The organism is Xanthomonas sp. WHRI 7065 (assembly GCF_040203115.2).
In the GTDB taxonomy this organism is placed as follows: domain Bacteria; phylum Pseudomonadota; class Gammaproteobacteria; order Xanthomonadales; family Xanthomonadaceae; genus Xanthomonas; species Xanthomonas arboricola.
The window spans coordinates 4,066,621-4,124,291 of sequence record NZ_CP168194.1; the positions used below are offsets into that span (position 1 = coordinate 4,066,621).

Annotated in this window: 48 protein-coding genes and 1 riboswitch (2 of these 49 only partly in view); of the genes, 12 read left to right on the forward strand and 36 right to left on the reverse strand. The window is 66.4% G+C overall.

Translation table 11 applies throughout. The features are described from left to right. The 3 genes from ABQY64_RS16895 to ABQY64_RS16905 all read left to right on the forward strand — a co-directional run. Positions 1–130 carry the end of a DUF2809 domain-containing protein gene (locus ABQY64_RS16895; protein WP_349779440.1) on the forward strand. 287 nt of this gene lie to the left of the window's left edge, so only the last 130 of its 417 coding nucleotides appear in the window; its start codon lies beyond the left edge, outside the window; it ends in the stop codon at positions 128–130. A gap of 141 nt (positions 131–271) precedes the next feature. Then, entirely contained in the window at positions 272–598 is a 327-nt protein-coding gene (locus tag ABQY64_RS16900) for a hypothetical protein (protein ID WP_349779539.1), read from the forward strand. A gap of 246 nt (positions 599–844) precedes the next feature. Beyond that, complete coding sequence (locus ABQY64_RS16905) at positions 845–2,446, forward strand: rhamnogalacturonan lyase B N-terminal domain-containing protein (RefSeq protein WP_349779439.1); 1,602 nt, start codon at positions 845–847, stop codon at positions 2,444–2,446. Between the two features lie 291 nt (positions 2,447–2,737). On the opposite strand, the gene ABQY64_RS16910 is transcribed toward ABQY64_RS16905, so the two are convergent. Beyond that, entirely contained in the window at positions 2,738–3,490 is a 753-nt protein-coding gene (locus ABQY64_RS16910) for a cellulase (RefSeq protein ID WP_349779538.1), read from the reverse strand. 424 nt (positions 3,491–3,914) lie between these two features. Next, positions 3,915–4,730: a cellulase gene (locus ABQY64_RS16915; protein WP_104646321.1), complete on the reverse strand. Its 816-nt coding sequence runs from the start codon at positions 4,728–4,730 to the stop codon at positions 3,915–3,917. Between the two features lie 480 nt (positions 4,731–5,210). On the opposite strand from ABQY64_RS16915, the gene ABQY64_RS16920 reads away from it, so the two are divergent. Continuing rightward, positions 5,211–6,155: a DegV family protein gene (locus tag ABQY64_RS16920; protein WP_349779438.1), complete on the forward strand. Its 945-nt coding sequence runs from the start codon at positions 5,211–5,213 to the stop codon at positions 6,153–6,155. Between the two features lie 1,409 nt (positions 6,156–7,564). Here ABQY64_RS16920 and ABQY64_RS16925 read toward each other — a convergent pair. From ABQY64_RS16925 to ABQY64_RS16950, 6 genes are all read right to left on the reverse strand, one after another. Continuing rightward, complete coding sequence (locus ABQY64_RS16925) at positions 7,565–9,145, reverse strand: CocE/NonD family hydrolase (protein WP_349779437.1); 1,581 nt, start codon at positions 9,143–9,145, stop codon at positions 7,565–7,567. Positions 9,146–9,434: 289 nt separating this feature from the next. After that, positions 9,435–10,409 carry a thiamine-phosphate kinase gene (gene thiL / locus ABQY64_RS16930; RefSeq protein WP_349779436.1) on the reverse strand — a complete coding sequence of 325 codons (975 nt, stop codon included), beginning with the start codon at positions 10,407–10,409 and terminating at the stop codon, positions 9,435–9,437. 110 nt (positions 10,410–10,519) lie between these two features. Further along, a complete protein-coding gene (gene nusB, locus ABQY64_RS16935) occupies positions 10,520–10,999 on the reverse strand; it encodes a transcription antitermination factor NusB (protein WP_016902286.1) in 480 nt (159 codons plus the stop codon). Then, on the reverse strand, positions 10,996–11,460 hold the full coding sequence (ribH, locus tag ABQY64_RS16940) for a 6,7-dimethyl-8-ribityllumazine synthase (RefSeq protein ID WP_005997267.1): 465 nt from the start codon (positions 11,458–11,460) through the stop codon (positions 10,996–10,998). The genes nusB and ribH overlap by 4 nt, the downstream gene beginning before the upstream one ends. A gap of 257 nt (positions 11,461–11,717) precedes the next feature. Continuing rightward, the gene (gene ribB / locus ABQY64_RS16945) at positions 11,718–12,857 is read right to left on the reverse strand and encodes a 3,4-dihydroxy-2-butanone-4-phosphate synthase (protein ID WP_039525502.1); all 1,140 of its coding nucleotides are present in this window, start codon (positions 12,855–12,857) and stop codon (positions 11,718–11,720) included. After that, positions 12,854–13,456, reverse strand: a complete 603-nt coding sequence (locus tag ABQY64_RS16950) for a riboflavin synthase (RefSeq protein ID WP_349779435.1) — start codon at positions 13,454–13,456, stop codon at positions 12,854–12,856. The genes ribB and ABQY64_RS16950 overlap by 4 nt, the downstream gene beginning before the upstream one ends. A 162-nt stretch (positions 13,457–13,618) precedes the next feature. Then, positions 13,619–13,797, reverse strand: a riboswitch (FMN riboswitch). 218 nt (positions 13,798–14,015) lie between these two features. On the opposite strand from ABQY64_RS16950, the gene ABQY64_RS16955 reads away from it, so the two are divergent. Further along, complete coding sequence (locus ABQY64_RS16955; protein ID WP_349779434.1) at positions 14,016–14,639, forward strand: outer membrane beta-barrel protein; 624 nt, start codon at positions 14,016–14,018, stop codon at positions 14,637–14,639. A gap of 95 nt (positions 14,640–14,734) precedes the next feature. Here the strand turns inward: ABQY64_RS16955 and ribD are convergent, their stop codons facing one another. The 5 genes from ribD to ABQY64_RS16980 form a co-directional block, all read right to left on the reverse strand. Then, positions 14,735–15,829, reverse strand: coding sequence for a bifunctional diaminohydroxyphosphoribosylaminopyrimidine deaminase/5-amino-6-(5-phosphoribosylamino)uracil reductase RibD (gene ribD / locus ABQY64_RS16960; RefSeq protein WP_349779433.1), 1,095 nt, complete (start codon positions 15,827–15,829; stop codon positions 14,735–14,737). After that, a complete protein-coding gene (locus tag ABQY64_RS16965; RefSeq protein ID WP_349779432.1) occupies positions 15,826–16,311 on the reverse strand; it encodes a GNAT family N-acetyltransferase in 486 nt (161 codons plus the stop codon). The genes ribD and ABQY64_RS16965 overlap by 4 nt, the downstream gene beginning before the upstream one ends. Beyond that, positions 16,308–16,832 carry a transcriptional regulator NrdR gene (nrdR, locus tag ABQY64_RS16970; RefSeq protein WP_006453216.1) on the reverse strand — a complete coding sequence of 175 codons (525 nt, stop codon included), beginning with the start codon at positions 16,830–16,832 and terminating at the stop codon, positions 16,308–16,310. Before nrdR ends, ABQY64_RS16965 begins: the two co-directional genes overlap by 4 nt. Before the next feature lie 101 nt (positions 16,833–16,933). After that, a complete protein-coding gene (glyA, locus tag ABQY64_RS16975) occupies positions 16,934–18,187 on the reverse strand; it encodes a serine hydroxymethyltransferase (RefSeq protein ID WP_047127243.1) in 1,254 nt (417 codons plus the stop codon). Positions 18,188–18,370: 183 nt separating this feature from the next. After that, positions 18,371–18,883: an RcnB family protein gene (locus ABQY64_RS16980; RefSeq protein WP_039525491.1), complete on the reverse strand. Its 513-nt coding sequence runs from the start codon at positions 18,881–18,883 to the stop codon at positions 18,371–18,373. A 226-nt stretch (positions 18,884–19,109) separates the two neighbouring features. On the opposite strand from ABQY64_RS16980, the gene ettA reads away from it, so the two are divergent. Continuing rightward, positions 19,110–20,771 carry an energy-dependent translational throttle protein EttA gene (ettA, locus tag ABQY64_RS16985; protein WP_039512462.1) on the forward strand — a complete coding sequence of 554 codons (1,662 nt, stop codon included), beginning with the start codon at positions 19,110–19,112 and terminating at the stop codon, positions 20,769–20,771. A 60-nt stretch (positions 20,772–20,831) separates the two neighbouring features. Here ettA and def read toward each other — a convergent pair whose 3' ends face one another. Both def and arsC read right to left on the reverse strand, forming a co-directional pair. After that, positions 20,832–21,347 carry a peptide deformylase gene (def, locus tag ABQY64_RS16990; RefSeq protein WP_024940593.1) on the reverse strand — a complete coding sequence of 172 codons (516 nt, stop codon included), beginning with the start codon at positions 21,345–21,347 and terminating at the stop codon, positions 20,832–20,834. 165 nt (positions 21,348–21,512) lie between these two features. Beyond that, positions 21,513–21,935: an arsenate reductase (glutaredoxin) gene (arsC, locus tag ABQY64_RS16995; protein WP_024940594.1), complete on the reverse strand. Its 423-nt coding sequence runs from the start codon at positions 21,933–21,935 to the stop codon at positions 21,513–21,515. Positions 21,936–22,619: 684 nt separating this feature from the next. Between arsC and ABQY64_RS17000 the strand changes: the two genes are divergently transcribed. Together ABQY64_RS17000 and ABQY64_RS17005 are read left to right on the forward strand one after the other, a co-directional pair. Next, entirely contained in the window at positions 22,620–23,033 is a 414-nt protein-coding gene (locus ABQY64_RS17000) for a post-PEP-CTERM-1 domain-containing protein (RefSeq protein ID WP_024940595.1), read from the forward strand. Beyond that, positions 23,026–24,684 carry a PA domain-containing protein gene (locus tag ABQY64_RS17005; protein WP_349779431.1) on the forward strand — a complete coding sequence of 553 codons (1,659 nt, stop codon included), beginning with the start codon at positions 23,026–23,028 and terminating at the stop codon, positions 24,682–24,684. The genes ABQY64_RS17000 and ABQY64_RS17005 overlap by 8 nt, the downstream gene beginning before the upstream one ends. Before the next feature lie 236 nt (positions 24,685–24,920). Here ABQY64_RS17005 and ABQY64_RS17010 read toward each other — a convergent pair whose 3' ends face one another. From ABQY64_RS17010 to ABQY64_RS17065, 12 genes are all read right to left on the reverse strand, one after another. After that, the gene (locus ABQY64_RS17010; RefSeq protein ID WP_349779430.1) at positions 24,921–29,456 is read right to left on the reverse strand and encodes a cellulose synthase subunit BcsC-related outer membrane protein; all 4,536 of its coding nucleotides are present in this window, start codon (positions 29,454–29,456) and stop codon (positions 24,921–24,923) included. Beyond that, complete coding sequence (bcsZ, locus tag ABQY64_RS17015) at positions 29,438–30,619, reverse strand: cellulose synthase complex periplasmic endoglucanase BcsZ (RefSeq protein ID WP_166773161.1); 1,182 nt, start codon at positions 30,617–30,619, stop codon at positions 29,438–29,440. Before bcsZ ends, ABQY64_RS17010 begins: the two co-directional genes overlap by 19 nt. Beyond that, positions 30,616–32,931 carry a cellulose biosynthesis cyclic di-GMP-binding regulatory protein BcsB gene (gene bcsB / locus ABQY64_RS17020; RefSeq protein WP_349779429.1) on the reverse strand — a complete coding sequence of 772 codons (2,316 nt, stop codon included), beginning with the start codon at positions 32,929–32,931 and terminating at the stop codon, positions 30,616–30,618. The genes bcsZ and bcsB overlap by 4 nt, the downstream gene beginning before the upstream one ends. A gap of 44 nt (positions 32,932–32,975) precedes the next feature. After that, positions 32,976–35,120 carry a UDP-forming cellulose synthase catalytic subunit gene (gene bcsA, locus ABQY64_RS17025; protein ID WP_349779428.1) on the reverse strand — a complete coding sequence of 715 codons (2,145 nt, stop codon included), beginning with the start codon at positions 35,118–35,120 and terminating at the stop codon, positions 32,976–32,978. Positions 35,121–35,212: 92 nt separating this feature from the next. Then, positions 35,213–35,698 carry a hypothetical protein gene (locus ABQY64_RS17030; protein WP_211914255.1) on the reverse strand — a complete coding sequence of 162 codons (486 nt, stop codon included), beginning with the start codon at positions 35,696–35,698 and terminating at the stop codon, positions 35,213–35,215. Between the two features lie 28 nt (positions 35,699–35,726). Next, positions 35,727–36,182 carry a cellulose biosynthesis protein BcsD gene (gene bcsD / locus ABQY64_RS17035; protein WP_211914256.1) on the reverse strand — a complete coding sequence of 152 codons (456 nt, stop codon included), beginning with the start codon at positions 36,180–36,182 and terminating at the stop codon, positions 35,727–35,729. A 176-nt stretch (positions 36,183–36,358) separates the two neighbouring features. Further along, the gene (gene pncB, locus ABQY64_RS17040) at positions 36,359–37,555 is read right to left on the reverse strand and encodes a nicotinate phosphoribosyltransferase (protein WP_016901868.1); all 1,197 of its coding nucleotides are present in this window, start codon (positions 37,553–37,555) and stop codon (positions 36,359–36,361) included. Between the two features lie 173 nt (positions 37,556–37,728). After that, positions 37,729–38,697 carry a glycosidase-like protein gene (locus ABQY64_RS17045; protein ID WP_349779427.1) on the reverse strand — a complete coding sequence of 323 codons (969 nt, stop codon included), beginning with the start codon at positions 38,695–38,697 and terminating at the stop codon, positions 37,729–37,731. After that, positions 38,679–39,965 (reverse strand): hypothetical protein, encoded by a 1,287-nt coding sequence (locus ABQY64_RS17050; protein ID WP_349779426.1) that lies wholly within the window; start codon positions 39,963–39,965, stop codon positions 38,679–38,681. Before ABQY64_RS17050 ends, ABQY64_RS17045 begins: the two co-directional genes overlap by 19 nt. Before the next feature lie 49 nt (positions 39,966–40,014). Beyond that, a complete protein-coding gene (locus tag ABQY64_RS17055; protein ID WP_349779425.1) occupies positions 40,015–41,922 on the reverse strand; it encodes a glycosyltransferase family 2 protein in 1,908 nt (635 codons plus the stop codon). A gap of 13 nt (positions 41,923–41,935) precedes the next feature. Then, positions 41,936–42,958, reverse strand: coding sequence for a hypothetical protein (locus ABQY64_RS17060; RefSeq protein ID WP_164741791.1), 1,023 nt, complete (start codon positions 42,956–42,958; stop codon positions 41,936–41,938). A 130-nt stretch (positions 42,959–43,088) separates the two neighbouring features. Next, positions 43,089–43,928: a glycosyltransferase family 2 protein gene (locus tag ABQY64_RS17065; RefSeq protein ID WP_349779424.1), complete on the reverse strand. Its 840-nt coding sequence runs from the start codon at positions 43,926–43,928 to the stop codon at positions 43,089–43,091. A 355-nt stretch (positions 43,929–44,283) separates the two neighbouring features. Here ABQY64_RS17065 and ABQY64_RS17070 point away from each other — a divergent pair, with 355 nt between their 5' ends. From ABQY64_RS17070 to ABQY64_RS17085, 4 genes are all read left to right on the forward strand, one after another. Continuing rightward, positions 44,284–45,444, forward strand: a complete 1,161-nt coding sequence (locus tag ABQY64_RS17070; RefSeq protein WP_349779423.1) for an aminoglycoside phosphotransferase family protein — start codon at positions 44,284–44,286, stop codon at positions 45,442–45,444. A gap of 32 nt (positions 45,445–45,476) precedes the next feature. After that, complete coding sequence (locus ABQY64_RS17075; RefSeq protein ID WP_349779422.1) at positions 45,477–47,642, forward strand: TonB-dependent receptor; 2,166 nt, start codon at positions 45,477–45,479, stop codon at positions 47,640–47,642. A gap of 199 nt (positions 47,643–47,841) precedes the next feature. Beyond that, on the forward strand, positions 47,842–48,417 hold the full coding sequence (gene pnuC, locus ABQY64_RS17080; RefSeq protein WP_349779421.1) for a nicotinamide riboside transporter PnuC: 576 nt from the start codon (positions 47,842–47,844) through the stop codon (positions 48,415–48,417). 105 nt (positions 48,418–48,522) lie between these two features. Then, entirely contained in the window at positions 48,523–49,251 is a 729-nt protein-coding gene (locus ABQY64_RS17085; protein ID WP_016901893.1) for a UTRA domain-containing protein, read from the forward strand. A 514-nt stretch (positions 49,252–49,765) separates the two neighbouring features. Here the strand turns inward: ABQY64_RS17085 and ABQY64_RS17090 are convergent. The 9 genes in view from ABQY64_RS17090 to ABQY64_RS17130 are tightly spaced (each overlapping or abutting the next) and all read right to left on the reverse strand, a layout consistent with a single transcriptional unit that may run on beyond the window. Continuing rightward, positions 49,766–50,605 carry a glycosyltransferase gene (locus tag ABQY64_RS17090; RefSeq protein ID WP_349779420.1) on the reverse strand — a complete coding sequence of 280 codons (840 nt, stop codon included), beginning with the start codon at positions 50,603–50,605 and terminating at the stop codon, positions 49,766–49,768. Next, positions 50,602–52,926 carry a type II secretion system secretin GspD gene (gene gspD, locus ABQY64_RS17095; RefSeq protein ID WP_349779419.1) on the reverse strand — a complete coding sequence of 775 codons (2,325 nt, stop codon included), beginning with the start codon at positions 52,924–52,926 and terminating at the stop codon, positions 50,602–50,604. Before gspD ends, ABQY64_RS17090 begins: the two co-directional genes overlap by 4 nt. Beyond that, on the reverse strand, positions 52,923–53,714 hold the full coding sequence (gene xpsN / locus ABQY64_RS17100) for a type II secretion system protein XpsN (protein ID WP_349779418.1): 792 nt from the start codon (positions 53,712–53,714) through the stop codon (positions 52,923–52,925). Before xpsN ends, gspD begins: the two co-directional genes overlap by 4 nt. Then, the gene (gene gspM / locus ABQY64_RS17105) at positions 53,704–54,357 is read right to left on the reverse strand and encodes a type II secretion system protein GspM (protein WP_016901906.1); all 654 of its coding nucleotides are present in this window, start codon (positions 54,355–54,357) and stop codon (positions 53,704–53,706) included. Before gspM ends, xpsN begins: the two co-directional genes overlap by 11 nt. Then, the gene (locus ABQY64_RS17110; RefSeq protein ID WP_029219000.1) at positions 54,341–55,462 is read right to left on the reverse strand and encodes a PilN domain-containing protein; all 1,122 of its coding nucleotides are present in this window, start codon (positions 55,460–55,462) and stop codon (positions 54,341–54,343) included. The genes gspM and ABQY64_RS17110 overlap by 17 nt, the downstream gene beginning before the upstream one ends. Beyond that, positions 55,459–56,310, reverse strand: coding sequence for a general secretion pathway protein GspK (locus ABQY64_RS17115; protein WP_102253417.1), 852 nt, complete (start codon positions 56,308–56,310; stop codon positions 55,459–55,461). Before ABQY64_RS17115 ends, ABQY64_RS17110 begins: the two co-directional genes overlap by 4 nt. Beyond that, positions 56,307–56,942, reverse strand: a complete 636-nt coding sequence (locus ABQY64_RS17120; protein WP_016901925.1) for a type II secretion system protein J — start codon at positions 56,940–56,942, stop codon at positions 56,307–56,309. The genes ABQY64_RS17115 and ABQY64_RS17120 overlap by 4 nt, the downstream gene beginning before the upstream one ends. Beyond that, the gene (locus tag ABQY64_RS17125) at positions 56,939–57,355 is read right to left on the reverse strand and encodes a prepilin-type N-terminal cleavage/methylation domain-containing protein (protein ID WP_029218999.1); all 417 of its coding nucleotides are present in this window, start codon (positions 57,353–57,355) and stop codon (positions 56,939–56,941) included. Before ABQY64_RS17125 ends, ABQY64_RS17120 begins: the two co-directional genes overlap by 4 nt. Continuing rightward, on the reverse strand, positions 57,352–57,671 hold the 3' portion of the coding sequence (locus tag ABQY64_RS17130) for a GspH/FimT family pseudopilin (protein WP_039525438.1). The gene runs 190 nt beyond the window's last position; the window shows 320 of its 510 coding nt (coding positions 191–510); its start codon lies beyond the right edge, outside the window; its stop codon occupies positions 57,352–57,354. Before ABQY64_RS17130 ends, ABQY64_RS17125 begins: the two co-directional genes overlap by 4 nt.

Below are 57,671 nucleotides of genomic sequence, written 5' to 3' on the forward strand. Positions count from 1 at the left end.
CATCGCGCTTGGCAATACCGCCACCGTGCACGATCTGCTGATGTATCTGGTCGGCGGTGGCGTGGCGTACATCGGCGATGTGGCGTCGTGCCGCATCACTGCGTCTTCCCGGCGGCAAACGCCGCATTGATGCATTCCTTCAGGCCTACCGCATGTTTTCCGTCTCCTCATTGGCACTGATCGACAGCGTTGGCGTCCTGTTTCGGCAGCAGCAACGGCGTGCCTGCGCCGCCACTGCGTCACCGTGACCTCGCTGTTCCAGGGAGGCGGCTTGCGCTCGATCGATCGCGTCGTGCTGCGCCAGGCGCCGGCCAACCTGATACGCGGGCTGGAAGCGGTCGGCGGGCGGCTGATCCTGACCGCCGATGCGCTGCACTTCCAGCCGCATCCCTACAACATACAGACCCGGTCGCTGACCGTGCACCTGAGCCAGATTGCAGCAATGCAACCACGCTGGACGCGCCTGTTCGGCCTGCTGCCGGTGGCGCCGACATCGCTGGCGGTGCAGCTGCACGACGGCGGCGAGCACCGTTTCGTGATCGGCAAACGCGAACAGTGGATGGCCGCCATCGCCTCGGCGCGCGACGCCCTGGGCTGACGCTGCCCGACAAGCGCGGCCGCACTGATGCGTAAGGGCGCATGCCCGGCTGGCGCACCGCAATGCCCTGGCGTCGTCCCGCATGCCTGCGCATCGCAGAGAGAGCGTGAACTGCGCTGCGTTTCAGCACTGCATTTTGTACGCGGTGCACGCTCTGCAAGTCCGGCCATCGCCGTCGTTGTCCAGCCCGCCTAGCATCGCGCGTCGGCACCATAGCGACGCCCCTACTTCGGCATGGAGATCGATATGCCCCGCACTATCCTGCGCATCCTGGCGTGCACATTGTTCCTGTACGGCAGCGTCAGCGCGCCGGCCATCGCCGCATTTGGCGTCACCCGCAGCGGCGACCGTGTGGTTGTCGATACCGGCGCCGAGCTGGTGTTTGCGGTCAACGCCGGCAACGGCGACATCGTCTCGATGCGTTATCGCGACAACGAGCTGCAGACCACCGAGTCCAAGGGCTCGCAGATCGCCTCCGGCCTGGGCAGCGCCAGTGTGGAGGCGCGCGTGGTGGGCGCCACGATCGTGGTCTCGGCCAAGGCCGGCGACCTGACCCAGTACTACATCGCACGCAAGGGCCGCAACGCGATCTACATGGCCACCTATGCACCGACGTTGCTGCCAATCGGCGAGCTGCGCTTTGTCACCCGCTTGAACGTTGCCAAGCTGCCCAATGCGCAGCAGGAGCCGGACTCCAATGTCGGCAGCCCGGTGGAAGGCGAAGACGTGTTCCTGCTGCCGGACGGACGTACCAGTTCCAAGTTCTATTCGGCGCGCCGCATGATGGACGACCAGGTGCACGGGGTCAGCGGTTCGGGCGTGGCGGTGTTCATGCTGATGGGCAACCGCGAACGCAGTTCCGGCGGGCCGTTCTTCAAGGATATCGCCACCCAGAAAACCCGCGTGACGCATGAGCTCTATAACTACATGTATTCCGATCACACCCAGACCGAGGCATTCCGCGGTGGCCTGCATGGGGTGTACGGGCTGCTGTTCACCGATGGCGGGACGCCTTCCAGCGCGCAACTGGACACCGCCTTCGTCGATGCAACGCTGGGTTTGACCGGTTATCTCGCCAGCGACGGGCGCGGAGCGCTGAGCGGCCGGGTGAGCGGCGTGCTGTCCGGCCAGCCTGCCGTGATCGGCCTGCGCAACGACCAGGCCGAATACTGGGCCACCGCCAACGGCAGCGGCGATTACCAGATTGCCGGCGTGCGCCCGGGACGCTACCGCATGACGCTCTACCAGAACGAACTGGAGGTCGCGCAACGCGATGTGGAGATCCACGCCAACGCGACCACGCAAGCGGCACTGCAAGCTGTTGTGCTGCCGGGAACGCTCAAGTGGCAAATCGGCACGGCCGATGGCACGCCGGCCGGTTTCCGCCATGCGGATCTGCTGCCACGTGCGCATCCATCCGACAAGCGCATGAGCTGGACCCCGGTGACATATTCGGTTGGATCGAGCAGTGCGGGCAGCTTTCCGGCAGTGCAATGGCGCGGCATCAACACCTCGACCCGCATCGACTTCACCCTGGGCTCGAGTGAAGTGCGTGGCTATCGCCTGCGCATCTTCGTGCCACTGACGCAGGTCGGCGCGCGCCCGCAGATCAGCGTCAATGCGCGTTGGAATGGCCCGGTGCCGTCCGCGCCCACGCAACCCAAGACACGCGGCATCACCCGCGGCACATGGCGCGGCAACAACACGCTGTATGAGGTGGACATCCCCGCATCTGCACTGCAATCGGGCAGCAACCGGATCGAGATCGGCATCGCCTCGGGATCGCCGGACAACGGCTTTCTCAGCCCGGCTGTGGTGTTCGACAGTATCCAGCTGGTGGCGCTGTAAGCGCTTTGGCGAGCGGGATGGCCGGACAGAAACAAGGTCGAACACGCATCGCAGAGCCCGTGGCACGTGACGCATTTGATTGGCACGTGCGCAGGGCTGGTGATGGCAGTGCAAGACACACCGATGTCGCATTCGCCGCACGCGGCTGCGTGCGGTGAATGCGATGGCGCATAAGACTCCGGAAATGGCAGGCCCTAACAATGCGTGGTCAATGCACGTCGTCATGCGTAAGCCGTACGCGCTGCTTGGCCTGCCTGACTGCAGTCAGTCGATCGCTGTCGGCAAGCATGCTTACTTGGCGGCAATCGACCCGCTGAGCGACACCGTACCCATGCCGCCGGTGACCTCGAAGCCGCCTTCCACCACCTGCAGATACAGCGTATTGCTGTAGCGGCCATCGCTGGCACGCAGGTCCTGCAACCTGGTCAAGAAGGCCTTGACGTCGACATTGACATTGCCCTTGGCCGGCAAGGCATTGCTGTTGCCGGCCGTGCCATGTGGAATGAAGGTATAGACGTAATAGCCGGCGGCATCGTTGTTGCCTTCCCACAGGTCGTAGGTGACGCCGCCCGAGGTGATGGCATTGGAGGTCGTCAGGGTGCCAAGCGGATACGAATTGTTGGCGCCCCAGATCATCACTTCCAGCTGCGGATTGCCCTTGCTGGTGTCCTTGCGGAAGAACAGGTCGTAGGCGAAATCGCCGGTCTGCCCGCTACCCTTGGTGGTAAATGCCAATGCGCCGCTCAAGCTGGCGATCTTGGATACCTGATGCGGAAAGTAGCTGTCGGTGGCCGGATTCATCGTGTAATGCCAACCGCGGCAGATCGCCGGGTAGCCATACAAGGTGCCACTGGGCAGGTTGTAGCTGACTGTCATGCTCGGCGTGCTGCCCGACCCGAACGTCGCCTGGATATTATTATTTTTGTCGTTGAAATTATTGTTGTACGCGTACTGCGTGCCGTAGACCTTGGTCTGGCCGGTATAGGCACTGGCACTGGCGCTGGCAGCGGCCAGTGCCAAGGCCAGCGCAGCGGCGCGCGGCAACGACAAGCCGCAACGCAGGGACAGCAGCGAACGAAAACCGTCGTGCACTTGCATGGGGTGTACTCCGATGATGGATGGTTGGACACAGGTCCCCACCACGACAGCGCAACACCGCGCAGTGGATGACCGACCCTTGCGCATCCGGCACCACGACACGGGTGCGCGGTATTCCGAATGTCCACGCACTGACGGGGCGCAGATATGGTCATCCATGCGAACCGGTCACCGTGGCCTCATCCAGTACGCGAGGCATGCAATGCATGCACCGCGCACACGCCACCTCATTGACTCTCAAGCGGTCGGCAATCGTCGACGATTATCTTCAAGCCAGCGCAGCAGATGCGGTCACCGGCGTGCGGTGTGCTGCACGCCGGTCTCCAACACCAACTGCTCACCTCAGCCGTGCGGCCGATGGACGCTGTACTTACTGCGCATCCAGCGTCGCGCTCACCTTGGCCCAGCCATTGCCGCGCACCACTTCAAAACCCGCTTCGGCTGCATGCAGATACATGCTGTTGTTGTAGCGCCCATCCTTGGACCGGTTGGTCTGCAACCAGTTGAGGAAGGGCTTGGCGTCCACGTTGAGGCTGCCGCTGGTCTTGAGAGTGGCCTGCCCGGCGGTGCCGGTCGGAATGAAGGTGTAGACGTAATAGCCGGCACCGGAGTTGAAGCCCTCCCACAGGTCGAAGGTGCGCCCGCCCGCGGTGATCACCTTGCTGGCAGTCAGTGTGCCGATCGGCCAGGAGTTGTGGTCGCCCCAGATCATCACTTCCAGCTGCGGGTTGCCCTTGGCGGTATCCCAGCGGAAGAAGATGTCGTAGGCAAAATCGCCTGCGAGATTGGTCCCGCCAGCGCTGTAGGTGAACTTGAGCGGGATCTTGCTCAGCGAGGAAATCTGCCGCGGAAACAGCGTGTCGCTGGTCGGGTTCCAGTCGTAATGCCAGCCGCGCACGATCGCCGGATAGCCATAGAGATTGTAGTCGGCGAAGTTGAAGGTGACGGTCAGCTCGGGCGTGCTGCCGGTGCCGAACGTGCCCTGGATGATGTTGTTGGGATCGTTGAAATTATTGACCCACGCATAGTGGTTGCCGAAGACCTTGTAGGGACCGGCCAGCGCCGCCGGCGCCAGGGCGACCAGACCCACGGCCAGTGCAGCCTTCCACCAGCGCGATGCGCGCCGCCGTGTAGTCGGCGCCTGTGTGCCAGCCTGAGTAGGGGTGCTGGATTGGCTGTTCTGCATGTTGACTCTCTCCGTGTGGGTTCAGCGCGGCGATGCCGGTGCGGCAGCGTCGAGAAGCCGCTTTGCAGCGGTCGCGTTGGACCCTAGCAGCGGCCTTGTGAGGGGAGCTATAGCAATTGCGGCAGGCCTCGCTCGTCATCTGCGATAGCGGGCGCTACCTTGCAGCCGAAGCGTGCGCCGATCCTCAGTTCGCAACGTAAATCGCAGGGCGACAGGATGTACCGGTCATCTGCATGACGGCGGGGTGCGCGCGAATGGTGCAGAGCCACATGGCGGTGGTCTGCGTTTCGGCCACACCTGCGGCTGCTTGCTCCAGGCCCTATTCGGATGCGTCGCGCTTGCCTGGTGGCAGTGCGCCGGGCTCCCCTCGCGCGCTGTTGCGTAGGGGGACCCAGCTTTCGGCCGGCAGCCCTACTCGCCTCCGCTGTTTTGCGATAGCGTTCGCAATTACAGATAACGCAACAGCCGGAGGGGGCGACGATGCGCATCGGAATCGTGGTGGACAGTGCCTGCGATTTGCCGCAGGACTTCATTCAACGCAACAACGTCATCGTATTGCCGATCAGCGTACGCATCGGCGAAGCGGTGCTGGCCGATCACCGCGACGAGGAAGCGACGCTGAGCTTTCTGCAGGCGCATGTGGCCGAGCGTGGGCACGAAGCGGAAACCACGCCGTTCTCTGTCAACCAGATTCGTGACCTGTTCCTGCAGCGGCTGGTCATCGACTACGACCACGTGTTCTGCCTGACCATCTCCAAGCTGCGCAGCCAGATCTTCGACAACGCGATGCAGGCCAGCTTCGCAATCCTCAACGATTACAAGCCGATCCGGCAGGCCGCTGGCCACACCTCGCCGTTCGCGCTGCGCGTGATCGATACGCTCAACCTGTTTGCCGGCCAGGGCATCACTGCAGTGGAAGCGGTACGCCTGCGCGCGCAGGGTCAGGGCGTGGCGGCAATCCGCAGCCGGCTCGAACAGTTGGCCGAACACACCTACGGCTACATGATTCCGCGCGATCTCTACTACCTGCGTGCGCGCGCACGCACCAAGGGCGATCGCAGCGTGGGCCTGATCGGCGCCGCGCTCGGCAGTGCGCTGGACATCAAGCCGGTGCTGCGCGCCTACCGCGGCGTCACCGAGCCGGTGGCCAAGTTGAAAGGCTTCGAGCCGTCGGCCGAAAAGCTGTTCGGCTTCACCGTGCGCAAGGTCCGCGAGGGCTTGATGACACCGACCGTGTGCGTGGGCTACGGCGGCGAATTGTCCGAGCTGCACGCCCTGCCCGGCTACGCCGCCCTGCAAAGCGCCTGTCAGACCCACGACGTGGAATTGTTCGAAAGCGTGATGAGCCTGACCGGTATGGTCAACGTCGGCAAGGGCGCACTGGCCGTGGCATTTGCGGCCGAACCGCATACCTTTTCGGCCTGAAGACAAGGCCGGCGCGCGGCGCCCTCGCCGGCTTCAGGACACGCCGATCTACAGCTGACCTATCCGCGCATCCCGGATCTCCAAAGACGACCACGCACGCCGACCATCTCGACATGTCATGCGCTGCTTGCCCGTGCACACCGACCATCTCGACTGGTCCTTGCCCGCTCACCGTCGCGGGACCTTACCCGGCATGGATGCCGCGTAAGGGCCTACACGGACGTACTTGCGGCGTGTCCTGCGAGGGTGGGCGGGCAAGGGCCCTGCAGCCAAGCCGCAGATCAACCGCTCTACAACTGATCTATCCGCGCTATCCAGGCCTTCGGAGTACGACGCCCAAAGCGCATAGAGACTTGGAACCGTGACGTCGTTTAGGCGCGATCAGATGCTTGAACCAAAAACTTGGTCAGTCGACTGCGCGGTGCCCTCACCGCTTGCGGGACACGCCGTGAATCCGTCCATGGAGGCTCCTTGGCGGCATCCATGCCGCCAAGGGTCCCGCAACCGGCAAGGACACCGCACCAGGAAGTTTTTAGGTTGCTTCATTGAAAGTCTGCTGATTGCTTTGCTCGGCTCGTCTTGGACAACTGACTGGGAATGCTGCTGTACAAAAACGCATGTCATGCCTCGCTTGCCTACGCACACCGACCATCTCGACCGGTCCTTGCCCGCCCACCGTCGCGGGACCTTACGCGGCATGGATGCCGCGTAAGAGCCTACATGGACGTACTTGCGGCGTGTCCTGCGAGGGTGGGCGGACAAGGGCCCTGCAGAGCCGCAGGTCTGCCACTCTGCAGCTGATCTAGAAGTTTTCGCAGCTAGTTTTTTTCAAAGGCTGGCTGTTGCTGTGCTTGCTCTGCTTACTCCGTGAAGCTAGTCGAACGTGCGGTGATTCAACAACGCATGTCATGCCTCGCTTGCCTACGCACACCGACCATCTCGACTGGTCCTTGCCCGCTCACCGTCGCGGGACCTTACGCGGCATGGATGCCGCGTAAGAGCCTACAAGGACGTACTTGCGGCGTGTCCCGCGATGGTGGGCGGGCAAGGGCCCTGCAGCCAAGCCGCGGATCAACCACTCTACAACTGACCATCCGCGCCATCCAGGCCCTCGGAGTACGACGCCCAAAGCGCATAGAGACTCGGAACCGTGACGTCGTTTAGGCGCGACCAGATGCTTAATTCAAAAACTCGATGAGTCGACCGCGCAGCACCCTCATCACTTGCGGGACACTCCGTGAATCCATCCCTGGAAACTCAGTGGGCGGCATCCATGCCACCAAGGGTCCCGCAAGCGGCGAGGACAGGGCACCTGAGAGTTAATCGATACTTTCCAAAGCTTGCGCGTTGCTCGGCTTGCATTGAACGATGACCGGACCCTGCGCTATCCGAGTTAGCCCAGCGCAGCGTTACCGCAGCGGCACGTTCAATACCGATGGCGTTGCCGCCGGCGAGGTAAACGTCACTGTGCCACCGCCATCGCTGGCATCGGTGTAGCGCACGTCCTGCGTGTCGATCACCAGCACCAGGCGCTGCCCTGCCGGAATCTCCGCAGCAGCCGCTTGCAGCGGCCAATCCAGTGTCACTGCGCGGCCTGGCGTGGCCCCGCGTAGCGAGTACGGCGCATGCGTGATCAGTTGCGCCACGCCTAGCGCGTCCATGCGATACAGATAGGCGAACAGGCTCACTTTCGATTGGCTGGGTATCACGGTCACGCGCAGCGATGGACTGCCGGCCAGCCGCCGTAGCGTGTTCGATGGCGCACCCACCCACACTGCCGCGCCGATGCGATTGACCAACGGAATCGACGTGGTGACCGGCACACCGATGCCTTGCAACAGGCCACTGACCAGGACCACGCCCGAGTCGGCCAACGTCGGCACATCGGTGGCAATGCGCGATTGCCATCCGCTGGCGGTGCCGCCGATCAAACCGCCTGTCGGGCTGAGCAATCCGGAAGGTGCGGATAGGCCCAGGCGCGTGTTGCCTTGCTGCACCGACGCCCAGTCCGCGTACTCCAGCCATTGCCCCGCGCGCGGCGACAACCGCACCGGCGCTTCGCTGTCCACGCCGTTACGCAGCTGCTTGAGATGACGATCGAACCAGCGCGTGGTCGCCGTGTAGACCTCGTTGGGCAGGCCGAGCGCGCCCGGCAGTTCTGCGGTGGCGTGATCGCCCTGACTGAGCAGCAACTGCTTGGGCCCGCGCAACTGATTGAAGAATGCGATGGTCTGGTTCGGCGGAAACAGGCCGTCGTTGAAGGCATTGCCCAGCAGCACCGCCGTGCCACGCGCATTGAGCGCGGCCACATCGCTTGCCGGGCTGCGCGACGCGGCCTGCGGCAGGAAACCCTGCACGGCGCCGTCGTAATCGCCAACGGCAACCCGTGTGCTGATATGCGCCAGATCCGGGCCGGGACGTCCGGTCAACGCGCCGGCACCGACCAATAGCCCAACGCCTTGCTGGCTGACGGTGCGGTTGGAATACAGCGACGCTTCAAGATCGGCCCAGCCGCTGAGCGCAGCCACGGCCTTGATGCGCGGATCGCGCTCGGCCGCCAGCAGGCTGATGCCCGCGCCATACGAGATGCCCGACGCACCGATCGCATTCGCATTGGCCGGCGTATGCGCCAGCGCCCAGTCGATCACCGCGCTGACGTCTTCCACCGTGTCGGCGCCGGCGATATCGATCTGCCCGGCCGAATCCCAGAACCCGCGCGAGGTATAGCTGACGACCACGTAGCCATCGCTGGCCAGCTGGGTCGCGCGGCCGAGGTATTCCAGATTCGGCAACGACCAACTGGCCGGCATCACGATCAGCGGAAACGGCCCACTACCCTGCCCTTGCGGCACCAAGACCAACGCGCCCATCGGCGCGCCGTCCCAGCCGGGAATCCGTTCGTAGGTCTTGCTGAAAGCGCCCGCCACCGCCGACGCCGATGCCACCAGCAACGCCAGTGCGGCGATGCCTCCGATCCAAGGCTTGTTCATGGTTCTCTCCCACGCAAGGCCGGGCCGGGATAGCCCAGCGGCAACTGCCATGCATCCGTGGTTCGGGGGAGAACGTCGCGAACGTACCAGACGGTACGGTATGGCTCAAGGGCCGGGATTCGGGATTCGGGATTCGGGATTCGGGATTCGGGATTCGGGTGCGTGCGCGCCGCAGTCGCGGGCCCGGCCGGCAAGTGGAAACAACGTGCGCTTATCGCCTGGCCGCTCCCGACCGGCAGACGTTGGCTGCAACGCAGCACGCCCGCGCAACGCTTCCTGCGCTCCCAGCTCAGCCGACGAAGTGCTGATATCCGCGTTGCGGCGGCTGCCACGGGTTGCCGTCGGCGTCGTGGACCACCACGCCTGGCGTGGCGACGATCTGGCCGATGCGCGCCACCGCGACTCCGGCGAAGTCCATCGCCTGCGCCACCGCGTCACGGTGTTGCACGGCGGCGGTGAAGCACAGCTCGTAATCGTCGCCGCCGCCGAGTTGCCAACCGATGCATTGCAGCGCACTGATCCCGGTACTGCGCGGCATCGCCGGCAGTGCCGCCAGCGCCAGCTGCGCGCCCACACCGCTGCGTTCGCACAGATGGCCCAGATCGGCCAGCAAGCCGTCGGAGATGTCCACACAGGCATGCGCAAGCCCACGCAAGCGCAGCCCGGCCTGCACGCGCGGCTGCGGGCGCAGCAGGCGGCCGCGCCACAGTTCGTGCAATGGATCGGCCGCCGTGCAGGTCACGTCCAGCTGGCCGGCCTGCCATAGCGACAAGGCTGCCGCCGCCTCGCCCGGCGCGCCGGTGACCCAGACGTCGTCGCCCACACGTGCGCCATCGCGACGCAGCGCCGCCCCCGGTGGCAGGCTGCCGATCGCGGTCACCGCACACGACAACGGCCCGCGCGTGGTGTCGCCACCGACCAGCGCAATGTCATGCGCATCGGCCAGTGCAAAGAATCCATCAGCGAACGCGTCGACCCATGCGGCATCATCGTGCGGCAACGACAGCGACAAGGTGCACCAGCGCGGCTGCGCGCCCATCGCCGCCAAGTCGGACAGATTGACCGCCAGCGTCTTCCAGCCCAGATCCTCGGCGCGCGTCTCGTGCGGAAAATGCACGCCCGCATTGAGCGTATCGGCGGTGATCGCCAGCTGCTCGCCCGGCGGCGGCTGCAGCAGCGCCGCATCGTCGCCAATCCCCAACGGCACATCCGCACGCGCCGCAATGCGCGCGCGCAAGCGGGCAATTAGATCGAATTCGGGCATGTAGGCGGGAATCGGGAGAAGGGAATCGGGAATCGCAAAAGCGCGTCAGGAGATATCGGAGATGGTGCTCTTGCGATTCCCCATTCCCGACTCTCCATTCCCGCGGCGCCTCAGGCGCCGCTGGCGCCCGACTCCACCTTGCGCCACTCCACCGAGGCGCGATCCAGCACGCCGTTGACGTAGGTGTGGCCGTGCTCGGAGCCGAAGCGCTTGGCGGTTTCGATCGCTTCGTTGATCACAACGCGGTACGGCACGTCCTGGCGATACAGCAGCTCATAGGCAGCCAGGCGCAGCACTGCGCGCTCGATCGCGTCGACCTCTTCCACGCCGCGATCCAGATACGGCGTCAGCGCGGTGTCGAGCTCGGCGCGGTTGCTCAGCACGCCTTCGACAAGGTTTTCGAAATAGGCCAGATCGGCCACTTCGTGCGCCTGCTCATGCGCAAACTGCGAGATCACCTGCTTGGCGAACCCGCCGGAAATCTGCCAGGCATACACCGCCTGCAAGGCACGCCGACGCGCGCGCGAACGCAGCACCGGGTCGATGCCGTCGCGACGGACGTGGCGGGCGTGTCCACCGGACTTGCTCATGGCAACAACTCCATCAAATTGACCAGTTCCAATGCCGCAAGCGCGCACTCTTCGCCCTTGTTGCCATGGCTGCCACCGGCACGCGCCTCGGCATCTTCCACGCGCTCGACCGCCAGCACGCCGTTGAGCACCGGCACGCCGGTCTGCAGTTGCACGCTCATCAGGCCTTCGGCGCACAGGTCGGCCACGTGTTCGTAGTGGCGGGTGTCGCCGCGGATCACGCAGCCCAGCGCGATGATCGCCGCATGCTGTCCGGATTGTCCCAGGCGGTTGGCGGCGATCGGGATTTCCCAGGCGCCCGGCACGCGGATCACGTCGATGGCGTCCTCGCCGATGCCGTTGCCGGCCAGGCTCTGACGCGCACCGGTGACCAGTGCGTCGGTGATGCGGGCATTCCAGCGGCTGGCGATGATCGCAAAGCGCGCGGTGGTGGGGCGGAGATCGCCTTCGTAGTGGGTCATGCGGGTCGGCAACTCGAGGGGGCGGCAAGTTTAACAGCTGCCGGGGCCTGGCCCGGCCGGTACGTGGCGGCCGGGGTGCCGAAGCAGCCCCGGCCATGTCGCCAGGAAACGATTGTGGAGCGCGCAGCACGGGCTGGGGCGGCTCGCAGCTGGCAGGGTCGATGCGCAACAACCGCAGGAACCGCTCGACCAGCGCGGTTCCTGCTGCGCCTCCGGCAACCACCGGACAGCGGCGGCTCCAGGCCGCCTGCGCTACGTCAGGGCAGCGCGGCCGCCGGCACCGAGCGCACCCCTTCGCCCGCATGGCATTCCAGGTACTCCACCACCTCCAGCCCGAACCCGGCCAGGCCCACCTGACGCCGCGGCGTGCCCAGCACGCGCAGCTTGCCCAGGCCCAGTTCGGCCAGGATCTGCGCCCCGGCCCCGTTGCGCCTCCACTGGCTGACGTCCTTGGCGTTGGTGGCCGCTTCCGGTTGCTGACGCAACCGCGCCAGCAAGGATTCGCTGTCGCGCGGCGCCGACAGCACCACCATCACGCCCTGCCCTTCGGCGGCGATCGCACGCAAGGCATCGGTGGCGGCCACGCCAAAGTCGTCGCGCTGCCAGTGCAGCAGATCGGCCAGCGGGTTTTCCACCTGCACACGCACCAGCGTCGGCGTGGCCGGATCGGCAGTGCCGCGCACCAGCGCAAAGTGCAGGTCGTGGGCGATGCGATCGCGGTAGGTCACCAGCGTGAACGGGCCGAACTCGGTGCTGATCTCGCGCTCGTCCACGCGCTCGACGGTGTGCTCGTTGGCCAGGCGGTAGGCGATCAGATCGGCGATCGAGCCCATCTTCAGGCCGTGCTCGCGCGCGAACACTTCCAGCTGCGGGCGCCGCGCCATGCTGCCGTCCGGGTTGAGCACTTCCACCAGCACGCCGGCCGGTTCCAGCCCGGCCAGCATCGGCAGGTCGCTGGCCGCTTCGGTATGGCCTGCGCGGGTCAGCACGCCGCCGGGCTGGGAGATCAGCGGGAAGATATGCCCCGGCTGGCTCAGATCCTGCGGCTTGGCATCCGGCCGCACCGCGGTGCGCACGGTGTGTGCACGGTCGTAGGCGGAAATGCCGGTGGTCACGCCTTCGGCCGCCTCGATGCTGACGGTGAAGTTGGTCTGGAACTGCGCGGTGTTGTTGCGCACCATCGGCGCCAGGCCGAGCTGCGCACAGCGCTCGCGGGTCAGCGACAGACACACCAGCCCGCGCGCGTGGGTCACCATGAAGTTGATGTCCGACGGCTTGACCAGCTCGGCCGCCATGATCAGATCGCCTTCGTTCTCGCGGTCCTCGTCATCGACGATCACCACCATGCGGCCGGCGCGCAGTTCCTCGATCAATTCCGGAACGGGTGCGAAATTCATGCCGCACCCCGCGTGCCGAGCAGGCGTTCGACATAGCGCGCCACCAGGTCGATCTCCAGATTCACCGCCGCGCCAACCGCCGTCTGCGCAAACGCGGTGTTGGCCACCGTGTGCGGAATCAACGCGACCTCGAAGCCGTCCTCGTCCACTTCGTTGACGGTGAGGCTGACCCCGTCCACGCAGATCGAGCCCTTCTTGGCGACATAGCGCAACACCGCCGGCGGGGCGGCAAACCGCCAGCGCTGCGCGCGCGCATCGCCGTGCACCGACTGCACCTGGCCCAGACCGTCGACATGCCCGCTGACCAGATGCCCGCCGAGGCGGTCGGTCGGGCGCATCGCGCGCTCCAGATTGAGCAACGCGCCTTCCGGCAAGGCGCCCAACGTGGTCAGCGACAGGGTTTCGGTGGAGGCGTCGGCCTGGAAGCTGGCGGCATCGAAGGCGATCACGGTCAGGCACACGCCGTTGACGGCAATGCTCTCGCCCAGTTGCACCGCCTCGAACGGCAGGTTGCCGGTGGCGAAGGTGAAACGCACATCGCCGCCCTGCGGCTGGCGCGCCGCCAGATGGCCGACGCCTTCGATGATTCCGGTAAACATCAGCGCACCCCCATCGTTGATGACGACAGCGCGGACGGGGTGCGGTGGAAGATCGCGACGCAGCGCGACGGGTGACGCATGGACATAGTCGTTTCTCGCAGGAGTTGAGCGAAAAACGCCACAAGGCAAACAGGCGCGCGCACAGCCGCAAGGCTGCGCGTTGGCCGTCTTCTTTCATCCGGACTATACCGTCGGCCCCGGCATCGCACCGGATCTGCTGACCTTGCGCAGCAGGGGTTTCGCGTGGATCCGCTCAACCCTGAAGTGCAAGCGCTCGCGGGCTCGCATGCTTGCGCATGCCTACCGCCGGTGGGGAATCGCACCCCGCCCTGAAGACGTTCGTGAGTACCGGCGAACCGGTGCGCAAAGTCTAACAGGGCACATCGGCGCGATGGCTGAGCGTGGGCCAAGGCTGGCAGGACACTGCGTCATGTGGGGAAATACCCCATAGCCAGGATTGTGAAGGATCTGTTAATTTACGCGCCGCGACGGGAGACGTCGCTTTTTCCCTCCCGCAACGGGACGGAGACACGGACATCAATTCGGAGAGAGACATCCAATGAGTAACACCCTGATTCTGGCTGCCCTGCTGGCCGCCGCACCGTTTGCTGCTTCGGCCGAAGGCCTGAGCTATTCCTACGTCGAAGGCGGCTGGAACCGGACCGAGATCGGTGTAGACGGCGACGCCGACGATCTCGACGGTGGCTACCTCCGAGGCTCCTGGCAGATTGCCGAGCCGGTGTACGTCTTTGCTGGCTACCAGCGCGCGACCGAGAATTACAGCCCGTTTCCTGGTATCACCGCAGACATCACTGTGCAGCAGGCACACGTTGGTATTGGTTATCGCCAGGAAATGACCGAGCGTGTGGAGTTCACCGCCGACGTCGCTGCCCTCCGCAACAAAGGCGAAGTCGAATCGCGCGTCAACGGCCGCAGACTGGGTAGCGCATCGGATTCGACCAACCTGGGCTTCGCCAACCTGGGCCTGCGCGGCAAGCCCTCGCCGCGGACCGAAGCCTGGATCAAGGCCGGCTATATCGACGGTAGCGACGTGGACGAAGGCGAGTTCGTCGGCACCCTGGGTGGTCAGGTCAACTTCACCCGCACCTGGGGCCTGGTCGCCGAAGCGCAGTTCATCGACGACGCCAACCAATACAAGGTCGGCGTGCGCGCGAGCTTCTGATCGACGCGACTCAGATACACCAAGGCCCCGCACGCGGGGCCTTTTTCATGCGCACAACAGCACAGCTGCGCGGTATCGCGCGGGCCATGCAGCGCTCACCTGGCAACAACCGGCGCATAGCGCAGACGCAGATCCTGACCCAGCTGGCGCACATCCAGCAGCTGCAACGCAGCGCGCTGCGCCATCGTCTCGATGCCCAGCCCGGCCAGCAGCGGCCTGGCGGTATCGCCCAGCAGTACCGGCGCCATGTAGACCAGCAGTTCGTCGACCAGCCCGGCCTGCAGCAGCGCACCACCCAGCGTTGCGCCGGCTTCCACATGCACCTCGTTGATGCCGCGCTCGCCAAGCAGGGCCACCACCGCCGGCAGATCGAAGCGGCCGGCTTGCAACGGCATCGCAAGGAACTGCGCATCGTCCAGCGACGGCGCGGCGACATCCTCGCCATGCAGATACAGCGTGGGCGCATCGCCCTGACGCAGGTTCCTGCACGCCAACGTCCGTAGCCCGGCATCGAGCACCACGCGTAGCGGCGGCACGACCGGCGTGTCATCGCCCAGCCGCACCGTCATGGAGGGGTCGTCGGCCAGCACCGTGCCCGCACCAGTAAGGATCGCACCCGCACGTGCACGCCAGCGCTGCACGTCTGCGCGCGCGTCACTTCCGGTGATCCACTTGGATTCACTGCTGGCCAGCGCCGTACGTCCATCCAGGCTGGCGCCGAGCTTGACCCGCAACCACGGCCGCCCACGCTCCACCCGCGACAGAAACCCACGATTCAGCGCGCGCGCCTGTGCCTGCAGGACGCCGCTGAGCACTTCGATCCCGGCCTCGCGCAGCAACGCAAACCCGCCGCCGTTGACCTGCGGAAACGGGTCGGCCATCGCCGCAACCACACGCGCAATGCCGGCATCGATCAAGGCCAGCGCACAGGGCGGCGTGCGTCCGTAGTGCGCACACGGCTCCAGCGTGACGTAAGCGGTGGCGCCACGCGCCAGCGCGCCTGCCGCGCGCAGTGCGAACACTTCCGCATGCGGGCCGCCGGCACGTTGATGAAAGCCCTCGCCTACGCACACGCCATCGCGCACGATCACGCAGCCAACCATCGGATTGGGGCGGGTGGTGTAGGCGCCACGCTCGGCCAGGCGCAATGCCTGCGCCATCCAGCGGTGGTCGTCGGCCGTTGCGCTCATTGCGGTGCTGCTTGCGGTTGGATGCACATCACCACGATCTGCATCGGCCCCAGCAGTAATTCTGCATGCGTCTGCCAGCCCAGCCGCTGATAAAACGGTACCAGCACTGGTTGGCAATACAGATACAACGCCGGCACGCCCATGCGCGCGGCGGCCTGCACGCAGTGCGTCACCAGCGCCTCGCCAATGCCCTGCCCGCGCGCCTGCGGCTGCACGTATAGCGACGCCAGCCATGGCGACCATTGCCGGATACGCGAATCGTCGTTTTCCAGCAGGCTGACCGACCCGAGCCACTGCGCCTGATCAAGCGCCACCCACGTGGTCGGGATCACCCCGTCGCGGGTGTGGCTGCGCAACTCGCTCAAGGCCTGATCGAAATTCCAGTCCGGCAATAGACTGCCGAAGGCCTGCAGGTGCGCCTGCGCGATGGCGGGCAGCAGCTGCGGCGTGTCGGCCACGCACGCGATGCGCATCGCGCTCACCGCTTGCCGGGCTTGCCGGCGCGCTCCAGGGCCGCTTCCAGCAACGGCAACTGCTCGATGCCGACCGGGAGCTCGCGCTCGAGCTTTTCGATTTCCTCGCGGAAGTCGGCCACGTCCTGAAAGCTGCGGTACACCGAGGCGAAGCGCACATAGCCCACATGATCCAGCTTGCGCAGCTCGACCATGACGTATTCGCCCACCCGCAGCGAACCCACCTCGCGCTCGCCGGACATGCGCAACTGATGCACCACCGCGCGCACCGCTGCTTCGATCTGTTCTTCGGACACCGGGCGCTTTTGCAGCGCGCGGTCGAAACTGGTGCGCAGCTTGCGCGCGTCGAACGCCTCGCGCCCGCCATCGCTCTTGACCACGGTCGGCAGCTTGAGTTCGATCGTTTCCAGGGTGCTGAAACGCTCGCCACACGCCTCGCACTCGCGACGCCGACGAATCGTCGTCCCGTCTTCGGACACCCGCGAATCGATCACGCGGGTATCGTTGTGCTGGCAGAAGGGGCAGTGCATCAGGCGTCCGGGAATAGGGAGAGGGGAATAGGGAATCGGAACAGCACGGCTATCGCAGCGTTGCTTTTACCATTCTCGTCTCCCTATTCCCCATTCCCGTATCAGCCATACACCGGATACTTCTTGCACTGCGCGGTCACCGCGTCGCGGACCTTGGCCAGCACCGCTTCGTCGCTGGGGGCGTCGAGCACATCGGCGATCCAGTTGGCCAGGTCGATGCTGTCCTGCTCCAGGTAACCACGGGTGGTGATTGCCGGGGTGCCCAGGCGCAGGCCGGAGGTGACGAACGGCGAGCGCGGGTCGTTGGGCACCGAGTTCTTGTTGACGGTGATGTGCGCCTTGCCGAGCGCGGCCTCTGCATCCTTGCCGGAGACGTCGCGGCCGATCATGTCTACCAGCATCAGGTGATTTTCGGTGCCGCCGGACACGATCTTGTAGCCGCGCGCGATCAGCGTGTTGGCCATCGCCTGCGCGTTCTTGACCACCTGCTGCTGGTAGGTCTTGAATTCCGGCTCCAGCGCTTCCTTGAACGCCACCGCCTTGGCCGCGATCACGTGCATCAGCGGGCCGCCCTGGATGCCGGGGAACACGATCGACTGCAGCTTCTTCTGCAGCTCTTCGCTCGCGCCCTTGGCCACGATGATGCCGCCACGCGGGCCGCGCAGGGTCTTGTGCGTGGTCGAGGTGACCACGTGCGCATGCTCCAGCGGGCTCGGATACACACCGGCGGCGACCAGGCCGGCCACATGCGCCATGTCCACGAACAGATACGCATCGACGCTGTCGGCGATGGCGCGGAAACGCGCCCAGTCGATCTTCTGCGAATACGCCGAAAAGCCGGCCACAACCATCTTCGGCTTGTGCTCGGTGGCCAGACGCTGGACCTCGTCATAGTCGATCAGGCCCTGCTCGTTGACACCGTACTGCACGGCGTTGAACAGCTTGCCGGAGACGTTGACCTTGGCGCCGTGGGTGAGGTGACCGCCATGGGCCAGGCTCATGCCCAGGATGGTGTCGCCGGGCTGCAGCAGCGCCAGATACACCGCCTGATTGGCCTGCGAGCCGCTATGCGGCTGCACGTTCGCATAATCGGCGCCGAACACCTGCTTGATGCGCTCGATCGCCAGCTGCTCGGCAATGTCGACGAACTCGCAACCACCATAGTAGCGCTTGCCCGGGTAGCCTTCGGCGTACTTGTTGGTCAGCTGGCTGCCCTGGGCTTCCATCACCAGCGGGCTGCAGTAGTTTTCGCTGGCGATCAGCTCGACGTGATCCTCCTGGCGGCCGGCTTCAGCAGCGATGGCCTTGGCCAGTTCGGGGTCGTAGGTTTCCAGTCGGACGTCGCGCGAGAACATGCAGAGCTCCGGGGCAGCTGTTGCCAGTAGGGGCGCAGATTGTAAGCCCCCGCATGGACAGGTGACCAATTGAGACGCTGGCGAGGCCAGGCGCGCCATGGCGGGTTCCGCCCTGAACGACAAAGGCGCACCGGAGTGCGCCTTTGCGGATGCCCTGCCCGCTGGCCGAGCCAGCGCCGAGGCCTAGTTGTTGAGCACCAGGTCGGCGATCACACCGGTGGCAATGGCCACCAGCAGCAGATTGCCGGTGTTGTCGCGCTGCCACCGGTAGCCATACGGCGGGCGGCGCAGGTTGTAGCGGTCGTAGTCGTTGATCACGTAGACCGGGCCGTGGAAACGCTGGCCGCGGGCCCACGGCGGCGGGCCGGCGCGGTAGTAGCTGGGGCGATCGTAGACATAGACCCGGTTGCGGTCGTAGCGACGGTCCTGATAGCGGGCATCGCGATAGCCCTCGCGGTAGCCATTGCTGTAGTAACGGCGGTCATCGCGGCGGTCGGCCCGGCGCTCGTCATGCCAGTCGCGGCGGTCGTTGCGCCAATTGCCACGGTAATCGCGGTCGCGGTCGCGGTGATCGTCACGGTCATGACCACGACGGTCGTGGCCGCGGCCCCAGTCGTCGGCAAACGCTGCCGGGGCCACGGAGCCCAGCGCCAGGATGGAGGAAAGCACAACAGTCACGATGCGTTTGCGGTTCATGGGATTGCTCCTGTCTGCGATGTCGCAATTTCATTAAGGCGCTGGCCGCCTTAACGCATTCTTGCTGGAATCGATTACGAAAACGCCCATTCAGGTGAACGGTAGGCTGCCGTTTAGCTACCGCCGCGCCGCCGCGAGCCAGGCCGCTTGCCCGTATAATCGGCGCAATCCCTTTTCCGCTGCCTCCGGCCCCGGCCGGTGGGCTGCCTGCGTCCACGGAGCACCCATGTCGCAATACATCTACACCATGAACCGCGTCAGCAAGGTGGTCCCGCCCAAGCGGCAGATCATCAAGGACATCTCGCTGAGCTTTTTCCCGGGCGCCAAGATCGGCCTGCTGGGCCTGAACGGCGCCGGCAAGTCCACGGTGCTGAAGATCATGGCCGGCGTGGATACCGATTTCGAGGGCGAAGCCCGTCCGCAGGCCGGCATCAAGGTCGGCTACCTGGCGCAGGAACCGCAGCTCAACCCCGAGCACACCGTGCGCGAAGCGGTCGAGGAAGGCGTGGGCGACGTGCTGCAGGCCCAGGCCGCGCTGGATGCGGTGTACCTGGCCTATGCCGAGGAAGGCGCCGATTTTGACGCCCTGGCCAAGGAACAGGAACGCCTGGAAGCGATCCTGGCCGCCGGCGACGCGCACACCCTGGAAAACCAGCTGGACGTGGCCGCCGATGCGCTGCGCCTGCCGCCGTGGGAGGCGGTGGTCGGCAAGCTGTCCGGTGGTGAAAAGCGCCGCGTGGCGTTGTGCCGGCTGCTGCTGCAGAAGCCGGACATGTTGCTGCTCGACGAACCGACCAACCACCTGGACGCCGAATCGGTGGAATGGCTGGAGCAGTTCCTGGCGCGCTACACCGGCACCGTGGTGGCGGTGACGCACGATCGCTACTTCCTCGACAACGCCGCCGAGTGGATCCTGGAACTGGATCGCGGCCGCGGCATTCCGTGGAAGGGCAACTACACCGACTGGCTGACCCAGAAGGACGAGCGCCTCAAGCAGGAAGACAACCAGGAAAAGTCACGCCAGAAGGCGATCCAGAAGGAACTGGAATGGTCGCGCCAGAATGCCAAGGGCGGCCGTACCAAGGGCAAGGCGCGTCTGGCCCGCCTGGAAGAACTGCAGTCGGTGGACTACCAGCGCCGCAACGAGACCAATGAAATCTTCATCCCGCCGGGCGAGCGCCTGGGCAATGCGGTGATGGAATTCAAGAATGTCTCCAAGAAGTTCGGCGACCGCCTGCTGATCGACAATCTGTCGATGATCGTGCCGCCCGGCGCCATCGTCGGCATCATCGGCCCCAACGGTGCCGGTAAGTCGACCCTGTTCAAGATGATCACCGGCGCGGAGAAGCCCGATTCCGGCGAGATCGTGGTCGGCCCGACCGTGCAGCTGTCGTACGTGGACCAGAGCCGCGACAAGCTGGAAGGCAACCACAACGTGTTCCAGGAAATCGCAGGCGGCCTGGACATCCTCAACATCAACGGCGTGGAGATCCAGTCGCGCGCCTACATCGGCCGCTTCAACTTCAAGGGCCAGGACCAGCAGAAGATGGTCGGCTCGCTGTCCGGTGGTGAGCGCGGTCGTCTGCACATGGCCAAGACCCTGCTGCAGGGCGGCAACGTGCTGCTGCTCGACGAACCGTCCAACGACCTGGACATCGAGACCCTGCGTGCGCTGGAAGATGCGTTGCTGGAGTTCCCGGGCAACACCTTCGTGATCTCGCATGATCGCTGGTTCCTGGACCGCATCGCCACGCATATCCTGGCGTTTGAAGGCGACTCGCACGTGGAGTTCTTCCAGGGCAACTACCGCGAGTACGAAGAAGACAAGCGCCGCCGCATGGGCGATGACGCAGGTCCCAAGCGTCTGCGCTTCAAGGCGCTGAAGTAAGCATGACAAGGGCGCCGCAAGGCGCCCTTGTCACATCCGGGTGCAGCTGCGACCGATGGCCTACAGGTCGTAGGACAGCACGTCTTCGAAGCCGAAGGTGTCGAAGTTCTCGATCCGCGAGGGATACAGGCGGCCGACCAGATGGTCGTACTCGTGCTGCACCACGCGTGCGTGGAAACCTTCGGCCTCGCGCTCGATCGGGCTGCCGTCCGGCGCAAAGCCGCGGTAGCGAATGTGGCGATAGCGCGGAATGACCGCACGCAGGCCGGGAATGGACAGACACCCTTCCCAGCCGTTTTCCATCTCCTCCGACAACGGCTCGATCTGCGCATTCGCCAACGCGGTGCGCGGCACTGCCGGTGCGTCGGGATAGCGTTCGCTGGCTTCGAAGCCGAACACCATCAGCTGCAGGTCCACCGCGATCTGCGGCGCGGCCAGGCCCACGCCACGCGCATCGTCCATGGTCTCGAACATGTCGGCCACCAGCGCGCGCAGCTCGGCACTGCCCAGGTTGGTCACCGGCGGCGCCACGCGCAGCAGGCGCTTGTCGCCCATGCGGATAATTTCGCGAATCATCTAGCTGCTCCCGGGAAACGTTGCGGCGATTTTAAGACCTGTGCGGTAGGTGGGGGTGAGGTTGGGGAATCGGGATTCGGGAATCGGGATTGGTAGCTGGGGCGTCAGTGGCGCTGCTTGGCGTTTCGCATCTTGGGATGACTGTGTGTTTCGGGTATCTGTCTATCAGCCCGTTACGCGTTGCCCGGCATCGTCCAGCACGCGTTCGCCGTCTTCCTTGACGAAGCCGCTCGTCGCAGGCGGCAGCAGGTCGAGCACGCGTTCGGAGGGGCGGCACAAGCGCGTCCCCAACGCGGTTTGCACGAAGGGGCGGTTGATCAGGATCGGATGCGTGAGCATTGCGCTCAGCAACGCTGCGTCGTCCAGCGTGGGATCGTCGAGTCCCAGTTCCAGATACGGGGTGCCTTTCTGACGCATGGCCTCACGAACCGGGATGCCGGCGGCGGCGATCAGGGACTGCAGCGTTTCGCGGGTGGGCGGGTGCTGCAGGTAATCGACGATCTGCGGTTCGATGCCGGTATGACGGATCAGGGCAAGCGTATTGCGGGAAGTCCCGCAATTGGGGTTGTGATAGATGACGGCGTGCATGGGGACCTGGTGCGCGGAGTGGTCAAGACTGTAACGCGCTGCGGTCGAATGGCGCGCAGCGTGCAGAGCCAGCGCAGCGTACGCGCAGCCCACGCCGATACCGATGCCGATGTCGATGCCGATGAGCACCAACGCACGGCTAGCGCACGTTGCTGCGACCGCGCTACTTGCGTAGACCAGGCCACTGGCCGGGTCGGAATACAGCCCCTATCCCTCGGGAGAGGGGTTGGGGTGAGGGTACGGGGCGAAGCTCAGGTGCACTCGAATCCCTGCTCTCAACCTCCACCAGGCTTCGCACGTAACCTCATCCGCCCCTTCGGGGCACCTTCTCCCGAGGGGGATAAGGGAATAAGTCGTCCAGATCTTGGCTGGAGCACCTTCTCCCGCAGGGGAGCACCTTTCCCGCAGGGAGGAAGGGAGGCTTCCGGCCCGGTTGGTTCGCGTCAAAAATCTGGCCGATTTGGGTGCCAGCTGCCGCTGCAGCGCCCAGAAATTTCCCCAACGCAAGTGCGGCGATAACCGTTTCAGGCTCTCGCTTCGCATTCAGCGGCCTATATGTCAAAAGATTGACACGCATCACGGATTCATGATTCAGTCATGAACAGACTGAAACGGAAGGATTCCCCCGATGCCGGTGTCTGCACGGCGTCCCTTTTCCCTGTTGGACTCAAGGAAACCCCAACGATGATGAGCTTTCGTAAGCCCGGATGGATGCTGTCCGGAGTGTTGTGTGTCGTCTGCCTGCCGGCCCTGGCCGTGGCGCAAGAGGCTGCAACCAGCAGTTCCAAGGTGGGTATCGATCCCGTCACCGGCAAGCTGCGCCCGCTGACCGACGCCGAGAGCGCGGCGCTGGATCAGCAGGCTGCGTCGGCTGCCCGCAGCAGCGCTGCCCGCACCGCGGTTCCGCAGACCGAATCTGCCGCACGCGCGACCGAGCGACGCCTGCCCAACGGCACCGTGGCGCGCAAGTTGCCGGCCACGCAGATGAGTTCGCTGATGGCGACCCGTCAGGCCGATGGCCGCATCGTCATCGAGCACAGCGAAGACGCCGACACCCAACCCGCCCACGCCGAGCACGGAGCGCTGCCGCATGAATAAGCCCTTGTTGCTGTTGTCCCTGGCGGTGGCTGCGGCCATCGCGCCGCTGCATGCAAGCGCCGCCAACGTCACGCTGATCAATGGCGATGCCGGCACCAGCGTCGGCTTGAACGACCCCACCAGCGCAGCGCCCTTGGGCGGCAACCCGGGGCGCTCGGTCGGCGAGCAGCGTCGCATCGCCTACCAGTACGCGATGGACCTGTGGGGCGCGGTGCTGCAGAGCAATGTCGAGATCAAGGTGTATGCCTCGTTCGCGCGGCTGACCTGTACCTCCACCGGCGGCACGCTGGGCCAGGCCGGCCCGAACTGGATCGTCAACGACTTCCCCGGTTCCAAGCCCAATACGCTGTATCCGTCCGCGCTGGGCGATGCGATTGCCGGGCAGGATCTGGTCCCCGATCCCAGCGATCCGGCCGACGTGTTCTCGCAATTCAACGGCGATCTGGGCAAGCCCGACTGCCTGGCCGGCTCGGGCTGGTACCTGGGCCTGGACGGCAAGACGCCCGAAGGCCAGATCAACTTCCTCAACGTGGTGATGCACGAGATCGGCCACGGCCTGGGTGCGGCGGGCTTCCTCAACAAGACCACCGGCGTGCTCGGCTCGGGCAGCGGCCTGACCGACGTCTACACCGCGCAGGCCTTCGACAACGTGCAGAACAAGCGCTTCGACGATCCGGCCATGACCAACGCGCTACGTGCCGAAGCGATGCGCACGCCGGGTCGTACGGTGTGGGCCGGCACGCGCGTCAACCGCGAGGCGGCGCTAATCCTGGATCCGCGCACCCTGTTGCAGGTGAGCGCACCGGCCAGCGCGGCGGGCAAGTTCGAGGTGGGCTTTGCCAGCTTCGGGCCGCTGGCCACGGCGGCCAATTTCCCGGCCCGCGCAGTGGTGACGGTCAATGACGGGGTGGCTGCCGCATCGGCCAGCGATGGTTGCGAAACGCCGTTCGTCAACGCGGCCGAGGTGGCCGGAAAGGTGGCGCTGATCGACCGCGGCACCTGCGCGTTCGCGATCAAGGTCAAGAACGCACAGCTCAACGGCGCGGTGGGCGTGATCGTGGCCAATAACGCGGCCGGCGTACAGACAATGGGCAATGCCGCCCCGCCGATCACCGACATCACCATCCCGGCGATCATGGTGTCGCAGACCGATGGCGCGCGGCTGAAGGGCAGCGCCGGAGTGGTGGCGGCGTTGTACGAAGACCCCGAGCTGTTGCAGGGCACCGATACCGCGGGCCGCACGCGGCTGTATTCGCCCAGCGTGGTGGCCGGCGGGTCGACGTTCTCGCACTTCGATACCGACCTGCAGCCGAACGCGTTGATGGAACCGTTCGATACGCCGGAAGTGCAGGCGCATCTGAACATCGACCTGACCCCGGCGCTGTTTGCCGATATCGGCTGGACGCTCAATCGCGGGCTGGCCAAGCTGGGCAACTGCAATACGCTGGTGCCGACGCTGGAGACCGGCGGGCTGATTCCCGGCGCCAACATCTCGGCCGAAAACAGCCTGTGCAAGTCGCAGAATGCCGGCAACCGTCTGGGGTACCTGACCTGCATGGACGAGCACGCACGCGAGTTGCAGAACCAGGGTGCGATCAGCCGCATTCAACAGGCAGCGGTGTTTGTCTGTGCCACCAAGGTGCGCCCGTAACAACAGGCGCAGTCTGCAGGCAATCGATGCAGTGCGAACGGCGCCGGGAGGCGCCGTTCGTTTATCCGTGCTCACACTGTTCGAGCTGCGCCACACGCGGCGATGTCCATGCCCCACCGAGAGCGCGCGCGCCAGCAAGCGTGTACAGCGCGCAGCAAAACGCCGGCCAGAGACACCCACCACAGCGCAGACCAACCGCCACGGCCAGAGGGCCGCGCAGTCGGTCTGCCTTGTCCTCAACGATCGGCAGCGTATGGCGAGGTCAGCACCTGTGGCGCACGACCCAGTGCCGCACCCAGGCGATCCATCACGAACCGCAGATAGAGATTGCTGCTGAACTGGTTGTAGTCGCGCGCATTGTTGAAGGTCATGCGCCCGCCCAGGAACAGCTGCGGCGCCACCTGCCATTCGGCCGCGCCACTGAGGTTGTAGGACACGCCGGTGCGGCTTTCGCCCGCATACACCGGGTCGGTGTAGCGGTTGACCAGCCCGAGCAAGGCCGCCAGCGAAGCGGCATCGTAGGCAGCCTGCTGCAGGGTGGGATCGGTCGGAAAATACGGCGAGGCGTCGGTGCTGAAGTGCTGCACACCGATGCTGGCATCGACCTTCCAGTTCACGGTCTGCCCTGCGCTGCGGCCGCTCCAATGCACCGGGAAACCGAGGTCCACATAATCCTGCGGGCTGAAATAACCGCCGTGCCCATAGGTGAAGCCGCTGAGGTTCCTGTCGTACTGCATGGCGGTGAGATTGACGCCGGCCGTGAGCGACTGGTGCCGGGTTTCCAGTGCATGCACGTAGAAGCCCAGGTCGAGCTGGCGCTGGTCGTTGTCGGCGACGTTGTTGCCGAGCAAACGGTGCGCGGCAAGATTGGCATAACCGCCCAGCAGCCCATTGTCGGCAGTGGCCGACAATGACACGCCATTGCTGGTCACCCCGCCCCATTCGCGGCCGCTGCGTGCATCCTGCGCGCCGGCGAACGACAGCACGCTGTCGGTAACCGCGCGCCGCGAGGCTTCGGCCGACCAGCTCACCGCATCGCCAAGCTCGCCGCGATAGCCGACGCCGCCGATGAGGTTCTGTTCCTGGAAGCCGATCGGGGTGCTGCCGATGTCGGCACTGAACCCGCCATTGCGATAGCGCACACCGACGCCCACCCCGGTGTCGTCCTGGCTGAGCCGGCGCGCGCCGTTACCGGTGGCGGCCATGGTGTTGAGCGTGGCCGCCAGCCCGGTCGGAGTCTGTTGTGCGGCGGCCGTGCTGCCGGCCAGCGCGCGCAACGCGGCCGCATCGCCGGCAGCCAGCTGTTCGCTAAGCGCGGCGTTGCCGAGGATGTCGCGCGCCAGTTGGGCGATCGGCGTGTTGGAGGCGTTGATGCCGAGCAGGTAGGCCGGCAACGGTTCATTGGCCAGCGCCGCCACGGCGGCGGCATTGCTGTTGTTGTTCTCGACCAGCAGTTCGTTGAACAGGCCGGTGTTCAAGGCGTAGCGACGCAGACGTTCGCGCGTGGCAGCGGTGTCGCCTTCGGTGGCGAGCAACTGGTACATCGACGAGCTGACCAGCGTATCGATCGGGCCGCGATCGGCCGCCAGCGCATCGTTGATGGCGGTCTGCGGGCCGCTGCCGAAGCGGCTGGCGGTGACGTAATCGGTGGTCAGCGTGCCGGCATCGACGATGGTCGGGGTCAGGGTGACGCCGAGCTTGCCGTCGCCGACCGCGAACTCGGCCTGGACCGGCATTTCGATATCGTCCAGGCGCCCCAGACCGTCTTCGCCACCGCGCGAGCGGTACAACGCGCCGCCGGCGAGGTTGTCGCTGTTTTCCGACTGCACCGCACGCAGTTCGTCGAGCACGCCGTTGCCGCTGCCGAGCGGCGGCAACGCCTGTGCGGCGGGCTTGGTCAGACGTGGACCGGCGTCCGCGGCGATCGGCGCAACCGCGCGCGCGGCAAGCAGCCCGTCGCCGCGCGACGAACCGCGCATGCGGCCGCTGGAGACCGGCAGCATGGCGGGCGCAGTGCCGGCGCTAACCGGCGGCGGCAACGTATCGCCGCCGTTGTCGGCAGACGCACCAATCGGCGCGGCAGTGGCGAACCGTGCAGAGCCCGGAGACGCCGCCACCGGTGCAACGGACACATCGCCATAGGCGCTACCGGCATCCATGCGCTCGGACAACACCGCCGGCGAGCGTGGCATGCCGCCGGTCATGCCGGAAAACGGATTGAGCGGGCGGCTGGAGGACGCGACTGCGGACGGACCACGCGCGGACGGCAGGCCATTGTCCAGTTGCCCGGCCTGACGCTGCTGCGCGGCCAGCGAGGCACGGAAATACTGCTCGGCCTTGCGGTTCTTGCCGGCGCTGCGATACACGCGGCCGGCCGCGGCCAGCACCTCCGGCGACTCCGGTGCCTGCGCCAGCGCGCGTTGCAGGTAATGCTCGGCATTGCGCAGGTCCGACTGCGCGGCCGCACTGTTGGCGGCGGCAGTGAGCGTGTCCAGGTCGTCGGGATGACGTTGCAGGATCTGCTGGTAGATCGCCAGCGCCTGACGCTGGTCGCCGGAGGCGGCATACAGCCGTGCGAGCGCGGCCTGCGCATCGCGGCTGTCCGGCTGCTGGGCCAGGATCGGCGACAGCGCGTCGTAGGCGCCTTCCAGGTTGCCGAGTTCGCGCAGCGCATCCACCTGGCGCAGCGTGTAGGCGCTGCGCAGGCGTTGATAACGACGCAGCTGTTCCGGCGTCAGGGTGGTGGCCTGCAACTGGCGCAGCACCGCCGACAGTTCGGCGTCCTGATGCGCGCGCAGCAGCACGCCGGCATATTGCAGGCGATCTTCGCTGCGCACCGTGGCGCCGGTGACCAGGCGCTGGGCCAGGGTCAGCGCGCGCGGGGCGTTGCCGGCATCGGCATGCGCGCCGGCAAGTGCGGCCAGCAACTGCGGGTCGTCGAGCTGATTGCCCAGCGCGGTTTCGGTGCGCGCCAGCAACTGCTGCGCGTCGCCCAGCCTGCCCTGCTCCACCAGCATCCGTGCCTGACGCGCCTGCAGTTCGATCCAGGCGGTGGTGCGCAGCTGGGTCATTTCCGGCGTGCGCGATGCGACCGGAATGCGCTCCAGGCTGTCGTAGGCGCCCTGCCAGTCGCCGCTTTCCTGCGACAGCAAGGCGTTGGCCTGCAGCGCTTCGGGTTGGTCGCCATGCACGGCGAGCAGGCCATCCATCACGCTGCGAGCCTGGTCGGGGCGGCCGGCCTGTTGGTACAGGCGGGCCAGATCCAGACGGATCCAGGCATCGCCCGGGCGTTCGACCATCGCCGCTTCCAGCTCGGTCTGCGCGCTGACCGCATCGCCGGCTTCCAGCGCCTGGCGGGCACGGGCGCGCTGCATATTGGAACGCAGCAAGGCTTGCCCACCGGCTTTGGCACGCTCTGCGGCAGGCAGGCGATTGAACACGTCGCTGGCTTCCTGCATGCGGCCCTGACGGCTGTACAAACCGACCAGGCCCTGCAGCGCGCCGGCATTGTCGGCATCGTGCGACAGCGCCTTGCGGTAACTGGCCTCGGCGGCGGCCGGGTCGTTGGCAGCCTGCAAGCCGCCCAGCGCCACCTGCGCGGCCGGCTCGTTGGGCAGCAGCTGCACCGCCTGCTCCACCAGCTGGCGCGCCTGTGCCAGATCGCCACGTGTGCGTGCGGCCTCGGCCTGCTGCAGCTGCAGCCAGTAGCGCGCGCTATCCAGCGCACCTTTCCATTTGCCGTTATTCGCCGCCGCCGGGCGCAGCAGCTCCTGCGCTTCGGCAAAGCGCTGCTGACGCAGGCGCACCGAGCCCAGGCCGCCGAGCGCTTCCGGATCCCGTGCGCGGGCGCGCAACACCTGCGTGAAGCGTTGTTCGGCAGCGCCCAGATTGTTGGCGCCCAGCGCGCGGAAGCCTTCGCCCAGCAGCACGCCATTGGGGTCGGCCGGCGCGGCGGTGGCGGCGCTGCGTTGTTCGCGCAGCTGGCCGAGTTTGGCGGTGACTTCCGCATCGGCCGGGGTGCCGGCCAGGAATGCCTGGTACAGCGGCGCATCGGCCATGCCGGCGTTGAGCCACAGCAGCGCCTGGCGCCAGCTGGTGCGCGCCGGCCCGCCGACATCGGTGCGCTGCGCCAGCGTGCGCAGCTGCGCGATGCCGTCGCGGCGGGTGGGTTCGCGGTAACTCAGCACCTGCGCCAGCGCCAGTTGCACGGACGGGTTGCTAGGTTCGCTGGATTGCAGGCGTTGCAGGCCGTCGCGCGCACGCTCCCAGCCGGTGGGAGTACCGGCCAGCGACTGGTAGTACTCCAGCGCCAACGCCGGCGGCGGCGGCTTGCCGGCGAACAGCGCCTCGTAATTGCGCGCGGCTTCCACATAGCGCCCGGCCGCAGCGGCGCGGCGTGCGTTGCGCAGGTTCGGATCTTCGCCGGCAGCGCTGCTGCCACGGGCGCCGATCGCCACGCGCAGGCGCTGTGCCTGCGGCGATTGCGGGTGTGCGGCGTCGAGTTGCTGCAGGCGCTTGCGTGCTTCTGATTGACGGCCCTGCGCCAGATCGATCTGCGCCAGGCCGAGCAAGGCGTCGGGCTGATCCGGATCGACGCCGAGCAGCTTGCGCCAGGTGTCGGCGGCCAGATCATCGCGGCCCTGGTCGTGCCAGTAATTGCCCTGCCCGACCAGTTGCTGGGTGGCGCTGGTCTGCGCCTGCACCGGCGAGGCGAGCAGGCACAGGTCGATCATGCCGACGAGGTACAGCGGGGTCAGTTTTTTGCGGAGCATGCAGGCGTTCTCCAGGCGGGCAGCAGGCGCCCGTCTGCGGCAAAGCGGTAACGGTTCTCAAGCCAGCCCTGTCCGAACAGGGCCAGCGTGCGTTCGAAGTACGGCAGCGCAGCAGCTGCGGCTTGCGCGGCGGCGGGAATGCGCTGCGCCTGCGCCTTGAGCAGCGCGGGCTGGCCCATCGCGCTCAGGTACGGCAACAGCGCGGCAGAAAACCCGACCGGCAATGCGCCACTGCCCACGCCGCGCGCGGTGTCGATCTTTTCCGCAAACGGGGTCTGTGCGGCGAGCAGGTCGGCCGGGCCGGACAGGTCGCGCAGCAAGCCGCTGCGCAGCGGCTCGCCGGCATCGAGCATGCCGGCCCACAGATACACGCGGATCGCGTCGTAGCTGCCGACGTTGCCGCGCTTCGGGTCGGGGCTGAAGCGCTCGCCATCCCACACCGTCCAGTCCGGCGCAAAGCCCACCGGCGCGCTCTCGCGCAACACGCGTGCAGCGTTGCTGGCGATCGCCGCCCACGGCCCCTTGGGGTCGGCGTTGGCGCAGCGCCGCAGCACCTGGATCGGCAGGTAGCTGGGATTGAGCGTCCAGCGCTGCTTCTCGGCAAAGCCGGTGCGGCCGGGCAGCAACATCGCGCCCAGGCCCGGCAGCGTGGCCACTTCCTGCTGGCGCATCAGTTGCAGGATCTGCTGGCCGGCCTTGCCGTAACCGGGCCGGCTCCACAGCCGGCCGGCTTCCAGCAGCGCGTAGGCAATCCACAGCTCGCCATCGCTGGCGGTATTGGCATCGAGCACGCGCCAGCTGCCGCTGCCATCGCGGCCCCACAACCACGCCGGCAGATTCAGATCCGGACGGCCGCCGCACAGGTTGTGGCGGGTCCAGCCCAGCACCTTCTCGAACAACACCTGGTCGTTGTTGACCAGGGCGAAGAACAGCGCATACGACTGACCTTCGGAAGTCGAGCGCTGGTCCGGATTGAGGAAATCCACCACCCGCCCGTCGGGCTGGATGTGCTTGTCGACGAAGGCACTCCACAGCGGCCACGGCCCGCATTGGCCAGCCGCCGCCGCTGCGCGCGTGGGCAGCAACGCGGCCAGGCCGGCCAGCGCACCGGCGCGTAGCAGGCTGCGGCGCGTCATCGTCGCGGCGCTGTCGTGCGCGCTCATGCGCTACCGCCTTCGTTGAGCCGCTCGGCGGCATGCCGGCGCAGCAGCACGCGCGCGGCCAGCGCCAGCAACAGCGCCAGCACCACCACGGTCAACGCCAGCCACACCGGGTGGTGCGAGAAGTACCAGCGCAACCAGGTCGGGAGCGGCAGATGGCCGACGTAATAGGTCTGGTTGCCGACCAGGCTGATGACCTTTTTCTGCTGCAGCAACACCACGCTGCCCTGGAAGTCCTTGAGCAGGGTCGGGTCGAACCAGGCGTCGAACAGCCGGCTCATGTTGGCCGGGTCTTCGCTCTGGAACGCGACCACGCTGCGGCCGGACTTCAACGGCGATTCGAAGCCCATCAACAGCACATCGTCCGGCTGCGGTTGCAGCGCGATTTCGGTGGTGGTCGGCAGGTCGGTGCGGCGCGCATCGAAGGACAGGAAGCCAGGCAGCTTTTCCAGCACCCAATCGGTCAGCGCAAAGCGTGTCGCCTGCCCGTCCTGGCCCACCGGCAGCTGTGCGCGCCATTGCTTGAACAGCGGCTGCGACTGCGCACTGCCGAGCAGCAACAGATCGCGGTCGGCGTGTTGCTGCACCGCGCCGGCGCCGACGATCTGCGCATGCAGCGCCGGATACCCGGTGGAGGCGCCGAAGCGGCCGAGCAGGGTCAGCACATTGCCCAGGTCCTGGTCGCCCGGATTGTCGGGCAGCACGATGGTGGATTCGGACAGATCGGCCAGGCGCGTGAACGGGTAACCGGCATTGGCGAACGCGGCCAGGTTCGGCATCGCCATGTAGTGGTGGAAACCGCTCAGGTCGATGCTGGAATCGGCATCGATGGCGCCGGACACGTCCGGGGAGGTGTTCTTGCACTCCTCGCCTTGCGGGCGATCGAAAAAGAAGTGGAAGCGCACCTGGCTGTTGGCCGAGAACGCACCCACCGGCAATGTCAGATCCTGATGCACCGGCATGCTGCCGCGCGCGCCCAGGCTGTTCCACCAGCGCCTCAGGGTGGACTCGGCGAACGGGCGGCCGGTCAGCGGCAGCGTGGTCACGAACGACTCGTTGATGCTGACGTTGAGCGCGGACTTGTTATCCACGTCCGGCACCGTGTAGCGGTATTTCAGCGCGACCGGAATGCCGTCGCGCTCCCACACGAACAGGTCCGGCGGCAGCTGCAGGCCGACCCGGATCAGGTCCGGGTGATAGCCGCTGACATTGAGCTGGCCGGGCTGGGTCACCAGATCACCGAAGCGCACCGGATGCTGGCTGGACACCCACTTGGGCGCGTCGTACGGCTGACGCGGCGCCGGCGCGCTGATCTCGCCGATGCGGGCGACCGCCCCGGTCAACGGCGCGCGCAAGGCCAGCGCGGTGGCGGCGCGTTGCAGGTCTTCGCTGTTGCGGCCGAGCACCAGCAGCAGCTTGCCATTGGGATCGGTCGGGTTGACCACCACTGCCACGGTCGGGCCACGGATATCGGCCACGCCACTGTCGGCGGTGGCGAACTGCTCCGGCAGCGTGCTGGGCGTGGCGAACACCACTGCGTTGCCGGTGGCCGGCAGCGCTTCGGTCGAGGCCGGGAACACCGCGCCGCGGTAACCGGCCAGTGTGCCGAACCACGAGGCCACCACGCCAGCCGCCTGCAGCGTGGCGTTGTCCGGGCGCTGCGGAAAGTAGAACGGCAATTCCAGCCGGCGGGTGTCGCGCACATCGAAGAACGGCACCGGCAACAACGCCAGGTTATTGGCCAGCGCCAGCGGCGTGGTGGTCAGCGACAGGCTGGTAGCCGCGTCCACATTCGCCCACAGGCTGCTGTGGTCCGGGTCTTCGCACTCACGCGTGTAATGGCCGATCAACTGCAGGTTGAGCTGGTTGTAATCGGTGACCAGGCGCGGGTCGATCGGCAGATCGGCCGAGAGCAGCTTGCCGGCATTGGCCTTGTCGGCCGGCAAGGTGCCCACGGTGACGCCATTGATGGTGACCTTCAGATGCGACAGGTCCGGTAACAGCGCGGGCGAATAGCTGTATTTGAGGTTGAGCGTGGCGGCGGTGACGATCTCGTCGCTGCGCACGCTGAAGGGCACGCCGGCACTGCCCTGCACGCCGCGCAGGGTGATCTCGTAGTCGATGCCGAGCTCGCGCAGGCTGGAGGTGCGGGTGCTGCCGGCCGGCATCGGTGCCGGTGCGGGCGGCGCGCTCGCGGCGGTTCCGGCCTGCCCGGTCAGCGTGGTCGTCGCCGTTGCCGGCACGGCCTGCTGCGCCTGCGCCAGGCCGGTCAGCAGGGTGAGCACACAGGTCAACACGGCCGGGGACATTCGCATCGGTTGCTTCTTGGCAGGAAAAAGGGAAACGGCAGGCGTCACGCTCACGACTCCAGATCCAGCGCGCGCGCCGGGCGGAAGCCCTGACGGGCACTGAGTGCGATATGTCCGCCCAGGCGTCCAAAGCCGCGCGCGCTGGCGCCCAGCACCTGGCCCATCGAGCGCCAGAACGAATCGCGGTCGTGCTGGCCCCACTGCGACAGCCAGATGTCGGCGCGCGCAAAGGTCGAGGCCACCAGCCAGCGCTCCTGTTCCATCGACATCGCGGTGAACTGCACGCTGACCTGGCCATCGCGGTCCTGGCGCACCACCGCCGGCAAGGTCTGCTCCACGCCGCGATGACTCAGGCCGATTTGCACCGGCAAACCCGGCTCGATCGGCTGCGGCTGGGCGAGCCTGATCGCCATGCCGCCGGTGGAAAAATTCAATGAGCGACTGGGCAGTACGCTGCCATCGGGCAGATACAGATTGACCGGGACATCCAGTGGCACCCGATGCGCGCTGCGCACCTGGCGGGTTTCGCTGGCGGTGGCGATGGTGGCGCCCAGCAGCACCATGTTGTAGAGCGTCCAGGCCAGGTTGAACCAGATCGTCTGCTGCTCACCGCTGCCGCCGACATAGATCAGGCGCAGCACGCCGGCAGCCACACCGGCCAGGTTGAGCAACAGCAGGAACAGGTACGGCTTGGCGATCTGCGCATCGAAATAACTGCGCGCCACCAGCCCGCCCTTGGGCGTGACATTGAACTTGCCCAGCTTGGGGTTGAGCAGCGCAACCAGGGTGGGACGGAAGATGTACCAGGCCAGCGTGGTCTCGTAGACCTCGTTCCACAGCAGATGGCGGAAACGGCTCTGCACCCGCAGGTTGGTCAGATTGGCCTGCAGGAGGTGCGGCAACGCATAGGCCAGGATCATCAACGCCGAGGCCTGGATCACGTGCGCGCCGAAGAACAGATAGGCCAGCGGCGCAGTGAGATAGATGATGCGCGGCAAGCCGTAGAAGAAATGCAGCATCGCGTTGAGGTAGCACAGCCGCTGCGAGAGCCTGAGCCCGCGCCCCAGCAGCGGATTGTCGATGCGCGCGATCTGCGCCATGCCGCGCGCCCAGCGGATGCGTTGCGCCACATGCCCGGACAGGCTTTCGGTGGCCAGGCCTGCAGCCTGCGGCACCGCCAGGTAGGCGGTGCGATAACCGCGACGCTGCAGCTTGAGCGCGGTGTGCGCATCTTCGGTCACGGTTTCCACCGCCACCCCGCCCACCTCTTCCAGCGCGCTGCGCTTGATCACCGCGCAGGAACCGCAGAAGAAGGTCGCATTCCACTGGTCGTTGCCATCCTGCAACAGGCCGTAAAACAGCTCGCCTTCGTTGGGCACCTTGCCATGCGTGCCCAGGTTGCGTTCGAACGGGTCGGGCGAGAAGAAATAGTGCGGCATCTGCACCAGGGCCAGCCTGGTGTCGCGCAGGAACCAGCCCATCGCCACCTGCAGGAAACTGCGGGTGGGAATGTGGTCGCAATCGAAGATCGCCACGTACTCGCCGCTGCATTTCTTCAGCGCGGCATTGATGTTGCCGGCCTTGGCGTGCGCGTTGTTGGTGCGGGTGACGTAGTTGATGCCGACCTCGGCACAGAAATCGCGGAACGCGTCGCGGCGGCCGTCATCGAGTAGATGGATGGTGATCTTGCCGGCCGGCCAATCGATCACGCTGGCCGCCAGCACGGTGGTGCGCACCACCGACAGCGGCTCGTTGTAGGTGGGAATGAACACGTCCACGCTCGGCCACAGCGACTGGTCGGCCGGCAACGCCACCGGCTTGCGATCGAGCGGCCACAGCACCTGGAAATAGCCCAGCACCAGGATCACGAACGCATACAGCTCCGCGCCCAGCAGGCCCAGACCCAGGATGAAATCCACCGCGCTGCCCACGCCCATGGTCTGGGTCATGCGCCACCAGATGTAGCGGCACGACACCGCCAGCGACATGCCCATCATTGTCAGGATCACCACCCGCCCGCCGCGCTTGCGCACCGCCAGCGCAACGGCGAACAGCACGCCGGAAAACACCAGTTGCTGGGTGACATCCATCGGCACGGCAACCACGAACACCAGCAGCAAGCCACCCAGCAACCATAGCGCCCAGGTCGCCAACGTGGGCAGCGGTGATCCGGAACGGAGGCTGGCAGCAGTCATCAGATAATCCTTCAAGCGTGGCGGCGTGCGGCAAAGCAAGGCGAAACAGGCGAGCGCAGCGGCGCTTGCCGAAAGTCACACGGTGGTGCTGATCAACGCGAGCGCAGTCGCTGCAGTGGGCTTTGCGTCGAGCTGGGCGCATCGGCCTGCAGCAGGCGCTGGAACAAGCGCTCCAACGGCGTCTGCGCCTGGCGCTCGCCCGGCTGCGCTGCAGGCGCTGCGGGCTCGTCGAGCTGGCGCAATTTGCGCAGCGGCGCGAGCGCATCGAGCGGCGAGCCTGCCGTCTCTTCGACAGGCACTGACCGGTGCGCCGCCGGCACTGCCTGCACGGCAGGCAAAACGTCAGGCACTGATGCCGCGGGCGCCGGCAGCGGCGCTGGCGTCTGCGCGGTGTCCGTCGCAGCGGGGGTCTGTTCGACCGCTGCCGGGACCGGCGCTTGCGTCACTCCCAGCCTGCGCGGCGGCAGCTGGGTGTGGGCGAAATCCTGATAGCCCTCGCTCGCCTGCGTCCCCAACCGCGCGAACAGGCCGGACACATCGTCATGCCCGGATGCTGCCTTGTTGTTCTTCGGTGCCATCACACTCCCCTTGCCCGACTTCAGCCGTTCATGCCGTCCGCATCAACACGAAGTTGCGCAGATCGACGCTGTCGCCTGGCGCGGTCTGCACCGCCAGGCCTGCCAGCATCCCCAATTGCTGGAACCATCCTTCGTACACGCCCTGCAGGAACCCATCGCTCCATGCCGCACCATCCAGTGCCACGCTCAACGGCGCGCTGGCGTGCTGAATCCGCACGTGGTCGGCGTGTTCGTGCATCGCGCACTGGCCCCAATCGCAGCGCTCCCACACTGCGTTGGCGGCTTGCTGCATCTCGCCCAGGGTCGTGCAGTGCGCCAGCCGGTGTTCGCGCGCGAAGCGCCGGCCGATGCGCGCCATCAACGGCGCCAGATCATCCTCGGGCAACTCGGCGCCGAACTCGGCGGCCATCGCACGCACAAAGCCCAGCCACTGCCGGGAGCAGCTGCGCGCGCGGTACAGCGACAATGGGTCGGGTGCAGTCATTGAGACGTCGCGCGAAAAAGGGGGCCGTACATCAACATCGCGTGCATCAGAAGTGAAGCAAGCGTGATGCCAATGTTAACGAACCCATGCGGCCAACTGAGCGCTGCATCGCATTTTTTTCGGCCATTCCCTGACAGCTCTGTCAGGCCTCGGCACAAGCTGCCGCTACACGTCAGTCACTGCCGCGGGTGGTCACCCGCTTCCGGCATCGGCGGCAGGCCGAACACATCGCGCAGATAGCGCAGGTAACCAGCGTCCTCGCACATGCTCTTGCCCGGCGAGTCGCTGAGCTTTGCCACCGGCTGGCCATTGCAGCGGACCATCTTGATCACGATCTGCAGCGGCGTCGGCCCCAGGTCGTTGGTGAGGCTGGTACCGACCCCGAACGCCAGCCGGCAACGCGTATGGAAGTGCGCGTACAGGCGCATCACCTTGTCGATGTTGAGGCCATCGCTGAACACCAGCACCTTGGTCGCGGGGTCGATGCGGTGTGCCTGCAGGTGGGAGATGACGCGCTCGCCCCATTCGAACGGGTCGCCCGAATCATGCCGCATGCCGTCGAACAGCTTGCAGAAATACAGATCGAAGTCGCGCAGGAACGCGTCCAGCCCGACCACATCGGACAGGGCGATGCCCAGATCGCCGCGGTACTCGCGCGCCCACGATTCCAGCGCAGCCACCTGCGAATCGCGCAGCCGCGGCCCCAGCGCCTGGAACGCCTGCAGGTACTCGTGCGCCATCGTGCCCAGCGGGGTCAGGCCGTAATGCTTGGCGAAATACACATTGCTGGTGCCGACGAACTGCTCGCCCAGGCCATCGCGCAGCAACGGCAGCAGCTCACCGTGCCAGTGCCGCGAATAGCGTCGCCGGGTGCCGTAGTCGGCGATCTTGCAGCCGGCCGGCATGCTGCGCAGGCTGCTCACCTTCTCGCGCAGGCGGCTGCGGCCTTCTTCGTAATCCGGCTCGGAGGTGTTGCGGAACCACACCTCGTTGATGATCGCCAGCAACGGCACTTCGAACAGGATGGTATGCAGCCACGGGCCGCGGATGGTCAGCTCGATCTCGCCCGGGTGGGTGGTCGATGCCGACAGCTGCAGGTATTTGCGGTCCAGATGGAACAGCGCCAGGAAGTCGGCAAAGTCCGGCTTGATGAAGCGCAGGCCGCGCAGATAGGCCACTTCGTCCTCGCGCAGCCGCAGCCGGCACAGCGCATCGATCTCGCGCGAGATCTCGTCGATGAACTGGGCCAGATCCACGCCGGGCGTGCGGCACTTGAAGCGGTAGTCGACCTGCGCGGCCGGATGCTGATGCAGCACCGCCTGCATCATGGTGAATTTATACAGGTCGGTGTCGAGCAGCGAATGGATGATCATGCTGCCGGATTATGCCCGCAGCGGCGATCGCGCTGCGTGCAAATCCGATGCCCCGGGAGGCGGTGCGCTGCGCAGCGGCAGTGCGCCTGGCGATTTCCCTTGCCGCTTCGCCCCGGCAAGTCACCTCGGCAATTGCGCCCGGCACTTCCTTGGAGAGTGCCAGGCGCCATCGCTCAGCGCGCCAGCACCTGCTGCGCTGGTTTGCCCTGCACGGTGAAGTCGCTGTCGCCCGGGCCACCGGCCTTGGGGTCGGTGTACCAGCACCACAGCGCGATGCCTTCCACGCCATGCGCCTGCAGCACCTTGCGCCACTGCTGCAACACCTGCAGTTGCAGGCGGGTGTCCACTGCAGCGGCGCGTTGCTCCGGGCTCTCCCAGGGCGCGGCCAGGCTACCGCGTGCAGAACGCAGCCCCAGCTCTGCCACCCACACCGGCTTGCCGACGCGCTGGCCCAGTTGCTGCAGGCGCTGCGCGGCGGCGTTCATCTCCGTCGTGCGCGTGCCGGCCGCTTCGGACAGACGCGGATACAGGCTGGTGCCCACCGCATCGAACAAGGACCAGTAGCGGAAGCTTTCGGCGTGCTCCATGCCGTCGGCCACATACAGCAGCTTGCCGTGGTAGACCTTGCGCACTTCCGCCACCAGACCGGGCCACTGCGGCGCGTCCTGCAGCTTGCGCAGTTCGGTGCCGATCACCAGCGCTTCGGCGTGCTCGTCTTCGGCCAGTCTGGCCAACGGCAACAACGCGTTCTGATACGCGGCAAACCAGGCTGCCTGGTCGGTGGGCGCGGTGTCGCCGGCCCAATGCCCGGGGATCCACACATGCACCTTGAGCGTGGCCTGCAGGCCGGCGTGGTGGCTCTGCCGCAACGCGGCGCGCATGGCCTCCACGCTGCTGTCGCTACCCAGCACCGGGTCGTTCGACTGCGGGTTGGCCTGCCACACAAACGCGACCAGCAGCGCCTTGCTGGCGCCGGTCTTGGCCAACGCGTCCAGCGACTGCCCCGCCGCCTCGCTTTCCCACGGCGCATTGGCCGAGACCTTGACGTTGGCGCCCATCCACGTCGATGCATCCGCGTTGCAGCCATTGACCAGCATGCACGCCCCGACCAGAAACGCGGCGCTCAGAACGCGTTTGAACATGTGGCGGATGCCTCGGTGGTGGACGCGGTCGTGGTAGGCGCGCAGTCCATTGCACCGATGACCGCAGTGTTCTTGTCCGGCTGCACCATTGCAGCAGTGGCAGCAGGCGTGCTGGCACCGGCAGCGAGCTGCGTGGGTGCGGCCACATTCGCGGCAGTCGCAGCTGTGGGCTGCGCCTGCACAGCGTCCGCTGCCGGCGTCGCCAAGCCGGTCGGCAACGATACCGGCGCGCGCATGACCACCGCCTCGCCCTGCAGCAAGGATTGCGCATCGGCAGGCGCCGCACGCATCCAGCTGCCCCAGCCCTGCGGCTGCACCCAGGCCGCACCGATCAGGCCCAGCAACAGCAGGCCAGCGGCCTGGCTGCGCTGATCGGCATGCAGTGCGCGCAGCAGCAACGCTACCGGCACCCACAGCAGCAGCAAGGCGTCGAACCCGGCCCAGCCGAAGGCGAACGACAACGCCGCCGCACAGATCACGGTGCCGGCACTGGCCAGCACGCCGCGCGTGAGCGCACTGCTGCGGCTACGGGCCAGCAACGCCAGCACCGGGAAGCAGACCACCGCCGCCACGCCCCAGCGCACGGCCGGCAACCAGCCTTGCGCATGCTCGGCCAGCGGCAACGGCAGCGGATGCGCACCCTGCCCGATGCTGGACAGCGTCGGCCACGGTGCGTTGAACACGGTCAGATTGACGTAGGCCCACATGCCGACCAGAAACGCGAACGGCAGATAGCACACCAGGTAGAACGAACCCGGCGCCTTGCGCAGCATCTGCGGCGGCATCACCAGCAGCAGCCACGGTGCCACCATCGTCGACAACGCCAGTGTCTGCAGGTCCAGGCACAACAGGATGCACAACCAGCCGGCGATGCGCAGATAGGTGAAGGCCTCTACCGGCGTCTGCAGGCGGCGCAGGGTGCGGCACAAGCCGTAGAACGCCAGCAGACCCACCGCCTGGCTGCCGCCTGCGGCGATCGGCAGCAGGAACAGTGGATTGCAGCCCACCAGCAGGGTCAAACCACTGGCCCAGCCGCGTCCGAACACACCGGCCAGATCGCGCCATAGCAGCGACAGGAACAGCGCGTTGGCGGCCACTGCCAGGAACGGCCAGACCTGGAACGGCAGGTTCCAGCTGTCCAGCCCCAGATTGATCGCCCACGACAACAGACCGGTTGCCGGCAAGCCGGCTGCTGGTGCGATTGCCGGTGCGGCGGAGCCGACCGACTGCAGCAGCAACGGCTGGCTCAGCAGCGACATGGCCACCACGGCAACCAGAAACGCCGGCAGCCCGCTGTGACGACGCGAAACTGCCGACTCACTCTTCGAGTGCGGCGCGGCGCTCGTTTTCCGAATGCTTGCTGATGCCATGAGTGGTCTTCTCCCAATAGAACGGATTGTGGATCAGCTGCCAGAGACCCTTGTAAGCGGCGATCGACTGCAGCGCCCAATAGAACGGCACGGTCAGCGCGTAGGGCGCCAGCTTGAAGTAGTCGCGTTTGAACGCAGCCACCAGCGTGATGTAGATGAAGAACGCATTGGCCAACAACAGATTGACCAACGACACGGTCGCCAGCCACGGCGGGAAAAAGCGCTCGAACGCGGTTGTCCCGGTGACTGCCCAGACCACATACAGCGCCCACAGCACCGGCACGCCCAACGCGGTGAAGAAACCGCCGCCAATGAAGAACTGAAAGCCCCAGAAGCCCTTGAACCCGGTGCTGCGATACAGATGCACCGGGTCGCGCATATGCACCAGCCAGGTCTGCATATAGCCCTTGAGCCAGCGCGAACGCTGCCGGATCCAGTTGGGAATGCTGACGTTGGCTTCTTCGAACGTGGTGGAGTTGACCACGTTGACGCGGTAGCCGTTCTGGATCAGCCGCACGCCCAGGTCGGCGTCTTCGGTGACGTTGTACGGGTCCCACGCGCGCACCTGGCGCAACACATCCAGACGGAAGTGGTTGGAGGTACCGCCCAAGGGAATCGGGATGCGCAGGTATTCCAGCGCCGGCAGGTAGAAGTCAAACCAGAGCGTGTACTCCAGCGTGAACATCCGCGTCAGCCAGTTCTCGTCGGCGTTGTAGTAGTTCAACCGCGCCTGGATGCACACCACATCCTTTTCCGCCTTGCGGAATGCCGCCACCACGCGCTTGAGCTGATCCGGCTCGGGCTTGTCTTCGGCGTCGTAGATGGTGAGCAGTTCGCCACGCGCAAAATGCAGCGCGTAGTTGCAGGCCTTGGGCTTGGTCTTGGGCTGCGACGGCGGCACCCGGATGATTTCGAAGAACGCCTCCAGGCCGAGTTTCTTGGCGGCCTCGATGGTGTCGAAATCGTCCGCCTCCAGCACCAGCTTCACGTCGAGCTTGCTGATCGGGTAATCCAGCTTGCGCAGCGCGTTGGCCAGGATTGGCAGGACTTCCGGCTCCTTGTACATCGGCACCAGCACGGTATAGACCGGCAGGTCGTCATCGCGCAGCGCGGCCACTTCGTCCTCGGTGACCTTGATGTCGATGCGGTGGCGCGAGCCGAACCACACCAGCAACAGCTTCAGCCCGAAGGTCGCCAGAAAGCCCAGCGCCACCAGCACGTTGACGGTGATCAGGGCCGGCACCGGGAACAGCACCATTGCAATCACCAGCACCGCGGCGATTGCCCACAGCGTGAACTTCTGTCCGCGCGTCACCACCTGGCGCGCCGAATAGGTCGGCGCATGCGCGGCGAGCAGGTTCAGTGCGTTGTCGGTGAGCTGCTCGTCGGCGTAACGCTGCAGGCTCCAGATGATGTCGAACTTGGCGGTGCCGACAAAACGCACGTCCTCGCCATAGTGCGCACGCGCCCAGGCAAACACCGCCGAGTCGGGATCGGCCACGGCCAGCACCAGCACGCCGTCTTCGCGACGCCACGGCAGCAGCAGGCGCTGCGCGTAACTTCCCAGATCGCCGGGAGTGAGCAGTTCCGGATCCGGCGGCTGCTGTACCAGATCGATGAACTCAAGGCCGAAATGCGCGGCAACGATGGCGTAGAACCGCTGCGCCGGCACGCCGCGCTGGGCCAGGATCACATCGCCCAGGCGCGAGTTCCAGCGTTGCTGCAACGCCAGCGCAGAACGCAGCTGTTCGTCGGTGATGACGCCTGCCGTGACCAGCGCGCGACCCAATAGACCGCGTTCGCGGCCGATGTCCGGTGCTCGTCCCAGCGCGTCCATTTCGCAGGTGACCGTCATTGTCGTGGCGTCCTTAGAACCGCCACCAGGCGGCCACGAATGGCCCACCTGCGGCGCCGGTGTTGCGGCCCATGACGGGCTGCTGATATCCCACCTGCCACTGGCTTCCGCCCGGCGCGGTGTACAGCGTGGACAGCTGCAGCTTGGTGAGGTCGTAGTTGGTGCCTGTGGCGACAAAGCCGGAATCGCCAGGTGTCGAACCAACGACAAACGCGTCGTTACGCCCGTTACCCAGGCCCTGGATCACGTTGACTTCGCCAAGCAGCAACCAGCTTGGGGTCAGGCTCAGGCCGGTGGACGCGTCCACCCGCACTTCGTCGGAAGCGGCACTGCCGCGCAGGCGCACCGCGCCACCCAGATCGACGTAGCCGTTGCGCCCGCCCAGCGTGTAACCACGGCCGCGGCTGTAACGCAGCTCCAGGCCGTAGTCGCCGAGGCCGAGCGCGGGGTCGCGCCCAGGATTGTTCGGGTGATAGGTCTTGCTACGGCCATAGGCCGGGATGCTGACCAGGGCCTGCACCGAGCTACGCCAGACATCGTCGGCCGCGCTTGGCAGTGCGTAGCGCAGGCCGATCTCCTGATCGGCAAAACCGGTGGTGCTGCGGCGTGCCCGTCCGGGCGCATTGTTCACCGGTTCGTCGTTGTTGAAACCGACTTCGGTGAAATAGAAATTGCCGATGAAGCTCAGCGTGTCGCTCAGGCCATGCTCGACGTAGACATTGAGCTGGTCCTGGCGGCTGCGTCCGTTGTTGCCGAAATCGCCACGGTGATGGGCATCGTCGAACCAGCCGGTGCCATCGCTATGCAGCGCCTTGACGATCACCAGGGTGTCGCCCTGCGGCTGGGTCCAGGCGCCTGCCACGGCCGTGTCCGGCAAGGCCGCCATCAGGCAGCTCAGCGCGAGCGCCGACAGCGCAGCCACCGGTACGCGGCGAGCGATGGAATCAAGAGAAGAGGGCGAGACAACCGGACTGGACTGCAGCGCGGCGGCGCACGGCTGACGTACCCGCAATTGCGGGTCGTTCTGTAAGGACATTTGCACGATTCCTGATGGGGGACCCGGAAGGGACAGGAAGCTAGTGATTGATCACACTTCGAGGCGAAACGTATCACAGTTAAGTGCCGCCACCCATCACTGATTTATCACAAATTTAACGCGAGCGAGCTCATCTCTTTTGCAACAATCGCGGCACCTGGGCGGCGGCGTGGGTCCAGATCGCCAGCCATACGCCAAGCCGGGTGAGCAGCCCCCGCTGGCCCGCCTCGAACTTGCGGAAATAGCGCCACAGGCCGCGGTGTTTGTGCCACTCGACAAAGAACGGCCGCGCACGACTGGACACGCCGCGCACGTGCACGACCCGTAGATCGTTGGCCACCGCCACCAGCGCGCCGGCCTGACGCGCACGCCGGCACAGGTCCAGGTCTTCGGCATGCAGGCGGTAGGCGCCGTCCCAGCCGTCAAGCCGGTCGAACAGGCTGCGTTGCATCAGCATCAAGGCGCCGGAGATGGCGTCCACCACCTGCAGGGGCACAGACGGATCGGCCGGCACCGCCAGCTGGGCGGCAGCGCGCGGCGCGCGCAGCATCGCGGCAAAATCCGGGTCACGGCGACGCACCGCGGCATCCGGCTGCCCGTGCTCGTCCATCTGCTCCACGCCCAACAGCACCGCCGCGTGCCCGACCGCGCGTGCGCACAGCTGCGCCAATGTGTCGCGCTCGACCATCAGGTCCGGGTTGATGAACACCAGCCAGGGCGCCTGCGAGTCGCGCGCGCCCTGGTTGCAGGCGCTCGCAAAACCCGGGTTGTCGGGATTGGCGATGAAGTGCAGCCGCGCATCGGCCAGCGCATGCCGCTGCACGACCTCCAGGGTGTCGTCGCTGGAGGCGTTGTCGACCACCCGGATCTCGCTGATGCCCTCGGCCGCGCGCAGCCGCGACAGGCACGCATCGATGGTGCTGCTGCTCTGATAGGTGACGACAACGGCGGCAATCTGGACGGGAGTCATCCGGCCATTATCCGGTGCCGGGGCGGCGCAACGCCATCGTGCGTCTGCCAGCGCCGACATGGCGGCTGGCAGCAGCAACAGGCATACTGCGCGCCCGGAACCGCCCAGCGGTTTTGCGCAGGCGCCGCCCACGGCGCGCCCCACATTTTTAGTGTCGAGATGACGGCCAGCGACCTTTCGGTGTTGCGCTGCCTTTTCATTCCCTGCAGCGCAACCGCCTGATGGCGGGCGCGCCGCAACGACGGCCTGGCAGCGCCGTCCGTGTTGTCGCCGGCGCGCGCGCCGGGTCCGCTGCTTCGGCACCGATCGACTGGTCTATACCACTGATCCGCACCGCATTGCCGGAGCCGGGCGCATGAGCACCTCGCATCAGGTGCATGGCATGAGCCTGGAGCTGGCGCTGCCGGACTGGCCGGTGTTGACCGCCGACGAAATCCGTCGCGTGCTGCAGCACTTTTCCGCTCCCGTCGGTAGCGAACTGATTCGCTGGCATAGCGCCCGCCCGTTTTCCGCCGCCGCCTGCGTGGACACCGCCAGCGGCACGCTCATCGTCAAGCGACATCACCGCAGCGTGCGCAATGTCGCCGCGTTGCGCGAAGAGCACGTCTTCATGGCGCATCTGCGCTGGGCCGGCGCACCGGTGGTCGAGGTGCTGCACGATGCCGCGGGCCGCACCGCCCTGGCCGACGCGGACTGGGTCTACGAAGTGCAGCGCGCAGGGCTCGGCCAGGACCTGTATCGGGATGCCTTGTCGTGGACGCCCTTTACCAGCGCCCCGCATGCGTCGGCGGCGGGTGCCGCGCTGGCACGCCTGCATCTGGCAGCACAGGGGTTCGATGCGCCGCCACGCCGCAGCAGCGTACTGGTGGCCAACCTGGCCCTGTTCGCGCAGGCCGACCCGCTCCGGGCGGTGGAACAGGCCTTGCTGTCGCGCCCCGGCCTGGCCGCCGATTTTCAGGACCGGCCCTGGCGCCGCGACCTGACCGACCACCTGCTGCCCTGGCACGCCCGGGCCTGGCCGGTGCTGTCAGCGCCTGGCGCCCTGCCGCCGCTGTGGACGCATGGCGACTGGCATGCCTCCAACCTGCTGTGGCGCACGCACGACGATGGCGACGTCGAGGTCAGCGCGGTGTTCGACTTCGGCCTGTGCGACCGCAGCTTTGCGATGTTCGACCTGGCCACGGCGATCGAACGCAATCTGATCCCATGGTTGAACCTGGATGCGGGGCAGCGCGCGCAGCCGCAGCTGGAGCAGCTCGACGCCTTGCTGGACGGCTACGCCCGGCACTACGCACTGGGCGCCGCGCAGCTGCGGCAGCTGGCGGCCTTGCTGCCGATCGTGCATGCCGACTTCGCCCTGAGCGAGATCGAATACTTCGCCGGCATCACCCGCTCGGCCGACAACGCCGATATCGCCTATCACCGTTACCTGCTCGGCCATGCGGACTGGTTTGCCAGCGCCGATGGCCAGCGTCTGCTCGATCATCTGCACGCACGCGCGCGCCGGTTGCCATGAGCGTTTTTCCTTCTCCTTTTCGAGCCCTGCGCATGCACCTGTCCGCCCCCCTGCCCCACCGCCGCCCGCTCGCGCTTGCACTTGCGCTGTGCATCGCCACGCCTGCCCTCGCGCAGCAACAACCCGGTGCCGAGGCAGTCGAGCTGGATGCGGTCAACGTGCGTGGCGAACGCATCGACGCCAACACGGCCTTGACCGGCTTCGGCGCCACGCGGCTGCTGGATGCGCCGGCCTCGATCGCGGTGATCGAGCGCCAGCAATTGCTCGACCGTCAGGCACGCGTGCTCAGCGAGGTATTGCGCGCCGATGCCTCCGCCGGTGACGCCTACGCCCCGATCGGCTACTACGAGAATTTCGTCGTGCGTGGCTATTCGCTCAACGCCGCCAACAGTTACCGCATCAACGGCCTGAGCGCGGTGGGCGAGCAATCCATTGCACTGGAAAACAAGCAGCAGGTGCAGATCCTCAAGGGCCTGGCCGGGCTGCAATCGGGTGTCAACGAACCGGCCGGACTGATCGACTACCGCACCAAGCGGCCCGAGCACGTGCGCAGCGTGACCCTGGGCACCGACGAGCAGGGCTCGCGCTATGTGGCCGCCGACCTGGGCGACTGGTTCGGCGCCGAGCGCAGTCTGGGCCTGCGCGTCAATGCCGCGCGCGAGGACATCAACAGCTATGTCGACCACGCCGACGGTTATCGCAATTTCCTGTCGCTGGCCGGCGACTGGAAGATCAGCCCGCAGTCGCTGCTGCAGCTGGATGTGGAGTATCAGCATCGCCAGCAACGCTCGGTGCCGGGTTATCAACTCTTGGGCGGCACCCAGGTACCGCGCGACATCGATGTGCATCGCCTACTCGGCTACCAGCCGTGGTCGCGGCCGGTGGAGATGGATTCGCTCAATGCGCAGCTGCGCTACGCCTACCAATTCAACGACGACTGGCGCGCCACCGCTGAAGCGTCACGCAGCCGTTCGGTGATCAATGATTTCTCCGCGTTCGCTTGGGGCTGTTATGGCGCGATCAGTTGCGCCGACAGCGTCACCCCGAATTTCTTCGGCGCGCAAGGCGAGTACGACGTCTACGACTACCGCAGCCCCGATGACACCCGCGTGCACGATCAACTGCGCGCCACGCTGGAAGGCCGTGTGCTCACCGGCACGCTGGATCACCGCCTGAGCATCGGCGGCGACTGGCTACGCCGCACCATCGATCGCTTCGGTTCGGTCAACGAATTCGTCGGCAGCGGCAGCATCGACCGCGACCCCGAAGTGTTTGCACAGACCGACGTCGCCCTGGACCCGAAGCAACGGCGCCTGGACAGCCGCCAACGCGCCCTGGTGGTCGCCGACCGGATCGGGCTGGGACCGCAATGGGAGCTGTCGCTGGGCGCGCGGCATGTGCGCCTGGACGAGCGCAGCTTCGACCGCGATGGCGTGCTTGAGCGACGCACGCGCAAGGACACCCTGCTGCCGCAGGCCGCGCTGCTGTTCAAACCGCAGCAGCAGGTATCGCTGTACGCCAGCTACGCCAAGAGTCTGGCCGCCGGCGGCACCGCCCCGTGGTTTGCCGACAACGCCGATGAGATCCTGCCGCCGACCAATGCCTACCAGCTGGAGACCGGCGCAAAATTCGAGCTCGACGGCCTGCGCCTGGGCGCGGCGCTGTTCGACATCCGCCAGGCCTACCAGTTCACCCAGCCGCAGGCCGATGGTGGCCTGCGCTATGTGCAACAGGGCCGCCTGCACAACCGCGGCCTGGAGTTGTCGGCCGATGGCGCGGCAACCGAGCAATTGCGCGTGTTCGCCAGCGTTGCCGCCATCCGCGCCCGTGCCGAAGACACCGACATTGCCGAGTACGAAGGCCATCAGGCCATCAACGTGCCCAAGCTGCGCGCCAGCCTGCAGGCCGATTACAGCGTGCCCGGCATCGATGGCCTGGCGCTGCTGGCAGGCGTGCAATACAGCGGGCGCAAGTTCGCCGACCGGCTCGGCAACGCCAGCGTGCCGGCCTACACCGTGGCCAACCTGGGCGCGCGTTACGCCACCGCGCTGGGCGGCCTGGCCACCACCTGGCGCTTGAACGTGGACAACGTGTTCGACAAGCGCTACTGGCGCGATAGCGGCGAATACCAGGGCGATGCGTACCTGTTCCCGGGCGCGCCGCGCACGGCGCGTCTGACCGTGCAGGTGGACTTCTAAACGCAGCCGATGCGGCCATGCGATCCGCTGACGTCCGAGCTGCACGGGTTACGCGACAGCGCTGCTGCGCGGGCCGAGTGCGCTGCAGGTATCGGCTGCAGGCGGTGAACGCGCTCGGCCTGCTCGCACGGTCGCGTTGAACTGTTCTGCGTCCCTGCCCTCGATCCCTCTTCCATCAGACATCTTCCCCAGACCTTCCATGTCATTGCTCGAATCTGCCGCCGTCGTGATCAACCTGCTCGGTGTCTGGCTGACCGCGCGGCGCATTCGCTGGTGCTGGCCGGTCGGCATCGTGGCGGTGGCGCTGTATGCCTGGCTGTTCTATCAGTGGAAGCTGTACTCGGACATGCTGCTGCAAGGCGTCTACGTGCTGACCCAATTGTACGGCTGGTGGCAGTGGCAGCGCGGGATGGCCACACAGACACGCATTCGCCCGTTGCCGATGCCGCAGGCGGAACTGTGGATCTCGCTGTGCATCGGTGCCGTGTTCGCTGCCACACTCGGTGCCTACATGCATCACCGCACCGATGCCGCACTGCCGTGGCTGGATGCGGCGCTGGCCAGCTTCAGCCTGGTCGCCAGCGTGTGGGCCGCACGCAAGCGCATCGCCAACTGGATACTGTGGGTCGTGCTCGATTGCGTCTACGTGGGCGTGTTCGTCAGCAAGGGGCTGTATCCCACCGCACTGCTGTATGCAGGCTTCGTGCTGCTGGCGCTGTATGGATGGCGCAGCTGGAAAACCCAACAGCAGCAGAACCTGGCAGGCCTTGCCTGAGCCACCTGCAGTTTGCGGGCGCGTTCTTCTTTACCATCGCCGCATGCACCTCTCTTATCTGACTGCCTTGCACATGCGCCGCAGCCACCATCGGCGGATCGCCGCATGAGCGCGTCGCGCCAACACGCCATCACCGAAATCGTCTCCGCGCAGATCGCCGCAGGCGAATGGGGCCCGGATCAACGCCTGCCGGTGGAGCGCGAGCTTGCCGAACGCTTCGGCTGCACCCGCATCACCTTGCGTGAGGCCTTGCAGCAACTGGAAGCGCAGGGCCGCATTTACCGCGAGAACCGGCGCGGCTGGTTTGTCAGCGCACCGCGCGTGCGCTACGACCCCACCAGCATCGCCGGTTTCATGCAGTACGTGGCGGCGCAAGGGCGCAAACCGCGCACCGAGCTGTTGAGTGCCACCCGACAGGCGGCCGGTGCTGCCTACGCCGCAGCGCTACGGCTGGAGACGCCGTACGAAGAAGTCTTCGTGCTGCAACGCCGGCGCTGGATCGACCGCCGCGCGGTGCTGCTGGAAACCAACGTGGTGCTGGCCGCCTGGGCGCCGGGCCTGCTGGAGCACGACCTGGCCGGCTCGCTGTCGAGTGTGTTCAACCAGAAACTCGGGCTGTTCCTGAGCCGCGCGCAATTGTCGATGCATCCGGCCGGGCTAGACGCCGCGCAAGCCCTGTTGCTGCAGTCCACCACCGGCACACCCTGCTTCCGGCTGCAGCGGATCAGCTTCGCCGAAGACGGCCGCGCGGTGGAACTGGATATCGAATCCTGGCGCCACGATGCGCTGGATGTGGTGGTACGCACCGAGGCACCGATGCGGTCGGCTTCTTGAGCGGCTAACAAGACGACGTCACGTCAGTCACCGCCCCTGCAGCCTGGCTGCAGGGCCCTTGCCCGCCCACCATCGCGGGACACGCTGCAAGTACGTCCTTGTAAGCTCTTACGCGGCATCCATGCCGCGTAAGGTCCCGCGACGGTGGGCGGGCAAGGACCAGTCGAGATGGTCGGTGTGCATGTTTTCAACAAAGCAACCGACTCACTCTCTGGTGCGGTGTCCTCGCCGATCGCGGGACCGTGTGGCGGCATGGATGCCGCCACACGGTCCCCAGGGACGGGTTCACGGCGTGTCCCGCTAGCGGTGAGGGCAGCGCGCCCTCGACCCACTCGGCGTTTGACCTGGACTTCCCTTAGCATCCATCAACATAGGGCCGACAAAGCCACTGCACTCACCGCAGGGCGAGTAGTCGTCAGGTTGCATAGGACAGCGCTCAAGAACTGCACTGTACGAGTCCACCGAACATCGACTGCGCCCGCCTGACGGTGAGCATGCCGCTTTGGCAGCTGTTCTACGCGTCAAATAGCCTGCGTTGTGGATCCGGCGGCGGTAAATCGGCTAGCAACTGCGCGAGTTGATCGCGCTGCGCACGTAGCGGGTCGTGCATCAGGAAGTTGGCCAGGCGTGCGTGCCAGGCCGGCCAGCGTGTGGCCAGTGCATCCATGTCGCCATCGGCAGGGCGGCCTTCGTGCGGCGAGGCGACGAAGGCGGTGTCGCACAGCACGTTGCGCCAGCCCAGGCCAGCCATGCGCAGGCTCAGGTCCACCAATGCCGCATACCAGGAGCCATAGCTGCTGGCGTCCAGGCCGCCGGCCTTGCGCCGCGCGCTGCCGCGTAGCAGCACCGCGTGGCCGATTGCCGACGGCAGTTCCGGATGCAGTAGCGGCATCGCCGCGCACGCAGCGGCGAGCCGCTCCGGCGCGGCAGGCATCGGATTGAGTTCGCCCAGGCGTGGCCAGCTGCAGGCTTCGCCCACATTGCTCCACGGGGTGGCGGTGGCGATCGCCGCATCGCGCGCAAAGCAGGCGTCGAGCTGATTCAACCAACCCGGCAGCGGGCAGGCATCCACACCCAGCACCACCACATCGGCATCTCCGCAGCCGCTGAGCATTTCGTCCAGATGGGCCACCTCGCCGAGCATGCGCTGACGACGGGTGTGATGCGCCTGCAGCCGCGTGCGCGCCAACCAGTGCTCGATCACCGCGCGGCCACGCGGGCCGGCCTGCGCGTCGTCGGCCAGCCACACCCGCGTGCCGGCGGGCGTGGCGGCATCCAGTGCGCCCAGGCAGGCATCCAAGGCCTCGTCGTCGGTGCCGACCGGCACCAGCACGACGGGCAGTGCCGCACTCATTGCGGCTTCTGGCTGGGTTTCAGCGGCTCCATGGCCTTGAACTTCTGACCGTATTCGTCGGTGAGATTGCGCGCTTCCTGCGGGTTGCGCACGATCGACGGGGTGATCAGCACGATGACTTCGCGGCGAGTGTTGTTTTTGCCTTTAGTTCCAAACAGCGCACCTACTACGGGCAACTTGCTGAGGAACGGAACGCCGTCGCTGGTGTCGGTCGTGCTGTCGTCGATCAGACCGGCCAACATGATGGTGTCACCGCTCTGCACTGCGGCCTCAGTTTTGACCCGACGTGTATTGATGTCGACATTACAAGCTGCAGCATTGACGGTTGCCGTTGCTGACGTACACGCAGCTGGACGGTCGCCTGGACTGCTGACTTCTTGAACTATATCCAAAAACACCATTCCATCCTTGGTTACGCGTGGACGCACTTTCAGAATCACGCCCGTGTCGATGTATTGAACTGAAGAGAAGCTGCTGTCGCTACCAAGACCGGTATTGATGGAAGTCGAGTTAATTGCGATACGCGAGCCGACATTAAGTGTAGCCTCGGCATTGTTTCGAACAAATACCGATGGCGTTTGCAACAGGCGGACATTGGTTACACGGTCCAGCGCAGTGATTATGGCCGCAGCATTCTTGCCGAGAAAACTCCAAGCAACCCCTCCACTACCAACTTTCCCAGCGATGTCACCCCAGATGTTACGTCCCGCTGCATTTGCAAGACCAGCACCCAGACCGATACCCGTTCCATTGGTCAGACCGCCATCGGTCGCGGTTGCCGGTGCATTTACTGCATTTTCAAAATACCAGTTAACGCCGTAACTCAGCGCACCAGTCAAATTCACCTCGGCCACCTGCGCTTCGATATGCACCTGCATCGGCATCACATCGAGCTTTTCGATGACGTCGCGGATCGAATTCCACGACTGCGGCGTGGAGCGCACCAGCAAGGTATTGGTCTCGGCCACCGCCGACACGCCGACCTTGTCGCCTGCCACTTCCAGCGTCACCGCGCCATTGCCGTTGCTGCGCGGCGACAGTTGCAGGCTGCCGTTGCCCAGTCCACCGCTGCTGCTGCCACTGCCACTGCTGCCGCCGAAGCTGCTGCCGGAGGAGCTGCCATCGCTGCTCTCGCCGATGCTGCCGCCGGTAGTGCCCGAGCTGCCGCCCATGCTGCTGTCGCGGTTGCCGGCTACGCCGCCAAGCACGCTGGTTTCCGAGCCCGGGGCCAGCGAGGCGTTGGAGTCGCTGTTGTTGCCGCGCCCACCGAACACTTCCGACAGGCGGTCGGCCAGATCCTTGGCCTTGATGTACTTCAACTCGTACGAGAACAGCCGCACGCCGCCGCCGGCGCTGTCGATGCGGTCCAGCCACTGCTGGATCTGGTCCAGGTAGCGCGGCTGCGGGGTGATCACCAGCACCGCGTTGGCGTTTTCCAGCGGCATGAAACGGAACATGCCGGCGCTGGGCGTCTTGCTCTGCTCGCCGAACACCTTCTCCAGATCGGCCGAGACCTTTTCGGCCTTGCCGGACTGGATCGGGAACACGCCCACCGACATGCCGGACAGCCAGTCCACGTCGAAGATCTGCACGGTGCGCAGGTAGTTCTCCAGCTCGGCGCGGGTGCCGCCCAGGGTGATCACGTTGCGCGAGGGATCGGTGCCGACGATGGCGTTCGGGCGCGCATAGGGCTCGAGCACCTTCTTCATTTCGCTGGCGGAGATGAACTTCAACGGCACCACGCGCACTTCGAAACCGCGCGCGGCCGACGGCGATGCGGTGCTGGGCGCGACGGTACCGGCCAGCGCCTGGTCGGCCGGCACGATGTTGTAGCGGCCGCCGCTGAACACCATGCGCGCGTTGTTCCAGCCCAGCACCATTTCCAGCAGGTTCAAGGCCTGCGCCGGCGAGACCGGATTGGGCGTGGCCAGGGTCACGGTGCCCTGCACGCCGGGGGCGATGACGTAGTTCTGCCCGAGCATGTCGCCCAGGATCGCCTTGACCACCGCCTGCACCGATTCGCCTTCGAAGTTGAAGGTGGCGCTGCCACTGCTGGCCATGCCCAGCGTCGGTGCCGGCGCGCTCGCCGCGCTCTGGTTGATCATGGTGCCGCTGCCACGCCGGATCACCGGGGTGGGCTTGGCGCTGGCATTGCCCTCGGCGCGTTGCTCGGCGCTGGTCTGGGTGGCGCCGGCGGCGCCGACTTGCGGGTCCAGGCGCGCGTCGCGGCGCACGTCCGGCGGCGGAGTGGTGGCGCAACCGGCCAGCAGGCCGATCAGCAGGGACACGGGAAACAGGCGCTGCGTCATGCGTTCACTCATTGGGTCTGACCGGGGGTAGAGCCGCTCTGGCGCTGCTGTTGCAGCTGGCGGCGTCGGGCTTCGATACGTTCGCGGATGGCGCGCATCTGATCATCGGAGGGGCGTGGGGCTTCCTGGGCGCCATCGCTGCGCTGCGGCGGCACCGTCGGCGGTGTCTGCCCACCGGGCTGCTGTGGCGGCGTGGCGGGCTGGGTCTGCGGCGGCTGCGTCGGTGCGGCCGCGGCGGCATCGGGCGACGGCAACGGCGGCATGGCGCCGGCAGCGCCGCGCGCGCCCGCATTGGCGGTGGGCGGTTGCCCGCCCAGGCCGTTGAACACGTGCAGCTCCAGTGTCTGGGTGCCGCCGGGGCCTTCGATGGTTGCGCTGCGCGGCTGCAGGGCGAGCAGGCGCCAGCCCTTGACCGCTTCGCCGCCCAGCTGCACACGCACCGAATCCTGTGGATCCAGCGTCAGCGTGGCCATCTTGAAGTTGTCCGCCAGCAGCACGCCGGTCAGGCGCACCGTCGAGGCGGCGCTGCTGCCGTCATTGCCGGACAGGAAGAACGGATGCGGCAGGCGGTCTTCGGCGAAGGCCGGATGCGCGGCGATCTCCGAATATTTTTCGAACGCGCCCAGCCGTTCCGGCGCCGGTGCCGGCAAGGTGGGCAGGCGCTGCACCAGCGCCGGGTCGTCCGGCAGCAGCTCCACGCGCTTGCCCAGCCCGGCCACCGCCAGCACGCACACCAGCAGCGCCCAGCCGACCACGGTGGCCAGCAGCCAGGTGCGCAGGCCGATCATGTCAAGGCGCATTGCTGGCCTCCGCGGCGTCGGGGGCGGCGGGCGCGGCGTCGGTGTTCAACGGCGCGGCGCTGGCGCCAGGGCGCAGGTAGCCGGCCAGTTCGAAGGCGATGTCCAGGCCGTTACCGCTTTCGTTGGGCGAGAGTTGGTAGCGCTGCGCCATCACGTTGAGGTTGTCCACGAACAGGCGCGGGGTGCCGTTTTCCAGGCTGTACAGCACCGAGGCCAGCTCCGGCGTGCCGCAGCGCAGGCGCACCTGCACCGCAACGCGGGTGAAGCGGTCCTTGCTTTCCGGCTGTAGCGGCGAGCGGTTGCTGATCGCGCAGCTGCGGTTGCCGGGGCTGGCTTCCACCACCGCGCGTTCCAGCCGCTGCACCAGGCCGGCCGAAGCCAGTTCGGCCGAGGTTTCCGGCAGGAAGCCCGGACGGCTTTCCAGGGTCTGGCGCGCCTGGCGTAGCCGTTTGCTGACTTCCGGCGCCTGCTGCAGTTGCACGCGCACGCGCAGCTCGCGCTCGCGCAGCGCTTGCAGGTCGTCCTGCACCGCGATCATCGGCTGGGTGAACCAGGGGTGCACCAGCACCAGATAGGCCACGCCGATCACCAGCAACAGCAGGCCCAAAGCGATCCAGCGATCGCGCTTAACGCTGCGTGGCATCGGCCGCCTCCTTGGCATCGGGGCCGGCCAGTTCGGCGGTGATGGTGAAGCGGTCGACGTTGCGACCGGCATCGCTCTGCAACACGCCGGTCAGCGAGGGCGTGCGCCACAGCGGCGAGCCTTCCAGGCGCCGCACCAGCGAGGAGGCTTCGTTGCTCAAGCCGATCAACTGCAATTGCCCACCTTCGACCGAGAATTTTTCCAGGTAGGTGCCGCCCGGCAGACGCCGGCTCAGTTCGTCCCAGATTTCCACCGAGGTGGGGCGGGTGGCGCGTTGCTGCTGGAAGAAGTTGGCCCCTTCGACCAGATCCAGCAATTGCTGGCGTTCGGCGGCGACCTGGCGCGCACGCGCGGCGTTGGCCTGCACCTTGGCACGCAAGTCGTCGGCGGCCTGGCGGCGGTTGTCCAGCAGCAGCCAGCCGGCCACGGCCAGCAGCACCAGTGCGGCGGCGGCCAGCAACAGATTCCAGCGCTGCATCGGGTCGCTGCGCCGCAGCCGCCGCGCCGGCGGCAGCAGGTTCACGCCCAGTGGCAGGCCCTGCGCATTGGCGACATCGATGCCGGACAAGGCGCTGGCCCATGCGTCGGGCACGCCGTCCGGGCCATCGATCAGGCGCCGCGGCACCACCACCAGTTCGGCATCGAGCTGGCCGTCCTCGCGCACGTCCAGCACGCGCGCATCGAAGTACACCTGGTCGGCAGTGAACGGGGTTTGCCGATCGATCTCGAAGCGCGCCACATCCTGCAGCCGCGCCGCTGCCGCAGCAGGCAGGCGCAACGGACGACGCAAGGCATGCGCGGCCGGCAGCAGCCAATGCCGCGGCAGGCCTTCCAGCGCGGTCGGCAACAAGGCATGGACTTCCTGCGGCTGCACCGGCCACGGCAGGCTGGCGATGGTCTCGCTGCTGTGATCGCGCTGACGCAGCAACTGCAATGCCTGCCCATCGGGCTGCAACAACAGCCGCGACGGCGACAGGCCCAACTGCCATTGCCAGCGCTGCGGCAGCCAGGCCAGCAGCGATTGTTGCCACCAACGCCAGAAGCCTCCGGCTCCCGGCATGGCGCGTACGCCGATACGACCCAAGGTGTCCCGCCATGCGGTCATTGCACTGCTGCTCCCTCTTCCCAACGCAACACGGTATATGCCGACCCAGGTAATGCGGACGCACTGGTGGAGACCACCGCCCGCAACACAGCCTCGCGTCCCTGACTCAGTCGCGCCCGGCTCTCGATACTATAAGTGTCCGACCCACCGACCGTCGCCTCGCTGCCCGGCAAACCCGGCGGCGCGTCACGCTGGGCCAGCAGTTGCCGCGCATCCAGGCCCATCGCGGTCAGCACCGGGCCCGGCGCAAAGCGCGCTTCGGGGCGCGAGCGTCCGCTGTACAGGGTGAGGTTGGGCAATAGCTTGCGATACAGCTCGCCATCCATTCCCAGCACCAGGCGCAACTCGCCCAGCGTTTCAAACGGGCCATCCTTGGCGCCGTACGGCAATCCGGCATCGGCATAATCGCGATCTTCCGCGCCGCCGCCGGGCTGGCTCAGCGAATCGCCATCGCGCCAGTCGACGATCGCACCGGCAATGCGCGTATCGCGGCCCTGTTCGCCACCGACCGCGCGTATCAGGCCGGCCAGCAGCGCGGGCTCGGCCATGTTCAAGTCCACCTTGCCGCTTTCGTCGGTAATGCGGATCTCCACCGTGGCATCGTCCATCTGCCAACGATAGCGCCGGCCGTCTGCAAGCCAGCGTGCCTGGGTGTCGGTGCTCTGCAGGCGGGACAATGCGTATTCCAGCCCGGAGCGCGCATATTCCTGCGCCTGCGCGCCATTGCGCAGCATGCTGCCCTGCAGTGCTTCCACCCGCGCGGTCAGCGCGAATGCGCCGATCATCGCGGTGAGCAGCGCAATCAGCCACAGCACCAACACCAGCGCGGCACCGCGCATTGCGCTCATTGCCCTGCTCCCGGGTTGCTGGATTGCGGCAAGGCCACCACCAGCGGCGGCCAGGCGGCACCGCCGCTACGGATCTCGATGCGCACCAGCAACGGCAGACGGTCGTGCCATTCCCACTGCGGCAACCATGCGCTCAGGCGGCCGCTCTGCGGATCCATGCCGCGATACCGAAAGCTCACCTGCTGCACGTCTTCGGCAAGTGTTTCCGGCGGCAGCGTGGTGCCCTCTTCGATCGACTTGCCCGATTGCAGCATGGTCAATGCGATCCGTAGCGTGCGCTGTTCGCCATCGCCGGCCACCGACAGATCGTGCAGGTACGGCCCGCCGCGGCCCAGGTAATCCGGTACATCGGCGGCAAAACGCAGACGCTGCGGCTCGCCGATGAACAGCATCGGCTGCTGGCTCTGCGGGTCGATGCCCATCGCGATCGGCAGTGCCGCCGCCAGCCGCCGGCGCAGAAATTCTTCCACCGCACGCACGCGTTCGCTGCGCTGGGCGATCGCCTCGCCGCGCTGGCTGACCGCGCTGGCCGAGCGCAAGGTGGCAAACGCCAATGCCAGCCCGCCGACCAGCAACATCGTCGCCAGCAATACTTCGATCAAGGTGAAGCCGGCACTGCGCGAGCGACTCATGGCGCGCTGCCCGGCTGCGCCGCAGCCACCAGCCGCAAGGTGCGCCACTGCAGGACCTGGTTGGGCTGCTCGCCCCAGCGCACCACCAGGGTCAGCTGCAGCAGCGTGTGCGCGCCGGGGGAGACCGGCGCCTGCGGATTGCGTCGTGGTTCGTCGTACGGGCGCACATCCATCGACCAGCGGAAATGCCCGTCTTCGAAGGTGCCTTGTTGCTGCTCGGGCACCAGCGGCTTATCCATGCCCTGCGCTGCCAGCAACGACTGCGCATGCAAGGTGGCGCGCGTGCTCTCGTCGGCCGCACGCACCTGACGCGCGGCACCGGACAGCGATCCCAGCAACAGGCTCAACGCCAGCGCCAGCAACGCAAAGGCGACGATCACCTCGATCAGCGTGTAACCGCGCTGGCGCTTCATGGCGCCGGCGTCCGCAACTGGCCGGAACGCACTTCGCCGGTGATCCAGCCCACGTCCACGCGCCAGGTCGCGTCCTTGACGCGCAGATCGATGCGCCCGCCGGTGGAGGCGCCATCGGGGAAGAACTGGATGGCGCCCTGATCCTGCCGCGACTGCACCTGCCGCGCGCCGGTGAAACGCACCTCCAGCGACGACGGCAGATCGCCGTGATGGCCGCCGGGTGCTTCCCAGCGGCGCTGCTGCGGATCGATCAGAAACCGCTGCGGCGTGCCGGTGGCAATCGCCTGCGTGCGCGTATAGCGCAGCTGAGAGGCGA

Bases quoted from the DNA above. Each gene is read 5' to 3' on its own strand.
- ABQY64_RS17010 (WP_349779430.1), bottom strand. From the start codon at position 29,456: ATGCTCCGCAAAAAACTGACCCCGCTGTACCTCGTCGGCATGATCGAC.
- bcsD (WP_211914256.1), bottom strand. From the start codon at position 36,182: ATGACTGCACCCGACCCATTGTCGCTGTACCGCGCGCGCAGCTGCTCC.
- ABQY64_RS16920 (WP_349779438.1), top strand. From the start codon at position 5,211: ATGCGCATCGGAATCGTGGTGGACAGTGCCTGCGATTTGCCGCAGGAC.
- ribD (WP_349779433.1), bottom strand. From the start codon at position 15,829: ATGAGCGCAACGGCCGACGACCACCGCTGGATGGCGCAGGCATTGCGC.
- ABQY64_RS16915 (WP_104646321.1), bottom strand. From the start codon at position 4,730: ATGCAGAACAGCCAATCCAGCACCCCTACTCAGGCTGGCACACAGGCG.
- ABQY64_RS16905 (WP_349779439.1), top strand. From the start codon at position 845: ATGCCCCGCACTATCCTGCGCATCCTGGCGTGCACATTGTTCCTGTAC.
- ABQY64_RS16925 (WP_349779437.1), bottom strand. From the start codon at position 9,145: ATGAACAAGCCTTGGATCGGAGGCATCGCCGCACTGGCGTTGCTGGTG.
- ABQY64_RS17090 (WP_349779420.1), bottom strand. From the start codon at position 50,605: ATGAGTGCGGCACTGCCCGTCGTGCTGGTGCCGGTCGGCACCGACGAC.
- ABQY64_RS17075 (WP_349779422.1), top strand. From the start codon at position 45,477: ATGCACCTGTCCGCCCCCCTGCCCCACCGCCGCCCGCTCGCGCTTGCA.
- gspM (WP_016901906.1), bottom strand. From the start codon at position 54,357: ATGCCACGCAGCGTTAAGCGCGATCGCTGGATCGCTTTGGGCCTGCTG.
- ribH (WP_005997267.1), bottom strand. From the start codon at position 11,460: ATGACCCACTACGAAGGCGATCTCCGCCCCACCACCGCGCGCTTTGCG.
- ABQY64_RS16980 (WP_039525491.1), bottom strand. From the start codon at position 18,883: ATGAACCGCAAACGCATCGTGACTGTTGTGCTTTCCTCCATCCTGGCG.
- gspD (WP_349779419.1), bottom strand. From the start codon at position 52,926: ATGAGTGAACGCATGACGCAGCGCCTGTTTCCCGTGTCCCTGCTGATC.
- ABQY64_RS17005 (WP_349779431.1), top strand. From the start codon at position 23,026: ATGAATAAGCCCTTGTTGCTGTTGTCCCTGGCGGTGGCTGCGGCCATC.
- ABQY64_RS17045 (WP_349779427.1), bottom strand. From the start codon at position 38,697: ATGTTCAAACGCGTTCTGAGCGCCGCGTTTCTGGTCGGGGCGTGCATG.
- ABQY64_RS16950 (WP_349779435.1), bottom strand. From the start codon at position 13,456: ATGTTTACCGGAATCATCGAAGGCGTCGGCCATCTGGCGGCGCGCCAG.
- bcsB (WP_349779429.1), bottom strand. From the start codon at position 32,931: ATGCGAATGTCCCCGGCCGTGTTGACCTGTGTGCTCACCCTGCTGACC.
- ettA (WP_039512462.1), top strand. From the start codon at position 19,110: ATGTCGCAATACATCTACACCATGAACCGCGTCAGCAAGGTGGTCCCG.
- nusB (WP_016902286.1), bottom strand. From the start codon at position 10,999: ATGAGCAAGTCCGGTGGACACGCCCGCCACGTCCGTCGCGACGGCATC.
- ABQY64_RS16955 (WP_349779434.1), top strand. From the start codon at position 14,016: ATGAGTAACACCCTGATTCTGGCTGCCCTGCTGGCCGCCGCACCGTTT.
- xpsN (WP_349779418.1), bottom strand. From the start codon at position 53,714: ATGCGCCTTGACATGATCGGCCTGCGCACCTGGCTGCTGGCCACCGTG.
- thiL (WP_349779436.1), bottom strand. From the start codon at position 10,409: ATGCCCGAATTCGATCTAATTGCCCGCTTGCGCGCGCGCATTGCGGCG.
- nrdR (WP_006453216.1), bottom strand. From the start codon at position 16,832: ATGCACTGCCCCTTCTGCCAGCACAACGATACCCGCGTGATCGATTCG.
- ABQY64_RS17060 (WP_164741791.1), bottom strand. From the start codon at position 42,958: ATGTCCTTACAGAACGACCCGCAATTGCGGGTACGTCAGCCGTGCGCC.
- ABQY64_RS17110 (WP_029219000.1), bottom strand. From the start codon at position 55,462: ATGACCGCATGGCGGGACACCTTGGGTCGTATCGGCGTACGCGCCATG.
- ABQY64_RS17115 (WP_102253417.1), bottom strand. From the start codon at position 56,310: ATGAGCGCAATGCGCGGTGCCGCGCTGGTGTTGGTGCTGTGGCTGATT.
- def (WP_024940593.1), bottom strand. From the start codon at position 21,347: ATGATTCGCGAAATTATCCGCATGGGCGACAAGCGCCTGCTGCGCGTG.
- glyA (WP_047127243.1), bottom strand. From the start codon at position 18,187: ATGTTCTCGCGCGACGTCCGACTGGAAACCTACGACCCCGAACTGGCC.
- pnuC (WP_349779421.1), top strand. From the start codon at position 47,842: ATGTCATTGCTCGAATCTGCCGCCGTCGTGATCAACCTGCTCGGTGTC.
- bcsA (WP_349779428.1), bottom strand. From the start codon at position 35,120: ATGACTGCTGCCAGCCTCCGTTCCGGATCACCGCTGCCCACGTTGGCG.
- bcsZ (WP_166773161.1), bottom strand. From the start codon at position 30,619: ATGAGCGCGCACGACAGCGCCGCGACGATGACGCGCCGCAGCCTGCTA.
- ABQY64_RS17070 (WP_349779423.1), top strand. From the start codon at position 44,284: ATGAGCACCTCGCATCAGGTGCATGGCATGAGCCTGGAGCTGGCGCTG.
- ABQY64_RS17065 (WP_349779424.1), bottom strand. From the start codon at position 43,928: ATGACTCCCGTCCAGATTGCCGCCGTTGTCGTCACCTATCAGAGCAGC.
- ABQY64_RS17030 (WP_211914255.1), bottom strand. From the start codon at position 35,698: ATGGCACCGAAGAACAACAAGGCAGCATCCGGGCATGACGATGTGTCC.
- ABQY64_RS17120 (WP_016901925.1), bottom strand. From the start codon at position 56,942: ATGAGTCGCTCGCGCAGTGCCGGCTTCACCTTGATCGAAGTATTGCTG.
- ABQY64_RS17085 (WP_016901893.1), top strand. From the start codon at position 48,523: ATGAGCGCGTCGCGCCAACACGCCATCACCGAAATCGTCTCCGCGCAG.
- ABQY64_RS17055 (WP_349779425.1), bottom strand. From the start codon at position 41,922: ATGACGGTCACCTGCGAAATGGACGCGCTGGGACGAGCACCGGACATC.
- pncB (WP_016901868.1), bottom strand. From the start codon at position 37,555: ATGATCATCCATTCGCTGCTCGACACCGACCTGTATAAATTCACCATG.
- ABQY64_RS17125 (WP_029218999.1), bottom strand. From the start codon at position 57,355: ATGAAGCGCCAGCGCGGTTACACGCTGATCGAGGTGATCGTCGCCTTT.
- ABQY64_RS17000 (WP_024940595.1), top strand. From the start codon at position 22,620: ATGATGAGCTTTCGTAAGCCCGGATGGATGCTGTCCGGAGTGTTGTGT.
- ribB (WP_039525502.1), bottom strand. From the start codon at position 12,857: ATGAATTTCGCACCCGTTCCGGAATTGATCGAGGAACTGCGCGCCGGC.
- arsC (WP_024940594.1), bottom strand. From the start codon at position 21,935: ATGCACGCCGTCATCTATCACAACCCCAATTGCGGGACTTCCCGCAAT.